The sequence below is a fragment of the Rothia sp. ND6WE1A genome (assembly GCF_001683935.1).
Classification (GTDB): domain Bacteria; phylum Actinomycetota; class Actinomycetes; order Actinomycetales; family Micrococcaceae; genus Rothia; species Rothia amarae.
In genome coordinates, this window is the sequence record NZ_LXTU01000051.1 from 1 (window position 1) to 57,671 (window position 57,671).

At 49.7% G+C, this 57,671-nt stretch carries 52 protein-coding genes and 1 tRNA gene (1 of these 53 running past the window's edge); 32 read left to right on the forward strand and 21 right to left on the reverse strand.

All coding sequences use genetic code 11. From position 1 onward, the window contains the following. Both fabG and A7E48_RS06260 read left to right on the forward strand, forming a co-directional pair. Nucleotides 1-616, forward strand: a 616-nt coding sequence (gene fabG / locus A7E48_RS06255; RefSeq protein ID WP_068170967.1) for a 3-oxoacyl-ACP reductase FabG, incomplete at its 5' end; no start/stop codon positions are given. 47 nt (nt 617-663) lie between these two features. Further along, nucleotides 664-1,407 carry an SDR family oxidoreductase gene (locus A7E48_RS06260; RefSeq protein WP_068170971.1) on the forward strand — a complete coding sequence of 248 codons (744 nt, stop codon included), beginning with the start codon at nt 664-666 and terminating at the stop codon, nt 1,405-1,407. Between the two features lie 98 nt (nt 1,408-1,505). On the opposite strand, the gene serB is transcribed toward A7E48_RS06260, so the two are convergent. Further along, nucleotides 1,506-2,438, reverse strand: a complete 933-nt coding sequence (gene serB / locus A7E48_RS06265; RefSeq protein ID WP_068171265.1) for a phosphoserine phosphatase SerB — start codon at nt 2,436-2,438, stop codon at nt 1,506-1,508. Between the two features lie 81 nt (nt 2,439-2,519). Here serB and A7E48_RS06270 point away from each other — a divergent pair, with 81 nt between their 5' ends. From A7E48_RS06270 to A7E48_RS06285, 4 genes are all read left to right on the forward strand, one after another. Continuing rightward, nucleotides 2,520-3,314: an ABC transporter ATP-binding protein gene (locus tag A7E48_RS06270; protein ID WP_068170974.1), complete on the forward strand. Its 795-nt coding sequence runs from the start codon at nt 2,520-2,522 to the stop codon at nt 3,312-3,314. 92 nt (nt 3,315-3,406) lie between these two features. Next, nucleotides 3,407-4,210, forward strand: coding sequence for an RNA methyltransferase (locus tag A7E48_RS06275; RefSeq protein ID WP_198924131.1), 804 nt, complete (start codon nt 3,407-3,409; stop codon nt 4,208-4,210). A 153-nt stretch (nt 4,211-4,363) separates the two neighbouring features. Continuing rightward, entirely contained in the window at nt 4,364-4,621 is a 258-nt protein-coding gene (locus A7E48_RS06280) for a type B 50S ribosomal protein L31 (protein WP_068170978.1), read from the forward strand. A 151-nt stretch (nt 4,622-4,772) separates the two neighbouring features. Beyond that, nucleotides 4,773-5,936 carry an LCP family protein gene (locus A7E48_RS06285; RefSeq protein ID WP_068170981.1) on the forward strand — a complete coding sequence of 388 codons (1,164 nt, stop codon included), beginning with the start codon at nt 4,773-4,775 and terminating at the stop codon, nt 5,934-5,936. Nucleotides 5,937-6,029: 93 nt separating this feature from the next. Here A7E48_RS06285 and A7E48_RS06290 read toward each other — a convergent pair whose 3' ends face one another. Continuing rightward, entirely contained in the window at nt 6,030-7,175 is a 1,146-nt protein-coding gene (locus A7E48_RS06290; RefSeq protein WP_068170983.1) for a hypothetical protein, read from the reverse strand. Between the two features lie 152 nt (nt 7,176-7,327). Then, nucleotides 7,328-9,973, reverse strand: a complete 2,646-nt coding sequence (gene pepN / locus A7E48_RS06295; RefSeq protein WP_068170986.1) for an aminopeptidase N — start codon at nt 9,971-9,973, stop codon at nt 7,328-7,330. Between the two features lie 191 nt (nt 9,974-10,164). Between pepN and A7E48_RS06300 the strand changes: the two genes are divergently transcribed. Continuing rightward, a tRNA-Leu gene (locus A7E48_RS06300) sits at nt 10,165-10,251 on the forward strand. Between the two features lie 126 nt (nt 10,252-10,377). On the opposite strand, the gene A7E48_RS06305 is transcribed toward A7E48_RS06300, so the two are convergent. Continuing rightward, on the reverse strand, nt 10,378-12,003 hold the full coding sequence (locus A7E48_RS06305) for an L-lactate permease (RefSeq protein WP_068170989.1): 1,626 nt from the start codon (nt 12,001-12,003) through the stop codon (nt 10,378-10,380). 453 nt (nt 12,004-12,456) lie between these two features. Between A7E48_RS06305 and A7E48_RS06310 the strand changes: the two genes are divergently transcribed. Continuing rightward, nucleotides 12,457-13,419 carry an L-lactate dehydrogenase gene (locus A7E48_RS06310; RefSeq protein WP_068170992.1) on the forward strand — a complete coding sequence of 321 codons (963 nt, stop codon included), beginning with the start codon at nt 12,457-12,459 and terminating at the stop codon, nt 13,417-13,419. Between the two features lie 120 nt (nt 13,420-13,539). Here A7E48_RS06310 and A7E48_RS06315 read toward each other — a convergent pair whose 3' ends face one another. Continuing rightward, entirely contained in the window at nt 13,540-13,782 is a 243-nt protein-coding gene (locus A7E48_RS06315; RefSeq protein WP_068170994.1) for a DUF5703 family protein, read from the reverse strand. Between the two features lie 53 nt (nt 13,783-13,835). Here A7E48_RS06315 and A7E48_RS06320 point away from each other — a divergent pair, with 53 nt between their 5' ends. The 3 genes from A7E48_RS06320 (at nt 13,836) to mshC (ending at nt 16,424) form a co-directional block, all read left to right on the forward strand. After that, complete coding sequence (locus tag A7E48_RS06320; protein WP_068170997.1) at nt 13,836-14,117, forward strand: hypothetical protein; 282 nt, start codon at nt 13,836-13,838, stop codon at nt 14,115-14,117. A gap of 99 nt (nt 14,118-14,216) precedes the next feature. Next, nucleotides 14,217-15,053, forward strand: a complete 837-nt coding sequence (locus A7E48_RS06325) for an undecaprenyl-diphosphate phosphatase (RefSeq protein ID WP_068171001.1) — start codon at nt 14,217-14,219, stop codon at nt 15,051-15,053. Nucleotides 15,054-15,131: 78 nt separating this feature from the next. Next, nucleotides 15,132-16,424: a cysteine--1-D-myo-inosityl 2-amino-2-deoxy-alpha-D-glucopyranoside ligase gene (mshC, locus tag A7E48_RS06330; RefSeq protein WP_068171004.1), complete on the forward strand. Its 1,293-nt coding sequence runs from the start codon at nt 15,132-15,134 to the stop codon at nt 16,422-16,424. A gap of 69 nt (nt 16,425-16,493) precedes the next feature. Here the strand turns inward: mshC and A7E48_RS06335 are convergent, their stop codons facing one another. Beyond that, a complete protein-coding gene (locus tag A7E48_RS06335; protein WP_083147244.1) occupies nt 16,494-17,369 on the reverse strand; it encodes a PAC2 family protein in 876 nt (291 codons plus the stop codon). Nucleotides 17,370-17,466: 97 nt separating this feature from the next. Between A7E48_RS06335 and A7E48_RS06340 the strand changes: the two genes are divergently transcribed. From A7E48_RS06340 to A7E48_RS06410, 15 genes are all read left to right on the forward strand, one after another. Continuing rightward, nucleotides 17,467-18,618: a site-2 protease family protein gene (locus A7E48_RS06340; RefSeq protein ID WP_068171007.1), complete on the forward strand. Its 1,152-nt coding sequence runs from the start codon at nt 17,467-17,469 to the stop codon at nt 18,616-18,618. A gap of 110 nt (nt 18,619-18,728) precedes the next feature. Then, on the forward strand, nt 18,729-19,748 hold the full coding sequence (locus tag A7E48_RS06345; RefSeq protein WP_068171010.1) for a tRNA (adenine-N1)-methyltransferase: 1,020 nt from the start codon (nt 18,729-18,731) through the stop codon (nt 19,746-19,748). A 39-nt stretch (nt 19,749-19,787) separates the two neighbouring features. Further along, nucleotides 19,788-21,485: a proteasome ATPase gene (gene arc / locus A7E48_RS06350; RefSeq protein WP_068171015.1), complete on the forward strand. Its 1,698-nt coding sequence runs from the start codon at nt 19,788-19,790 to the stop codon at nt 21,483-21,485. After that, entirely contained in the window at nt 21,485-23,074 is a 1,590-nt protein-coding gene (gene dop / locus A7E48_RS06355) for a depupylase/deamidase Dop (protein ID WP_068171018.1), read from the forward strand. The genes arc and dop overlap by 1 nt, the downstream gene beginning before the upstream one ends. Before the next feature lie 2 nt (nt 23,075-23,076). Further along, on the forward strand, nt 23,077-23,277 hold the full coding sequence (locus tag A7E48_RS06360; RefSeq protein WP_068171021.1) for a ubiquitin-like protein Pup: 201 nt from the start codon (nt 23,077-23,079) through the stop codon (nt 23,275-23,277). Between the two features lie 42 nt (nt 23,278-23,319). Further along, complete coding sequence (gene pafA, locus A7E48_RS06365; protein WP_068171023.1) at nt 23,320-24,759, forward strand: Pup--protein ligase; 1,440 nt, start codon at nt 23,320-23,322, stop codon at nt 24,757-24,759. Nucleotides 24,760-24,838: 79 nt separating this feature from the next. Continuing rightward, nucleotides 24,839-25,909 carry an FKBP-type peptidyl-prolyl cis-trans isomerase gene (locus A7E48_RS06370; RefSeq protein ID WP_233126009.1) on the forward strand — a complete coding sequence of 357 codons (1,071 nt, stop codon included), beginning with the start codon at nt 24,839-24,841 and terminating at the stop codon, nt 25,907-25,909. Between the two features lie 33 nt (nt 25,910-25,942). Next, nucleotides 25,943-26,341: an FKBP-type peptidyl-prolyl cis-trans isomerase gene (locus A7E48_RS06375; protein WP_068171027.1), complete on the forward strand. Its 399-nt coding sequence runs from the start codon at nt 25,943-25,945 to the stop codon at nt 26,339-26,341. Between the two features lie 57 nt (nt 26,342-26,398). Beyond that, nucleotides 26,399-28,315, forward strand: coding sequence for a YafY family protein (locus tag A7E48_RS06380; RefSeq protein WP_068171032.1), 1,917 nt, complete (start codon nt 26,399-26,401; stop codon nt 28,313-28,315). A gap of 47 nt (nt 28,316-28,362) precedes the next feature. Then, nucleotides 28,363-28,749, forward strand: coding sequence for a hypothetical protein (locus A7E48_RS06385; protein WP_141669394.1), 387 nt, complete (start codon nt 28,363-28,365; stop codon nt 28,747-28,749). Then, nucleotides 28,742-29,020 carry a Sec-independent protein translocase subunit TatA gene (gene tatA, locus A7E48_RS06390; protein ID WP_068171047.1) on the forward strand — a complete coding sequence of 93 codons (279 nt, stop codon included), beginning with the start codon at nt 28,742-28,744 and terminating at the stop codon, nt 29,018-29,020. The genes A7E48_RS06385 and tatA overlap by 8 nt, the downstream gene beginning before the upstream one ends. An 88-nt stretch (nt 29,021-29,108) precedes the next feature. After that, entirely contained in the window at nt 29,109-29,999 is an 891-nt protein-coding gene (gene tatC / locus A7E48_RS06395) for a twin-arginine translocase subunit TatC (protein ID WP_068171048.1), read from the forward strand. Between the two features lie 66 nt (nt 30,000-30,065). After that, the gene (locus tag A7E48_RS06400) at nt 30,066-32,903 is read left to right on the forward strand and encodes an RNA helicase (protein ID WP_068171051.1); all 2,838 of its coding nucleotides are present in this window, start codon (nt 30,066-30,068) and stop codon (nt 32,901-32,903) included. A gap of 8 nt (nt 32,904-32,911) precedes the next feature. After that, nucleotides 32,912-33,970, forward strand: a complete 1,059-nt coding sequence (locus A7E48_RS06405; RefSeq protein ID WP_068171054.1) for a hypothetical protein — start codon at nt 32,912-32,914, stop codon at nt 33,968-33,970. 108 nt (nt 33,971-34,078) lie between these two features. Continuing rightward, nucleotides 34,079-34,825: a polyprenol monophosphomannose synthase gene (locus tag A7E48_RS06410; protein ID WP_068171057.1), complete on the forward strand. Its 747-nt coding sequence runs from the start codon at nt 34,079-34,081 to the stop codon at nt 34,823-34,825. A 68-nt stretch (nt 34,826-34,893) separates the two neighbouring features. Here A7E48_RS06410 and A7E48_RS06415 read toward each other — a convergent pair whose 3' ends face one another. Beyond that, nucleotides 34,894-35,232 (reverse strand): RNA polymerase-binding protein RbpA, encoded by a 339-nt coding sequence (locus A7E48_RS06415; protein ID WP_068171059.1) that lies wholly within the window; start codon nt 35,230-35,232, stop codon nt 34,894-34,896. 282 nt (nt 35,233-35,514) lie between these two features. Here A7E48_RS06415 and A7E48_RS06420 point away from each other — a divergent pair, with 282 nt between their 5' ends. Then, nucleotides 35,515-35,880 carry a DUF3054 domain-containing protein gene (locus A7E48_RS06420; RefSeq protein WP_068171062.1) on the forward strand — a complete coding sequence of 122 codons (366 nt, stop codon included), beginning with the start codon at nt 35,515-35,517 and terminating at the stop codon, nt 35,878-35,880. 82 nt (nt 35,881-35,962) lie between these two features. Here the strand turns inward: A7E48_RS06420 and trpD are convergent, their stop codons facing one another. Beyond that, complete coding sequence (trpD, locus tag A7E48_RS06425; RefSeq protein ID WP_233126010.1) at nt 35,963-37,030, reverse strand: anthranilate phosphoribosyltransferase; 1,068 nt, start codon at nt 37,028-37,030, stop codon at nt 35,963-35,965. Between the two features lie 214 nt (nt 37,031-37,244). Here trpD and A7E48_RS06430 point away from each other — a divergent pair, with 214 nt between their 5' ends. The 4 genes from A7E48_RS06430 to A7E48_RS06445 are packed head-to-tail and all read left to right on the forward strand — an operon-like array spanning nt 37,245 to nt 41,544. Then, nucleotides 37,245-37,883: a heme-copper oxidase subunit III gene (locus A7E48_RS06430; protein ID WP_068171273.1), complete on the forward strand. Its 639-nt coding sequence runs from the start codon at nt 37,245-37,247 to the stop codon at nt 37,881-37,883. A 59-nt stretch (nt 37,884-37,942) separates the two neighbouring features. Then, nucleotides 37,943-38,737, forward strand: a complete 795-nt coding sequence (locus tag A7E48_RS06435; protein ID WP_068171063.1) for a c-type cytochrome — start codon at nt 37,943-37,945, stop codon at nt 38,735-38,737. Between the two features lie 48 nt (nt 38,738-38,785). Further along, complete coding sequence (locus A7E48_RS06440) at nt 38,786-39,880, forward strand: ubiquinol-cytochrome c reductase iron-sulfur subunit (RefSeq protein ID WP_068171066.1); 1,095 nt, start codon at nt 38,786-38,788, stop codon at nt 39,878-39,880. Further along, nucleotides 39,880-41,544, forward strand: coding sequence for a cytochrome bc complex cytochrome b subunit (locus A7E48_RS06445; protein ID WP_141669395.1), 1,665 nt, complete (start codon nt 39,880-39,882; stop codon nt 41,542-41,544). The genes A7E48_RS06440 and A7E48_RS06445 overlap by 1 nt, the downstream gene beginning before the upstream one ends. 1,240 nt (nt 41,545-42,784) lie before the next feature. On the opposite strand, the gene A7E48_RS06455 is transcribed toward A7E48_RS06445, so the two are convergent. The 5 genes from A7E48_RS06455 to A7E48_RS06475 form a co-directional block, all read right to left on the reverse strand. Continuing rightward, complete coding sequence (locus A7E48_RS06455; RefSeq protein WP_068171075.1) at nt 42,785-43,189, reverse strand: cytochrome c oxidase subunit 4; 405 nt, start codon at nt 43,187-43,189, stop codon at nt 42,785-42,787. A 12-nt stretch (nt 43,190-43,201) separates the two neighbouring features. Continuing rightward, nucleotides 43,202-44,932 (reverse strand): cytochrome c oxidase subunit I, encoded by a 1,731-nt coding sequence (gene ctaD, locus A7E48_RS06460; RefSeq protein WP_068171076.1) that lies wholly within the window; start codon nt 44,930-44,932, stop codon nt 43,202-43,204. A gap of 10 nt (nt 44,933-44,942) precedes the next feature. Beyond that, nucleotides 44,943-45,806: a cytochrome c oxidase subunit II gene (gene coxB / locus A7E48_RS06465; RefSeq protein ID WP_068171081.1), complete on the reverse strand. Its 864-nt coding sequence runs from the start codon at nt 45,804-45,806 to the stop codon at nt 44,943-44,945. Nucleotides 45,807-46,028: 222 nt separating this feature from the next. Then, nucleotides 46,029-46,382, reverse strand: a complete 354-nt coding sequence (locus A7E48_RS06470) for an iron-sulfur cluster assembly accessory protein (protein WP_068171084.1) — start codon at nt 46,380-46,382, stop codon at nt 46,029-46,031. A gap of 90 nt (nt 46,383-46,472) precedes the next feature. After that, entirely contained in the window at nt 46,473-47,876 is a 1,404-nt protein-coding gene (locus A7E48_RS06475) for a dipeptidase (RefSeq protein ID WP_068171088.1), read from the reverse strand. Between the two features lie 99 nt (nt 47,877-47,975). On the opposite strand from A7E48_RS06475, the gene A7E48_RS06480 reads away from it, so the two are divergent. Beyond that, complete coding sequence (locus tag A7E48_RS06480; RefSeq protein ID WP_068171090.1) at nt 47,976-48,560, forward strand: DUF3043 domain-containing protein; 585 nt, start codon at nt 47,976-47,978, stop codon at nt 48,558-48,560. Nucleotides 48,561-48,605: 45 nt separating this feature from the next. Here A7E48_RS06480 and A7E48_RS06485 read toward each other — a convergent pair whose 3' ends face one another. From A7E48_RS06485 to ybeY, 8 genes are all read right to left on the reverse strand, one after another. Next, nucleotides 48,606-49,691 (reverse strand): quinone-dependent dihydroorotate dehydrogenase, encoded by a 1,086-nt coding sequence (locus A7E48_RS06485; protein WP_068171093.1) that lies wholly within the window; start codon nt 49,689-49,691, stop codon nt 48,606-48,608. Nucleotides 49,692-49,701: 10 nt separating this feature from the next. Then, nucleotides 49,702-50,493 carry an isoprenyl transferase gene (locus tag A7E48_RS06490; RefSeq protein WP_068171096.1) on the reverse strand — a complete coding sequence of 264 codons (792 nt, stop codon included), beginning with the start codon at nt 50,491-50,493 and terminating at the stop codon, nt 49,702-49,704. Then, nucleotides 50,493-51,260: a DNA repair protein RecO gene (recO, locus tag A7E48_RS06495; protein WP_068171098.1), complete on the reverse strand. Its 768-nt coding sequence runs from the start codon at nt 51,258-51,260 to the stop codon at nt 50,493-50,495. Before recO ends, A7E48_RS06490 begins: the two co-directional genes overlap by 1 nt. Before the next feature lie 77 nt (nt 51,261-51,337). After that, nucleotides 51,338-53,077 carry a 2-isopropylmalate synthase gene (gene leuA / locus A7E48_RS06500; RefSeq protein ID WP_068171101.1) on the reverse strand — a complete coding sequence of 580 codons (1,740 nt, stop codon included), beginning with the start codon at nt 53,075-53,077 and terminating at the stop codon, nt 51,338-51,340. 186 nt (nt 53,078-53,263) lie between these two features. After that, nucleotides 53,264-54,739: an LCP family protein gene (locus tag A7E48_RS06505; RefSeq protein ID WP_233126011.1), complete on the reverse strand. Its 1,476-nt coding sequence runs from the start codon at nt 54,737-54,739 to the stop codon at nt 53,264-53,266. A gap of 69 nt (nt 54,740-54,808) precedes the next feature. Continuing rightward, on the reverse strand, nt 54,809-55,900 hold the full coding sequence (locus tag A7E48_RS06510; protein WP_068171106.1) for a GTPase Era: 1,092 nt from the start codon (nt 55,898-55,900) through the stop codon (nt 54,809-54,811). 103 nt (nt 55,901-56,003) lie between these two features. Next, nucleotides 56,004-57,290, reverse strand: coding sequence for a hemolysin family protein (locus A7E48_RS06515; protein WP_068171110.1), 1,287 nt, complete (start codon nt 57,288-57,290; stop codon nt 56,004-56,006). Between the two features lie 5 nt (nt 57,291-57,295). Beyond that, nucleotides 57,296-57,671, reverse strand: partial view of an rRNA maturation RNase YbeY gene (ybeY, locus tag A7E48_RS06520; RefSeq protein ID WP_068171113.1) — the 3' portion only. The gene runs 131 nt beyond the window's last position; only the last 376 of its 507 coding nucleotides appear in the window; the start codon falls outside the window, past its right edge — the gene reads right to left on this strand; its stop codon occupies nt 57,296-57,298.

Here is a 57,671-nt window from a genome sequence, read left to right on the forward strand (position 1 = left end):
CATCACCTACCGCTCAGGCGAAGCCCCCACCGACTTCTTCGCCGTCAAAGCAGACGTCCGCGATTCCGCATCCATCGACGCCGCCTACAAAGAAATCGAAGCAAAATTCGGCCCCGTCGAAATACTCGTAGCCAACGCAGGCATCACCAAAGACATGCTCCTCATGCGCATGAAAGAAACAGACTTCACCGACGTCATCGACACCAATCTCACAGGAGCCTTCCGCGTCATCCAACGCGCCACCAAAGGAATGCTCAAACTAAAACGAGGCCGCATCATCCTCATCTCCTCCGTCGTCGGACTCTACGGCAGCCCCGGCCAAGTCAACTACTCCTCCTCCAAAGCAGCACTCGTCGGCATGGCACGCTCCATCACCCGCGAACTCGGCGCTCGCAACATCACCGCCAACGTGGTAGCCCCCGGTTTCATCAACACCGAAATGACCGCAGTACTGCCCGAAGAAACCCAGGCAAAGTACAAAGAATCCATCCCCGCCGGTAGATTCGCAGAACCCGAAGAAATCGCCAACGTCGTCACATGGCTCGCCAGCGACCAAGCGGCGTATATCTCCGGCGCTGTCATCCCCGTCGACGGCGGCCTCGGCATGGGCCACTAACTCAGAGCCCTCCTACAATAATCCCCATCTCAACGCAAAGGAAAAACATGTCAGAACTACATGGCAAAACAATCATCATCACCGGCTCATCTCGTGGCGTTGGCGCAGACACAGCACAAATTCTCGCTGAACAGGGTGCAAACATCGTCATTAACTACCGTTCCAAAGCACCCCGCGCAGAAAAGATTGTTGCAGCAATCGAAGAAAAGGGCGGCAAAGCAATTGCCGTCGGTGCAGATATCACCAATGAAGACGACGCCCGCAACCTCGTAGACACCGCCGTCCAAGAATTCGGGGGAGTCGACTACCTCATCCTCAACGCCTCAGGCGGCATGGAAAAAGGAATGGTCGAAGATTACGCGATGATTCTCAACCGCGACTCCCAGCTACGCTTAGCACGCCTGACTGCAGAACACATGCCAGAGGGGTCCCGCATCGTTTTCGTCACGAGCCATCAAGCACACTTCATTCGCGAAGTGGAAACCATGGAGGAATACACCCCCGTCGCGCTTTCTAAGCGCGCTGGTGAAGATGCGCTCCTCGAAGAAATCCCGGCTCTGCAAGAAAAAGGCATCTCTCTGGTCGTTATCTCAGCAGACATGATTGAAGGCACCGTTACCGCCTCGCTCCTCAACCGCCTCCACCCCGGCGCTCTTGAAGCACGCCGCGAAGAAGCGGGCAAACTCTACACCGTCAACGAATTCGCTCACGAAGTCGCAAAGATGGTAACCGCCGATGTCGAAACCGGCCACACCGAACTCGTCGGCGGCGGAACCGGCTTCATCAAATAAACAAATCACCGCAGACAAAAGGGGCTGTCCACACCACCGTGTGTACAGCCCCTTTGCGTTTAATGCAGGAGTGAAAACCCAACGAGCCTCTGCTGACGCTACAGCCCCAAAAAATGACGAACCGCGTCCAGCCGATACACATTCACCTGCGCATCAGCGACCTCCCGCAGAGCCGGCTTAGCATTAAACGCAATACCAAATGCAGCCTCGCCCAGCATCAGTTCATCATTGGCACCGTCACCAACCGCCACCACATGCTGTTTCGAAACACCGGACTCCTTCGCCCACTCCTTCAACGCAGCACGTTTAGCATCAGCATCGATAACCTCACCAGCCAACTTTCCAGTCAACACACCATCAGAAATCTCCAACCGATTCGCCCGCGCAAAATCCAAATCAATCCGCTCAGCCAACGGACGCAAAATCTCAATAAACCCACCAGAAACAGCACCCACTACATGCCCCCGATTATGCAAAGCACGCACCAGCACAAAAGCACCAGCAGTAAACGTCAACGAATCGGCCACTTCAGAAAGTAACGACTCAGGCTGACCCTCCAAAACTGCCACACGATCTCGCAATGATCTCTCAAAATCAATCTCACCACGCATCGCAGCATCAGTAATAGCCGCCACCGCATCACCCCGACCGGCCCCAGCAGCTAACTGATCAATAACTTCCTGAGACACCAACGTTGAATCAACATCTAACAACACCAATAACTTCTCACCCGAAGTAATCGCTTCAGGAACAACAGCAAAATCGAGCCCAGCAGTCTCCGTCACCGGCAAAGAACGCAAATGATCCCGCAAGCTCTCCACCGAACCGCTGTAAGACGCAGAAGCCACATACGCCGAATACCCGGCGCTCTCAACTTCGCCCTCCACAGCAGATTCAGGAACAACCAACCCCATTCCCGCCTCAACCTCAAGACCATCAATACCACTCAATGCAGCATACAAAAGCTCCTCATCAACAACTGCATGAATCGAACCATTGGAAACGCCAACCAAGCTAAATTTCTTTGTCATAGCCACAGTCTACTGACAACCACCTCACAACACACCCACCGCATTTTCCACCCGCACCTTCACACCGCTAAAGTTAGATGCATGACCTCAGTACTAGAATTTAGCCAAGTCACCGTCACCCGCGGCACACAAAACCTCATCCATAACATCAATTGGACCGTCAACGACGGCGAACGGTGGGTCATCCTCGGCCCCAACGGCGCCGGAAAATCAACCCTCCTCTCCATTGCGGGCGCGCGTTTGCACCCCACGCGCGGCACCGTAGATATTCTGGACGAAATTCTGGGGGCAGTAGACGTCTTTGAACTCCGCCCCCGTATCGGTCTAACTTCCGCTGCTATTGCCCACACCATCCCTGAGCACGAGAAGGTCCAGGATGTCATTGTTACTGCAGCTTACGGAATTTCCGGCCGTTGGAATGAAGAATATGACGGCTTTGATACTGAGCGCGCTAACGAACTGCTAGCTGCCTGGGGCATCCAAGATCTTGCCCAGCGTACTTTCGGTAGCCTCTCCGACGGCGAGAAAAAGCGCACTCTCATCGCTCGCGCTCTGATGACCGACCCTGAACTCCTCTTGTTAGACGAGCCCGCCGCAGGCATGGACATCGCTGGTCGCGAAGATCTGGTTACCCGTCTCACCGACCTTGCACAAGATACCACGGCACCTGCGATCGTCCTTATTTCCCACCACCTCGAAGAAATTCCTCCGGGATTCACCCACGCGCTGCTATTGCGCAACGGCGAAGCGGTGGCTTCCGGCCCTATCCCAGAAACCATCACTGCAGAGAACCTGGAAAAAACGTACGGTATGGCTTTCGACCTCTCCTCAACTCCTCATGGTCGCTTCACGGCCTTCGCCCGCAACGCTCAATAAGATTCTGAAAATCAGCACTCGTGTCTAAAAAACAACTCTCTGCAGAAGATCTTGTGGAGCGCTCACAGCGTATTCAGAACATTCCTTCTGTCATGCCCCTTGATGAGATGCCTGAAGAAACCACCCGGTATTTTCAGCAGCTTACCGACGTCAAACTCCGGTCCTTGCGCGAACCCCAATGGGGTATTTACATCGCCGAATCTTCCAAAGTTATTCGACGGGCGCTAGATACTGGTCACACACCCCATGCCTTTCTCATGAGCGAGAAATGGGCAGATGACCTTTCGGATGTTTTGTACGCTCACCCGAACACTCCCGCTTATGTGGGTTCCGAAGATGAATTGGAGCGGGTTACCGGTTTTCACCTTCATCGAGGGGCGCTGGCAGCGATGATTCGCCCGGAACCGGTCTCGGTCAAGGGTTTGGTGCAGAACGCGCGGCGTGTAGCTATCTTGGAAGATATTGTGGATCACACCAATGTGGGGGCTATTTTTCGCTCGGCAGCAGCATTGAACGTTGATGCAGTTTTGGTGACCCCGCGCTGCGCTGATCCTTTGTATCGTCGTTCTATTCGAGTTTCGATGGGTACTGTCTTTCAAGTGCCTTGGGCACGAATGGGGCAGTGGCCGGACGCATTGGATATTCTCCACGAGCAAGGGTTTACGACCGCCGCATTAGCTCTGGAAGAAGATTCGCTAACTCTGACGGACTTAGCCCGACGGCACCCCGAGCGTCTTGCGTTGGTCTTGGGTACTGAGGGGCACGGTCTGCACCCACGTACTTTGCAGAAAACTTCCCACACCGTCATGATTCCTATGTCCAACGGTGTTGATTCGCTGAATGTTGCCGCTGCTTCGGCGGTAGCTTTCTGGGAGACTCGTCCTGAGTCAGCATGATTTTGGTGATATTCACGGTCAAATCGTGCTGGGGGAGTACGAGCGGTGTTATTGTAGAGAGCTGGTTAGTTTAACCGGCACATTCAATGAGATAACATCTCAACCCGTTTCAAAAGTTCCTGGCAAAATCCAGGGATAGAAGAAGGTATTACTATGAAGTCAGAAATCCATCCTGATTACCACGCGGTACTATTCCGCGACCTTGCATCAGGCAAGACCATCCTCACCAAGTCCACCATGACCTCAAATAAGACTGAGACTTGGGAAGACGGCAACGAGTACCCCCTCGTCGAGGTTGAAATTTCCTCCGAGTCACACCCGTTCTACACCGGTAAGCAGCGCATCATGGACTCTGCTGGTCGCGTGGAGCGCTTCAACGCTCGTTTCAAGAACTTCGGTAAGTCCGCTTAAGTTTCTTTCTAACCTTGAGTTAGAGCTACACCCCACACCCGTGAAACATCACAGGTTGTGGGGTGTTTTATATCTAAGCCACTACAATAGGGGACAAAGGGCGTCGTGCCCCAGTCCGCTTCATTGGTTTAACGTACAAGGGAATTTCACTATGTCTCATACCGGTTCAGAGGCAACCGCACCCCGCAAAAAACGGGGGAAACTTATAGCTGGCATCATCCTGGCGATTGTGTTGCTTCTAGGTATTGGTGGATGCGCCTATATCGCATCCATCGGAGCTGCTTGGAACAATGGCACAGAGAAATTCTCTGGTAGCGAGTTCCCGTCTGATGACGGGAATGCCGCGAAAGTGGATGAATTCACCAAAAAGGTTCAGGCTGATAAAGATGCTCTTTCTAAAGACGCCACCGTTACAAACGACGCCGGAAAAAACAACGCTACCGAGAACGACAAAAACGGTAATGGCATTGCGGACAGCGTTGAAAACGGCAAAGTGACCGCGCGTCCTGCAGAAACGGGTGCTACCGATATTCTGTTGCTAGGCAGCGACTCGCGTGCCGGTTCTGCCGAGGCAGCTACTGTGAGCGGACAGCGCGCCGATACCATCATGCTATTGCACGTACCCAAAGACGGCTCAGGTGCATATCTCATTTCGATTATGCGCGATACCTGGGTGAATATTCCTGGGTACGGTTCTGCAAAGATTAATGCCGGACTCAACTACGGCGGTCTTGACCTTCAGGTAGCCACCATTGAACAGCTCTTGGGTACTCGAATCGATCATATCGCCGAAATTGATTTCGCCGGATTTAAGGGTCTCACAGATGAGCTGGGTGGCGTGACCGTGCAGGTTCCGTTGAACTTCCAAACCGATGACTACACCTTTACCCAGGGTCCTATGCACTTGAACGGCGATCAGGCTCTTCAATTCGTTCGTCAGCGCTATCAGTTTAGCGACGGCGATTACCAGCGCGTCCGTAACCAGCGAATCTATATGAATGGGTTGCTTGATACCATCAAGAGCAAGGGCGCCTTCGAAAATGCAACTCAGTTCAAGTCAATGGTTGAAACTATTTCTCCCTATGTCACGGTCGATTCCGGTTTATCGGCCGGTGAAATCGCCAAGATTGCGGCTCCCTATATTGGCAGCGGAGGAGTAAATCTTCATATGATGACTCTTCCCAACGCTGGCACAGGCTGGTCAGCAGATGGTCAGTCCATCGTGGTGCTAGACCAAGCAGCTACCTCTGATCTCAGCCAATCCCTTACCAACGGTACGATGAGCGATTACATTTCTCGTTACGGCGAAGACTAACGATGAAGTAACTCAGAATTTCTGAGTGCTCATAGAGGAAAGGGGCTGTTCACATCAGTGAACAGCCCCTTTCGTGTATGGGATATCTGACAGTTACTGGTCAGAGGTAGCCTCCATAGGGGGTCGCCCCATGAAAAGACCGAGGAAAACAATGGAAGCTCCTAGCACTATTGCCAAGATGCCCAACATCGGTTCTGCGAAGACCACGAACACACCGCCGATCAGGATGAGCGCCCCTACAATGCCCAGGAGTAAGGCAATACGACGATTGGGGTTTTCTACACCAGCGCCGCTCTTCACCTCCACTGAACCGGAGCTATCAGAGGCTGTGCCTCCTCCTACTGAGAACGATCCCACCAAACCGCGTTTTTTCTTTGATAGATTCTGGCGATTTAGTTCACCCTCTGTTGGTTCGTATGACTCCGGAACCTCAAAATTTTCGGTTTCAGGCAGAAGCTCAGGGACATTGTTGGGCAATTCTTCGAACCATTCGGCAGGAAGTTCTGAGGCTCTAACCGCTTGAACGGTCAGCGAAAGTTCAAAGGCATTGCCTCGGATAGTTCCCCAAGCACTGGTGAGCTTGTTGCGCTCAAACGCATAGCGAATCACGGGGGCAAGTTGCTCAGACATCTGGGTGCTTAGCCTGCCCACTTTCTTGCGATCGTGGAAGACTTCGACAGAATTAATAAAACTGCCATCAGGCTGACGAAGTGCGTTGACTTCTAGAGAGAGGATAACCCGGCCTTCGCCGCTGGGCGGCAAAATGCTGTGAAGGTACTCCGCGTAATCCTTCTCATCCAGGACCTTCATAGATGGACCTTGCGGGAGCAAAGTAGCCTGCGTGGGTGCCTGATTCAAGGGAAAGAGTGAATGGGCAGGGCTGAGAGATAGTAGCCCCTCGCTCTCTATGAAGCTTTCTCCGTCGCGTCGTCGCAGGACGGCAGAAAGTTGCAGGTGCGCGATAGCGTCGTAACCTGATGCCACGACTCGAGTAATGGGTTTCCAGTACTCGGCAGAATCGGCAGGGGAGAGACGTCCTATTTTGATGTCGTCTATATAGACGGCAATGCTATTGGGTTCATAAGGATTGTTAGGTTCAGGAACAAGTCGTGCTTCACCGTTCCACACCTTTTCTCGATCAATTTGGAGCTCCTCAAAGACCTGAAGAATCTCGGCATCGTAGTAATCATCGGTAATAACCCTGAGGGTTCCGCGATCTCCGAGTGAGTAATCGGTCAAGGCGTGCTCCTTCTTTTCATCGCATTTTCTCAAGTTATAGCTTCTCACGAAAAAGCCGGTTTGACAGTGCTTATTATGTCAAACCGGCTCTTATCTTTACTTTTTCTCAGAGAGCTCTCAGAGTAAGTAAGGAATATGAATCAAATAATGCTCTACCCCTGATTGAAATGCTGACCACGCAGGGCTCGCTGTGCGTCATCGAGGAGTTCGAGCAGCAGACGGCGGAGGGCAGAAGGTGCTTGAGGATGTTTATCGAGCCATTCTTTGGTCTGCCTTACGACAGGATTATTGTCCCCCTTTCCGTCGGCAATGTTGACCTGGGGGTAAAGGCCTAGGATCACACGCGATGCCATTCCAATGGATTTTTCCTGCCAGGTATTCAGTAGGGCATCGAAATATTGCAGGTCTAGTCCTTCCCTCAAAGTGGAAGAGCCGTGTTGGAAACCACGTGCTGTAGCGGTGAGAATATCGTTAGACAGCTCTGAGTCAGTAAGGACGCGATGAAACGCATTCACTTTGTTCTCCCGCTGGGGAAGGGAAGCACTAGCCTCCGCGTATCCTCGGTCTCCGAGGGCGCTGGCTGTGTGGGCTTGAGCTTGCTGCAGGATATCTTCGGTGGTTTCGTTAAGGCATGCAAGTGCCTTGAGTGCAGACCATCCAAGGGTGGGATTCAGATGCATGCCTGGGAATCTATCGGTTTCTGCTGTGGAGCCAACAACTGCACCCGGGGCGAATAGTTCGGCAACCTCTTTCCCCTCAAGAGTATGGGCTGCTACCGAAAGAATGGCGCGGATTAGAATGAGCTGCTGGTCGCTTCCTGGTTCCGCAGAGGCACTTGCCTTCTTGAGAGCTGCTAGGAGCGAATCCCACAGGGGTAAACGTTGTTCAGCGGGAACGTAGTGTGCAATTGCTGTTTGCGCCTGGGAGGTAATGCTGGTCAGCAGGGTGGCTGATTTTTCTTGAGCCAAGCTATTCTCGACGGCGACGAGGAACTCGTGAACTTCTAGTTCGGCATCGCGCACCTGGTTCCAGAGGCTACCCCAGATGAGCCCACGGGACAGAGAATCTGAGACAGTCGAGACATATTGGAGGGCGGTTGCCCGCCCATTCTCTGGGCTGACAACTACTTTTGCGTAGGTGAGATCTTCTGTGTTCAGCAAAATGGCATCGGCTTCAGTAACAGAAAGTTTCTGGCTCTCCGAGAGCGGTACAGTCACGAGCGAATGGTCGCCAGCAGGGATTTCCAGCGGTATGGTGTCAGTGAGTTCTAGCTTGGAGTCCTGGAGCTTGAAGGTGCCAATATTGAGCTGGTGGGGGCGTCCTATGCTAGGGGACACGGCTGCAGGTAGTTGCTGCTCCACCTCAAGTTTGAGGAGGTTTCCTGCTTTGTCGTATCGTCGATGCGCGTAGAGCTTCGATAGACCTTTGGTCTGCAACCAGGCTGATGCCCAGGTAATGACGTCTCGTTCAGAAACTTCATCGAGCACGGTGAGGAAATCATTCAGAGTGGTGTTGCCACCGGCAAAGCGTTTGAAATAAAGACGGGCGGCTTGGATGAAAGTTTCAAAACCTACGTAGGCAACAAGCTGTTTGAGAGCTGATGAACCCTTGGCGTAGGTAATACCGTCAAAATTCTGTTTTGCAGCTTCAAGATGGGGAATTTCAGCCACGATGGGGTGGGTTGTCGGCATCTGGTCTTGAGTATAAGCCCATGCCTTACGACTGTTGGCGAAGGTTACCCATGCCTCGTCGAACTGCCCTGCTTGTTTTGATCCCAGAGTTCCCATGAACTCGGCAAACGACTCTTTCAGCCAAAGATCATTCCACCATTTCATCGTGACGAGGTCACCAAACCACATATGGCTCATTTCGTGGCAAATGACGTTCGCACGCGCCTCTAACTGGGCTTCAGTCGCCCCGGATTCAAACAGATAGCTCTCGGTAAATGTAACCATGCCGGGGTTTTCCATTGCGCCCAAGTTATATTCCGGCACAAATGCCTGCTCGTATTTGGGGTAAGGGTAGGGATAATCAAAGAGGTCCTGGAAGAAGTCGAGACCTGCTTTGGTAACGCTGAAAATGTCGTCAGAGTCAAAGTGCTCTTTAAGGGAGTGGCGGCAGTACGCCACTAGTGGCATCGCCCCCGAATTGATTGCGGATTGAGGCTCGTATCGGTCCGTTGCTACAAAGTATTCACCCGCCAAAATAGTGGTGATATACGTCGAGATTCGCTCTGTTGACTTGAAGACTCGTTTTGTAATCGAGCTATCAGAAGGATCCTCAACGGTGCGTTCTAACTCGGCGTTGGAGCTGACCACCCAATTTTTAGGGGCGGTAATGCGGAAATTGAAAACTGCTTTGAGGTCTGGCTGTTCAAAGTTCGGAAAGACGCGGCGAGCATCGGCTGGTTCGTACTGGGTATAGAGATAGGTGCGCTGGTCGCTGGGGTCGATGAACCGGTGCATTCCCTCGCCAGAACGGGAAAAATAAGATCTGCCGTGAATGGTTAATATATTTTCTTTAGCCAAATTCTTGAGGATGATGCGTGAGCCTTCAACAACGTCGTTGACGTTGAGATGCCGACCATTGAGTTTTACTGAATCGACAGAGTGGTGGATGTAGTCGATGAACGTTGACCCACCTTTCTTGGCCGCGAATTTCACGGTGGTAACCGTGGGGTAGGAGTCGAACGTCGTATCGGACGCGTAGGTAAGGTCGACGTGCACATCGTAGGTATCGACGGTGAGGAGGTTTGCTCGCTCACTGGCTTCTTGCTGAGTAAGATTTTCATTGTTCACAGAAATAATGTAGCAACAGATACATCTGGACTATAAATAGGTGGGGCTTCTTTGTGAAGGCGACCTTACATGAAGTTGTGGTGCGAAACACTCCAAAAGAGGTCGCCTCGATTTGCGTCCCTTCAGATACCCGTGTAAATTATTACCTGTTGCCAAGAGAGGTTTGAAAAAACTTATCTAAAACATCACCTGCGCGGGTGGCGGAATAGGCAGACGCGCTAGCTTGAGGTGCTAGTCCTCATATATCGAGGGTGGGGGTTCAAGTCCCCCTCCGCGCACAAAGTACATATAAAAAAGAGCTCCACAGAATGTGGGGCTCTTTTCTTGTTGATATCTTCTGGTGATAAGAGGAGCCCCGTACTTTCAAGTACGGGGCTCACACTTTATTTTGAATTTAATATCTCTTAGAAGATGAAGGAGAGAGCAAAAACCCAGATGCACATGATGGCCAACAGTGCCAAGCTGTATTTGATGGCCGCATTTGTAATCTTTGCCTCCTCTCCCGCCATGTTAACCGATGCCGCAGCGATTGCAATCGACTGGGGCGAAACCATCTTCGCCACGACACCACCAGCGGTATTGGCAGCAACAAGGAGGTTCGGGCTTGCACCAATCTGCTGTGCCGTCGTTGCCTGTAGAGCAGCGAAGAGGGTGTTGTTATTGACTACCGAACCGGTTACAAACACGCCAATCCAGCCGATGACGGGGGAGAGGAAGGGGAATATGAATCCAGTCTTTGCCACCGCCAACGCAATGGATGAGCTCATGCCGCCAAAGTTCATAACGTTAGCAACTGCCATCACCAAGCAAATCATGACTACAGGCTTCCACAGCTGCAAGATAGCGCCCTTGAATTCTTCACCAGCTTCTTTCCATGAAATGTTAGAAACAACGATAGTGAGTAAAACAGCAAGCAAAATAGCTGTACCTGAAGCGCTGATAATGGACCAGGTGTAAACGGCTGTCATTGGTTTAGGAGTCTGAACAATGGGGGCAACCTGCTCAATTTTCTGGTGCAATGCTGGCATCTGAATCTTGATATTGCTCCATGCCAATAGACCTTTTTCGCCCCATAGAGCTTTCACTGCAGGAACGGACCACAAAAGAATGAATCCAGAGAGAATTAAGAAGGGGCTCCATGCCTTGAGGATTTCACTAGCCTTGAACGAAGTGTTTGATTCGTGTTCCAAAGCAGGTGCATTTTCCTCGCGGTAGATATAGGAAGGTTGCCATTTCATGCAGATAAGAGCAAGAATTACTAACCCAACCAGCGGAGGAACAATATCGACGAGTTCAGGACCGACTGTAGTGAGAATAAGAGCTTGCAGACCAGAAACGACGATACCTATGACGAGCGCTACCCAGCCAACCTGGCGAACTCCTCGTAAGCCGTCTTGTACAAGAACAATGAGCAGCGGAATAAAGACGCTGATAATTTGCAAGACCGGCACCATTTCCGCGTTAAGAGCTGAAGGGTCTACGCCACCTTGTTTAGCGCCAACTATTACAGGGATACCGATTGCACCGTAAGCACCGGACGCTACGTTGGCAATCAAAGAGTAGAGGGACGCTTTAATCGGGTTGAAACCCAAGGTGACGAGTAGTGCGGCACAGATAGCAATCGGAATACCGAATCCAGCAGCGCCTTCAAGGAAGCCGCCGAAGCAAAAAGCAATGAGCAAAACCTGAAGTCGTTGATCTGCGGAGATAGCGGAGATCGATCCCTTAATTACGGTAAAATTCCCGGCTCGAACAGTGATTCTGTAAAGCCACACAGCCATCAAAACAATCCAGCCGATGGGCCACAGGCCGTTTAGAACGCCGTACCCCGAGGCGGAAAGAGACGCCGCAAGAGGCATGTGGAACACAAAGACGGCTAGAACAACAGTTGTTATGAGAGAAACTATTGCTGCGTTGAGGCCGGACCATTTGAGGACGGTCAGCCCCAAGAGGAAAATAATAATCGGAATAGCCGCGACCAGTGCGGAAAGATAGGGAGAGCCCAGAGGATCATAGACCTGCTGCCACATGTGTGAGATTCCTTTTCAAGAGGTTTTGGTCTGAGAGGAAAAATATCGTCAAACCTGAGTGTACAGATAGAAATTTCCCCCTTGCTCTCTAGAAAAATAATGAACTCAGCTACGGAAGTAATTAGAGTCAATCTACACTAAAGCTACATTTCAACGGATTTATGTAGCTAACCTATTTCATGCTAAAGACATGAAGCTGCCGTCCGTTTAAAAAGTGTGATGAGCTTTATATGGCGGAATAATTAACATTTAGAAACATTTATAATGTGATGTAAAACAAAGTGTCAATTTGGCTTTATGTGGTTTTCCGGGATTTTCCAACGGAATGACCTGCGTGAATAGTTGTTCAACCGCACCGAAGCGCACAGATAACAACATGAAATCCCAAATCCCTTCTCTAGAAGGTGTTTAATGGGTTTAACCCGTTAGTTACCCCTCGAGGAAGGCGTTGAAATGACAACCGCTCCGAAAAACGGCAGGAAGCTCGGCATTCTAGGTGCAGGCGGCGTTGGTTCTGCAACTGCGTATGCAGCAATGCTTCGTGGAACTGCAGATGAAATCGTCATCTACGATATCGCTACTGAGCGAGCTATCGCTGAAGCTCTGGATATTTCACACGGTTCGATGTTCGCCCATGAAGCCACCGTCATTGGTGGATCGGACGTAGAGCTTTTGCGCGATTGCGATTTGATTATCGTTACCGCAGGTGCTCGCCAGCAACCTGGTCAGCCCCGTCTTGAGCTGGCCGCAGCGAACGTCCGAATCTTTGAATCAATGCTCCCTCCCATCATGGAAGTGGCTCCCAATGCCACTTTGATGATTGTTACTAACCCCTGTGATGTTCTGGCGGTAGTAGCCCAAAAAATTACAGGACTTCCCACTGAGCGTTGCTTTGCATCAGGTACTGTTCTTGACTCTTCCCGCCTACGCTGGCTCATCGCCGATCGCGCAGATGTTTCCATGCGTTCAGTTCACGCAAACATTATCGGTGAACATGGCGATTCTGAGTTCCCCGTATGGACAGCCGCCAACATTGGTATGGTCCCCATCGATGAGTGGACCAAGGGCGGTGAAATCATTTTCACCCCTGAGGTCAAGGAAGAACTTGCACTCGAAGCTATGCAGGCAGCCTACCGCATCATTGAGGGCAAGGGATCTACAAATTACGCAATTGGTATTTCTGCAGCTCGAATTGCAGAAGCAATTCTTAAAGGTCAGCGCGCAGTGCTACCTGTCTCAACTCAAATCAATGGTCGCTATGGCATTGAGGGCGATGCAGCTCTTTCCTTGCCCTCCATCGTTTCTTATGGGGGAGTCGAACAGGTTCTTGAGATCCCACTGGGCGACGAGGAAATCGAAAAACTGCAGAAATCAGCTGCAGCTATCAATAACTCGTTGAAGCAAATTGGTTTCTAACCAATACTCACGATTGAGTAACTACACTCAAGCTCAATAAGCAAGAGGCAAAGAAAATATAAACGGTGGTGAAGATATTTCTTCGCCACCGTTTTGCATATGAGATTAGATATCTATCACCTAAATAAATGAGACTGTCTTGTGCACGCGGATGACCCGACGGCGCAACCAGAAGCGACGTCGTCCACCATAAAGAATGACTGAACGCGCAAGTTCCCAGCGCCCATACTCTGAATGTTCCATCACACGAGCACGTGCTTCTTTCACGCTCTCATGCGGTTCTACAGTGATAGTAAGGTATTCAAACCTCTGATCTTTACCTGCAATACGAACATTTGCGAAGCCCACCTCTTGTTCTCGCAAATTTTCCTCCCAAATACTTTTGCTGATGCGAAATCCGCGATAACGTCTAAGGTATGAGTAACGAATCTCGAGCTGCGCTAGCAGCATTAACCAATGCTCTTGAAGAGCATCTTACCGCTATCGTCAACCGTCGGGGTGAACACGATCCCGCTATTGATAATGCTTATGTAGCAGTCGCTAACGCCTTCGAGAGATATGAAGAGACCCTCTTCGACGATTATGAAGAAGTAACCCCGCTTGAAGTTTTCTTGGATGAAGAAGACGAGGACTTTGAGGATGACTTCGATGAAGAGGACGACATCGAGTTTGAGGAAGACGACAACTTAGAACAGTAAGCTGCTGAGAGGTATTCTATCCTCTAAAATTCCTAGAGATGCAACACAGTGGTGTAAATCAATCACTGTGTTGTTGCTTTAACCGGTAAAGTTTCGTGGGTGGAATGGATACAAGCAATTATTTTGGGCCTGGTGCAAGGCCTCACCGAGTTCTTACCGATTTCGTCCTCAGGACATATTCGAATCGTAAGTCAGTTCTTACCCGATACCGCCGACCCTGGCGCAGCATTTACTGCGATTACTCAGCTGGGTACGGAAACTGCAGTTTTGGTATTTTTCTGGCGCGATATCGTTCGGATTCTTAAGAACTGGTTTGGTTCGCTCACCGGGCGGGTTGATAAAAAAGACCCCGACGCACGGATGGGCTGGTTCATTATTATCGGTTCCTTGCCCATCGGTATTTTGGGTCTACTATTGGAAAATGCAATCGATACTACTTTCCGCTCTATGTGGATTGTGGCAACTATGCTGATTGTTTTCGGTATTTTCCTGGCTATTGCAGACCGCATTGGTAAGGAACAGCGTGAACTTCAGGATTTGACCGTAAAACACGGTATTATCTACGGATTTGCACAGGCTCTCGCGCTGATCCCCGGCGTATCTCGCTCCGGCGGTACCATTACCGCGGGCTTGCTGATGGGCTATACCCGTGAAGCAGCTGCTCGTTATTCTTTCTTGCTGGCATTGCCCGCTGTGTTCGCTTCTGGTCTTTACAAGTTTGCAGATAGCCTGTCTGAAGGATTCACTGGATATTATGGTCTTGGTTCAACTCTGGTTGCTACCTTGGTCGCGTTCGTGGTCGGTTACTTCATTATTGGATGGTTCCTGAAGTTCGTATCAAACAATAGCTACTCAATCTTTGTTTGGTACCGCATTGCATTGGGCATCTTGCTCTATGTGCTGTTGGGCTTCGGCATCCTTGCACCTAACAGCTAAAACTTCCCATACTCGCTCTTCTCATTAGAGGGGAGCGAGTATTGTTTTACCTGTAAATAGTTTTTCGAAAGGATTTTGATGCGCGCGTGGAAGTCTGCTGAAGTACCTCAGCTCCCTGGCAAAGCTCCCCAGCCTAAGTTATATGATTCGGCAGCTCAGAAGATTGTTGAGCTTGAAGCGGAGGACACCGCAAGCCTCTATGTTTGCGGAATTACCCCTTATGACGCTACTCATATGGGGCATGCTTCCACTTACGTAGCATTCGATATGCTCAACCGCGCCTGGAAAGACGCAGGCAGCGACGTCGTCTATGTGCAGAATGTGACTGACGTTGACGACCCTTTGCTGGAGCGCGCAGAGGCTACCGGTGTTGATTGGCGAGACTTGGCCGAGGAACAGACTGACCTTTTCCGTGCTGATATGGAGGCTCTCAACGTTATTGCCCCCGATCATTACATGGGCGCGGTGGAGACTATTCCCTTGGTCGTAGAAGCTGTCGAGACTCTGCTTGAACGAGGAATTGCCTACCGTGTTGAAGGGTTTGAAAAGGACGGCGTTCAGCAACCTGCCGGTGATGTCTACTTCGACGTCAACCGCGCGGCTGAAATCAATGCAGAGGATCCTGAGCACTGGGTCTTGGGTCAGATTTGTAATCTAGACCGGGACGCCATGTACCCCATCTTTGCAGAACGCGGTGGAGACCCCCAACGTCCAGGTAAGCGCGACCCCTTTGATCCGCTTCTATGGCGGGTTGAGCGCGATGGTGAGCCCTCGTGGGGCGGGCGTTCGCTCGGCAAGGGGCGCCCCGGCTGGCATATTGAGTGCACCACGATTGCGCAAAAGTATTTGCCGGCGCCCTTTTCAGTTCAAGCGGGTGGTTCGGATCTTCAGTTCCCTCACCACGACATGGGAGCGGGCCACGCCTATGCTCTCACAGGTAAACCCATGGCGCGCCATTATGCACATACCGGCATGGTAGGGCTCGACGGCGAAAAGATGAGTAAGTCTTTGGGCAACCTTGTGTTGGTGTCCAAGCTACGTGCGCAGGGAGTTGACCCCAGTGCTATCCGCCTTGCAATTCTGGCGAATCACTACCGTGATGATTGGTTCTGGACAGACGATATTCTAGAAAAAGCCAAGACTCGCTTGGAAGTATATCGGCAGGCTATCGGTTTAGCGTCAGCCGAAACGGATGAAGCTGCGGAAGCTACGCTCAAAACCGTACGAAAGTTCCTGGCCGATGATTTGAATACCCTGGATGCTCTCTCAGCGCTTGATGATTGGGCTCTGTCCACCCTCAAGAATGGTCGCGGTGGCGGTGCGAAACTCATCACTGACCTGTTGAACGCGCGCTTGGGCGTTATCCTTTAACGCGAACTGCTTATCAAAGGAGGGGGACCGAAAAATCGGTTCCTCTCCTTTGCGATTACGGCTAAAGCATTAACCGTCTCGTCTTTTAAGAAAGCGCTCGAATTCGGCCGCTATATCTTCACCCGACATATTTTCCAGAGATGAATTTTCTTGATCGGATTCAAGCTGCTTGACGTAAGCGGCGAGTTCGGGTTCTTCTTCCATGAGTTCTGCTGCACCGCGTTCCCACGCATGTGTTTCTTCTTCAATGGTGCGCAGGGGAATTGCTAGTGAAAAGAGTGATTCTATGCCGCGAAGCAGTTCCAATGTGGCTTTGGGGTGCGGTGGGTGCCCAGCATAGTGAGGAATCGAAACCCAGAGCGAAAGATCTGAGATTCCATATTGACGAGCAGTATGAGCCAGTACACCAATGATGCCCGTGGGGCCGGTGTAGGACTGCTGATGAACCCTATCGTTCTCTCGCAGTGTCGGGGAATAGCTAGTGACGTTGACCGGAAATACTTGAGTGTGGGGCACTTCGGCTAGCAAAGCGCCCAGCAAGACGATGTGGTCGACGCCAAACTCGCGCGCTGCGCCCATTAAGGCAGCCACAAATGTATGCCATTTGAGCTGTGGTTCAGGACCTGTCACTGTGATGAAATGTATGCGGCGACTCTCGTCCGTCCAACGATGCATAGAAATTGACGGCCAGGTGATTTGACCGGTTCCGTCGTCCTGCGAAATGAGGAGGGGACGGTTAGTGGTGAAGTCATAGAAATCTTCGCTTTCAAAACCAGAAAGTTCCTGTGCAGAATATATTCTTTCCAGGTAGGTCAGGGTTTCTGTTGCTGCCGAGCCGGCGTCATTCCAACCTTCAAATGCGCACAGCATTACCGTGGTGTACCCCGAATCATCAGAGGAGGACTGGGAAAAAAGGTTTTCTGGAAAATGATTAGCAAAAGACACCAGACCATTCTAGTGGTGATTTTTGAATTCCACAGCCCCTCAGAGCATGTTGGGGAGAACAAAACCTGTAATCTGGGAGGAAATAGAAAAGGGAGATATGGAAAAAAGCCTGGGTCTAAAAATTATGAAGGTGCGTGGGGTACCTGTTTATCTAAAGCCTTCGTGGTTTGTGCTGATGCTGGTGGTGAGCCTTGGATACGGGCTCTTCTTGCAGAGTCTTTCTTCCTCCAGCGGTCTCCGCCCCTTTATCATCTCCTCCGTGCTGGCTATCCTGGTGGCGCTAGGAGTATTGATTCACGAGGTAGCGCACGCTGTGGTGGGGCTTGCTCGGGGTCAAAAAGTTCTCTATATTTCGCTGACCCTGTGGGGCGGTGTCACCAAATTGACACCTGGAACAGCAGTTTCTTCATTCTTAGTTTCTATGGCAGGCCCGCTGGTAAACCTGCTTTTTGCAGGTTTGTTGTGGCTGATCGCGGGCTTGTTAGGGCCTTCCGCCTGGGGACTGGGTTTCCTGCTGGCAGCACAAGCAAACTTCTTTATCTCTCTTTTCAATCTTGTTCCTGCCTATCCGCTCGACGGCGGACATGCATTGGAAGCGTTGATTACCCACTTCACGAGACTGCGTTCTCAGGGCGTGAAGTACACGGCATGGGTCACGCTGATGATTATTCCTATCTTCATCGCAGCATTCATTTACTTCGGATTGACATCAAGCATGGTAAATCTAGCCATCTTAGTGATGGTGTGTAGCTACCTCTGGTCAGCCGGTTTTCCTGCCCTTACCTCGGTTGGAAACCAGAGTTCGTCGTCAGACCGGTTGCGGGTAGAAAATATTTGCCAATCGGCAGTGTTTGTTCAAGAAAATGAGCAAATTGTGGATGTCGCATCTGGGTGGGACGGGCACTCCTCCTTGCTGGTAGGTTCTCCCGAAAATTCGTCATCGTGGGTTCCTGCCGAGGCACTACGGTCGGCTATTTCGTCGGGGCAGCTCAACGAACCTATTGCACAGCTAGCGGTACCTCTGGGGGTAGGAATTTCCCTCAGCGGGACAAGGCTAGATACTCTGGATTACTTCAATGGAGCTGTTTTCTCAGCTCAGCAAGACTATTACATCCGCGGGGAAGTTCCTCTGGCCTATCCCGTAGTAGATCGTCACAGAATTGTTGGTTTGCTGATTCACCGCACCATAGCGCAGGCTCTCTATGAAGAATCTTCATATTTGCGCCGTACATATCCCGCAGGAAACTAACAGTGTTAGGTCAAGCTCACTCCAGAAGATAGCCGGTGTGTCAGGCTTCTTTTCTGCAAGAATAGACAGTAACTCTTACTTATAGCTCTTTTCAGGAGAACTTTTCACCGATGCAGAATTACACACCCACCGGCAGCATCAATCGTCGGGGACCTTTCCGTATAGGGGAGCGAGTGCAGCTCACCGACGAACGTGGCAAAATTTCAACAATCACGCTGGCTGCTGGCGGGGAGTACCATTCCCATCGGGGATACTTCAAACATGATGAATTGATTGGTGCCCCTGAAGGCACGGTCATCGAGAATTCAGAAGGTCTGAAAATTCAGACAATGCGCCCTCTTTACCGGGACTTTGTTCTGTCGATGCCTCGTGGCGCAGCCGTTGTTTATCCCAAAGACGCCGGTCAGATTGTAACCATGGCGGATATTTTCCCAGGCGCGCGTGTCATCGAGGCCGGCGTCGGTTCGGGCGCGCTCTCAATTTCGCTATTGCGAGCTATCGGTGATTTCGGGCATCTGCGTTCCTTCGAACGACGTGAAGAGTTTGCAGAAATTGCGCGAGGAAATGTAGAAACCATGTTTGGCGGACCGCACCCCGCATGGGAAATCACTTTGGGCGATCTTGCAGAAACCTTGGGCGATGTCGAAGAACCTGCCTCTGTGGATCGCGCCGTCTTAGATATGCTCGCCCCCTGGGAGTGCATCGACGCCGTGGCAACAGCACTTGCCCCCGGCGGCGTGATCATTTGTTATGTAGCCACCGTGACCCAGCTTTCCCGTACCGCTGAAGCTTTACGCGCTGACGGACGTTTCACCGAGCCAGAATCCCACGAAACGATGGTTCGGGGATGGCATGTGGAAGGTCTTGCCGTACGCCCAGACCACCGCATGGTAGCCCACACTGGCTTCCTGATTACTGCTCGAAGACTGGCCGACGGTGCCGTCCGCCTGGCTCCCAAGCGCCGCGCGTCGAAAACCGAATTTTCTGAAGAAGACATGAATGCCTGGTCGCCCGCGGCTCTGGGCGAGCGCAATGTGTCTGATCGCAAACTACGCCGAGCAGCCAAAGATGCGCTAAACCTTGCGGAGAAATCAGCTATTTCAACAGAGGCAGCCCACGAGAGCGAATAGGCGCTACCCGCGAAGATCGTGAAGAACGAGGAGGAGAACATGTCAGAGCAAGCTGAGAAGAATGTTTCTGCGCAGGATTTTGAACGTATTTTGCGCCAGTTGAATGTAGCGAATGAGGGTCGGAGAAATCTCGACCGTCAATTGCGTGTAGCTAGCGAGCGCAATCAGAAACTGGTGACTGCGTTAGCCAAGACTAAAGCTGAAATTGAGAATCTCAGACTTGCTCTTTCCCAGGAAGTTACTCCTCCGCTCAACACGGCGACAGTACTTGAAGTACATACCGGGGGTATGACCTATGACGACTTGGCGGAGGGAAAAACTCCTGCTGAGTTGGAAGAATACCTCGATGTTATGCTCTCTGGTCGGCGCGTGCGCATTACTTGCTCACCGCTGTTGAAAATTGGGCAGGTGAAACCGGGTATGACCGTTCTGCTGAATGATCAGACTCAAGCCGTTTTGAGCTTAGGCTTTGAATCCTTGGGTGAGGTTGTGACTATCCGAGAAATTTTGGATGATTCCCGCGCTGTGGTTGATATGCCTAATCAGGCAAAAAGCGTGGTGCGTATTTCAGAGAATCTGAACGCTTCATCGCTTACCCTGGGTGACACCGTTACCTATGATTCAAGGATTGGGATGATTACCGGTCTTGTACCGGCGAACGATGCCCAAGAGCTGGTACTGGAAAAAGTTCCCGACATCAGTTATGCCAATATCGGTGGACTGAGTACTCAAATTGGCCAGATTCAAGACGCCGTTGAGCTGCCATTTTTGCACCCTGAGATTTTTCGCGTCTACAATCTCACCCCGCCCAAAGGTATTTTGTTGTACGGCCCTCCCGGCAACGGTAAGACTCTCATTGCTAAAGCTGTGGCGAACTCACTGGCGACTCGTATAGAGGCCTTGCATCCGGGGCAGAAGCGCACGGGATACTTTTTGAATATTAAGGGTCCCGAGCTATTGGACAAGTACGTGGGGGAGACGGAACGGCAGATTCGCGATATCTTTGCCGCTGCGCGTCAAAAGGCTGAAGAAGGAAACCCCGTGGTGGTTTTCTTCGATGAGATGGAATCTCTTTTCCGCACGCGCGGTAGCAGACGAAGCTCCGACGTGGAGACCACCATCGTGCCGCAGTTGCTATCAGAAATCGATGGTGTGGAAGCACTTGATAATGTCATCGTCATTGGTGCAACGAACCGGGAAGATATGATTGATCCTGCTGTCTTAAGACCGGGACGTTTGGACATCAAGATTCGGGTCAATCGACCAGATCGGCTGGGGACCGAAGAGATATTCGGCTTGTATCTCAACGAGTCTTTGCCTTTACATTCGTCCGTGATTGACTGCTTTGGCTCGTCTCAGGCAGCTGTTGCAGCAATGAATCATGAAATCACTGAGGCACTCTTTGCTACCACTGACGAAAACCGCTATGTGCAGGTGGAATTCTCCCACGGCACTTTCCAGTGGCTTTATCGGGGAGATTTTCTCTCTGGTGCGGTGATTCGTAATATCGTGGATGCCGCCAAAAAATTTGCCATCAAAGATCAGCTGGATAGCGGGGAACCAGGTATCCGTTTTGAGCACTTGCAGGAAGCAGTCCGAGCCGAGTTTGAAGACCAAGTTGAGGTACCTCAGATGGCTGAAGTGGAGGACGTCCTGGCAAGCAAAAATATCCGTCAGCCCATAGCCAATATTTTGCCGGTTTCCAACAAATTCTCCGGTGAAAGGGGACGTGCATAATGAGCGTTCGTCGCATTATGGGAGCAGAGACTGAGTTTGGCGTACTAGCGCCCGGCAACCTTTCGGCGAATCCTACTGTACTTTCAGCTCAGGTAGTGAGCACCTATGATTCGCTGTTTCACGCAGAATTGCAGGCACATTCAACCGCTGAATGGGGATATTCCTCGGAGTCTCCGCTGAGCGATTCACGAGGCACTGAGATCCCTGAAAAAGATGCTCATGTGACTCAGCTCACCCACCAGGCTAATGTTCTCACCAGTGAGCAAATCGCTGCTGAGGCACTGCAGGATTCAGGGTTGTATGCGGAACGGTTGAATTGGGATGCGGTCACTATGAACTCCATCCTGCCCAACGGAGCTCGACTCTACGTAGACCACGCTCACCCCGAGTATTCTTCACCTGAGGTCGCCTCACCGATGGACGCCGTTAAATGGGACGCCGCCGGTGATTGGATTGCTGCTCAGGTAGTCCAACGTTCGGCAGACTCGCCGGTGCTAGAGACTATCAACCTTTACAAAAACAACACGGACTCCAAGGGGCAGTCGTACGGTAGCCACGAGAACTACCAAATGAGCAGGGACACTGATTTCGACGACGTCATCCAGGGACTTCTTCCCTTTTTTGCCACTCGCATCATTATGACCGGAGCAGGCCGCGTAGGTATCGGCACGAAGGGCGAAACTGCTGGGTTCCAAATTTCTCAGCGCGCCGACTTCTTTGAGCGCGAAGTGGGGCTGGAGACTACCATCCGTCGTCCTCTTATCAATACCCGAGATGAGCCCCATGCAGATTCTGAGCGATTCCGCCGTCTACACGTGATTACCGGGGATGCCAACCTTTCCCATGTTTCGAATCTTCTCAAATTCGGTACTACGTCTTTGGTTCTTGCCCTCATCGAGAAGGGGGTGGCACCTCATATTGTGTTGGCTGATCCTGTTCATGCCATGCATACGGTGAGCCACGATTTAACTCTGTCCGAAAAAATAGCTCTCAGCAGCGGGGGAGAGGTAACCGCTCTTCAGATTCAGAGAGAGTACTTGGAGGCGGCAGAAGAATATTTCTCGGGTGTCGATGAAGAAACCGATCAGGTTATCTCGCTGTGGAATGAAGTCCTCGATGCCTTGGAAACCAACCTCTTCTCCCTCGCCAATCGTCTGGACTGGGTGGCTAAATATTCTTTGATGCGTCAGTACGTGGCCCAGGGTATCGGATGGGACAACCCTAAGCTTGCGGCTTTGGACATCCAATATTCAGACATCAGACCTCAAAAAGGCCTGTACTTTAAACTGGTTGAACTAGGCAGGATGCAGATTCTCTTCTCCCCTGAAGAAATAGCCGACGCCGCGCGTCATGCACCGGAGAATACTCGCGCCTATTTGCGCGGTGAGTTCATCAAGCGCTGGCCCGAGGAGCTAATCAGCGTGAATTGGGATACCGTTGTAGCGCGTAACCAATTGCAGACGGAAGTTCACCGTCTCACCATGGATAATCCGTCGGCGTTTACTGCGGAGCAGACGCAGCAAGTACTCAACAGTCCCACGGCGGTTGAGGTCATTGAGTCCCTTAACAACGTACAGAAGGAGAAATAATTATGAAGCGCGAACAAATTCAGCAACAGCACCTGCAGCAAAACGCTACGGACCAGGACGAGATTTCGATTGCTCAACAAAATTCTGAGGTCAATCAAGAACTATTGGGTGAAACAGATGATTTACTCGCAGAAATCGATGGCTTGCTTGAAGAGAATGCAGAAGATTTCGTGAAGGGTTTTGTGCAAAAAGGCGGTCAATAAACTGCTCCCTAGTTCCCAGGCAACCGAAAGAGATTATGAGCTGTGAAAAAGAGAATTTTTGGTATTGAAACTGAATTTGGTATTACCTACGTGCCCTCTTCATTAGGTCCGATTGGTCCTGAAGAAGCAGCTCGTATCTTATTCAAGCCCGTGGTGGAGTCATGGCGTTCAACAAACGTTTTTCTCCCCAACGGTTCCCGCCTGTACCTGGATGTCGGGTCTCACCCCGAATACGCCACCGCTGAATCGGCAACATTACGTGATCTCATTGCCCAAGATAAGGCGGGGGAGCTACTTTTTGCGGATTTACTGAACCAAGCCCAAGACAGCATCGAAGCGGAGGGCAAAGAGGGAACTTTCTACCTGTTTAAAAATAATGTTGATTCAGCGGGGAACTCATTCGGATCCCACGAGAATTACATGCTTGAACGGCGAGTGGAATTTTCAAAGCTCGTCCGTTCCCTCATCCCTTTTTTGATTACTCGCCAGATCATGGTGGGAGCAGGTAAAACGCATCCGCACGGCCCCGAAGCATGGAGACCTCTCACCGGGCAGGATAAAAAACACGGTACGCCAAGTTTCTCATTTTCCCAAAGGGCGGATTACATCTGGGAGGACGCCTCTACTGCAACTACTCGCTCTCGTCCACTTATCAATACCCGCGATGAGCCACACGCCGACCCCAACCAATATCGCCGGATGCACGTCATCAACGGTGATTCCAATATGTCTGAGACAACCACCCTCCTAAAAATTGGCGCAACAGACATTATCCTTCGCATGCTGGAAGATCATTTTCCACTGGAAAACTTCGAAATAAAGGACACAGCGAATGCCCTGCGCACGGTGTCGCACGATCTCACAGGCACTACACGATTTGAGTTGGCAGATGGCTCCTACAAGAATGCTCTGGAGTTGCAACGCAACTATTTGCGAGCAGCTCAGAAGTATATAGCTGATGCAGGTGCACACCATGCAGATGTTCCTTATATTTTGGATTTATGGAACAGAGCTTTGATTGCGGTGGAAACACAGGACATTTCGGGTATCGATACCGAAATTGACTGGGCTATCAAGAAAAAACTTTTAGATTCTTATATAGCGCGTGGTGCTAAAGATTATGCGGATTCTCGAATCCAGCAACTAGATTTGGCTTATCACAGCATCGACCCTGACCGCGGCGTCTTTAACGTGCTACAAAAAGCAGGGCGTGCCCGTCGTGTGATTGACCCCGGTGCTGTTGAAAAAGCTACGTTGCAACCACCTGAAACTAGAGCGAAAATTCGAGGTAGTTTTATTCAGGCCGCACATAGGGCAGGAGAACCCACCACCGTTGACTGGGTACATTTAAGGCTCAACAACAAACCTCAATTGAACGCAGTATGTAAGGATCCGTTCGCTACCGAGGACTCGACGGTCAAGCAGTTAAATGATCTGCTGGGAGCTCAAAAAACGCAGGAATGGATGCCGCCTTTCATCTAAAGTTGAGGGTTTTCCTCCGCATCTTGCGTTACCATTGCACATTAGATTCAGAACCGTAATCATGAGAAAGAAGTTCGATTTGCAGAAGAAAATTTTTGTAGTAGCAACCGGAGCTGTACTTACGCTAGTGCTAGCTGCATGCTCCGGATCCAGCTCGTCATTGGACGATGTCCAATATTCTCTCAATGATGCGACCGCTGAGCCCTCGGTTTCATTCCAGACCCCCTTCACTACAGATGAAACGTCAACCCACGTGATTGAAGAGGGCGATGGCGAAGAGATTAAGGATGGCGACAACCTTCTCATCGAGGCAACTGTATTCAAGGGTGACGACGGCTCAAAGGTAGGTAGTACCTACGCTCAGTCACCCATCTTGATTCCTGTGGGTGAGGATCTGAAAAAAACTGCTCCCGAGCTGTACGATGTTTTGACTTCATCGAAGGTGGGTACCAGCTTCTCTTATACCTCCAACATGGTTCCCAGTGCGGATGCCAGCGGTAGCCCCAGCGCTTCTGAGGCAGCTGAAGACACCCCTGCAAACGTTGAGGTCTATACCATCAAGAGCAAGCTGCTAGAAAATGCAACCGGTGATGAAACTCCTCAAAAGGATCTCAATTCGGCTCTAGAATCTTTCAAGGTAGGCGACGACGGCAAGGCAGAGTTGAAGCTGAAGGCTGATCGCGGAGATGCTCCAAAGGAACTTGTTTCCCAGGACATGATTAAGGGCAAGGGTGAGAAAGTTAAAGCTTCCGATACCTTGTACGTCAAGTACCAGGGCGTGCGCTGGGAAGACGGCAAAGCGTTCGACGGTAACTTTGATGGAACCCCCGCCGAGCTCAATCTGCAGGGCGTCATCAAGGGTTGGACTCAGGGTCTAGAGGGCAAGACGGTTGGTTCACGCGTTCTACTCATCATTCCTGAAGATTTGGCCTACGGTAAGGACGCCGGCGAGAACGCTCCCAGCGGTCCACTTGTCTTCGTTGTTGATATTTTGGGGGCTAGCGATAATCCTCAGGCTGCCGCAAGCATGCAGTCTCCCTCTGCCAGTGCTTCCGGTTCGGCGTCTGCCAGCCCTAGCGCCTCACCAGCTGCTGAATCGGCAGAGCCCACCACTTCGGCTCAGCCTACTTCAACCGAGTCCGGTAAATAATACTTCCCACCTCTAAACAGAAAGAAGAAAACTATGTCCTTTGGTCAGCGTAAGTTAGATCGTACAAAGCCTGAAATTGATTTCCCTGAGGGTGGAGTACCTGAAGACCTTAAGATTATTGATGAAATCGAAGGATCTGGCGAAGCCGTAGCTGCTGGCGATCAGATTTCTTGCCACTACGTGGGCGTGGCATTTTCCACCGGTGAAGAATTTGATTCCTCCTGGAACCGCGGAGAGCCCTTGGCATTCCGCGTAGGTATCGGTCAGGTTATCCAGGGCTGGGATCAGGGTCTGTTGGGAATGAAAGTAGGCGGCCGCCGTCGTCTGGAAATCCCTTCTGAGATGGCCTATGGCGAGCGCGGCGCCGGTGCAGCAATTGCGCCTAATGAAGCTCTTATCTTCGTTGTCGACCTTCTAGATGTAAAAAAGTAATTCGCCTAGCGCGATGAATAGTAGCTCCCGAGGATCCTCGGGGGCTACTTTGTATTTATGAGTAAACAGGCAGTGGAGCGGGTACTTCAACTCTTTGATGTGTTGGCAAAGAGTTCGAAGGGGCTGAGCCGCGATGATATCCGTTGGAGTTTGAAGGAATATCGGGAGACTCCCAGTGTTTTAGCCTTTGAACGGATGTTTGAACGAGACAAAGCTACTTTGCGCGGGCTTGGGTTGCTTGATTCTTCTGTCAATGACGACGGCGTGAGCTTTCGTTACGTGCTGAAACAGCGGGATGCCAGCGAAGTGAGAGATCGGCTCACTCGTACGCGGGCAAATGATTCAGCGGTGTTGATGATTGCTTGGGCGATGCTGGTGGCGCGGAACGGGTCTTTTCACAAGCTGGGAGATTCTGTCCTGTCAAAATTGGGGTGGTCACGTAAGAGTGCGGAGGCCTATTTTGGTTCCCAGCCTTCGTTGCTTTCAGCACCGGATTCTTTGTTAATAGTGTTGAGTGCTTTGGCGCGAAAGCAGAGTTTACAGTTTCTCTATCAGGGGCCGCACGGTGACGAGTCACTGCGTGAAATGTATGTGCAAGGGATAGGCAATCGTTTTGGTCGTTGGTATGTTGCTGGTGCTCAGAGCATCGATGGAAAGTCGCGGATATTCCGTTTAGATCGGATGTCAGATCTTGAGCGGGTTGATGGATTAGATATTTCTCAGGATTCTTTTTCAATGGATGAAGCCTTAGAAAAGATTTCTGATGTTGCACCACTTGGTTTAGTGGCGAGGTCTTTATCTGAGACGTTCGAACTTCGGGTGGTTCCCGCCTATTCTTTGGACGATGCTCTTTATCTCTCTTTCAAACAGAAACTCATATTTTTGTCTGGTATCGACAAAGTTGAGTCTAATGAGTTTAGGCTTTCCCCACGCCAGCAAAAAGTAGCACACGATGAACAGAAATCTATTCTGAAACGACTGGTGAGTACTTATGACGTGGAACCCCCTGTAGGAAGTTTGACTTTTAGAGAACCTCCTAAGGCCCGTTTGCGCGCCAGTACCGATATTTTGGTTGCGGAATTAATATCTCTTATTCATTTAGCCATGGAGAATCCGGGGATTACGTGCGCTGAGCTCAGTCGCAGAACAGGAGTGAGTCCTGCTACGGTCAAGAAAAGACTCTCTACTCTCTGGGTCAATTTGGACGGATCACTTTTTGATATTGAGGTTGAGAAGAATCGTGTGTATGTGAGGGGCGTAGGGGAAGCATTACATCAGATAAATTTTTCCCCGGAAGAAGAAGCTCTGGTTCTACTGGTCCTCAAATTCTTAGAATCTACTTCGTCTGAAGCATCGGTGTTTCAATCAATCCGTGAGTTTTGGAGGGATATCACCGATAGCGCAGCCCAGATGGATAATTCATTGAGTTATTTCCCGCCAGAAGGCAATATCTCCGAGGTGAAGCGTGCCCTGTGCGAGAGGCAGTGTATCGAGGCTACCTATCGGGCGGGGAATCGGATAGAGAAGAGAACAATTCAGCCTTATGAACTCTTCCAACAACATGAATTTACGTATCTTTCGGGGTTTTGTTTTCAACGTCAGGCCCCGCGTGTTTTCAGAGTAGATCGCCTCAGCGATATTCACAGGGTGAGCTATCCATCGCCCCCAGCAGATTCAACGCCTCTCCAACCTAACCCCCAGCAGTGGATTGAGACTTTGAAACAGCAGGGCAACATTGCAACGTGCAAGATAGCGGAGGAATTGACTCCTGAGTTAAAGACGCTGATTGATCAATCGACTGTAGAGGTAGCTCATGAAGATTCTCAGACCATCAAAATTGCCTACGGTGAAGCTGCTTGGATTTGGGATTTGGTGCTGAAATCTCAAGGAAGTGTCGAAGTCCTGGAACCAACTGGGCTCCGTAATTACCTCAAAAATCAGGTCAAAGAACTCTCTCAGTCTATTGAGGGCTAAACATACAATAAATTTTCAGCTTCTTCAGAAAGGATGAGGGGTAGAGGATGTCTATAATTGTGCTCATGCCTTGGTGGTTTTGGACAATTCTATGGACTCTTTTAGTTTTAGTAGCTCTCACAGTTTTGGGATGGTTACTGGTAAGACTTGTCTCTACAGTACTTCGAGCAATGGAAGAATTCATGAAGTTTAGTGAAATTGCATCTGAAGTTGCTCATGAATCGTCTCATTATCAGGCGCATCATTTGAGGGAAGAAACAGAACCAGCTATTTTTCGTTCGGTGAAAGAAACATATACCGAGTACGAAGAGCGCAAAAATGAACGAGCCCAGCGACGAATCTCGCGTAGAATCAATAAACGAGAAACACTTGGTCAGCCACAGAATGTGAGTGACCTTCAAAAATACTCAAGAAAGGGTGCTACTCATGGGTAGACTTTTTGATAATCCAGTCATGCTGATCGTACTTTTGATCATCATCATTCTTCTTTTTGGTGCACCCAAGCTTCCCGGTATGGCGCGTAGCCTCGGTCAGTCCATGCGCATCTTCAAGTCTGAGGTAGATGGCATGAAGAAAGACAACAAAAATGATTCTGCGCCCCGCTCTTCAGCACAGGACGACGTCGTCACCGGCGAAGTTGTTGATAACAAGAACGTTGGATCTACACGTGCAGATGTAGCTGACGAAACTCCTCGAAATATCTAATTTTCTCTTCTGACGATTCAACCCGTGTTCACTTCTCAGAACACGGGTTGAATTCGAGCACATGAAGTTTTCGGTTCTAAGGTAAATGATGGCAAAGGCAACGAGCCGCAAGAATAATCCTCAGGCAAATATGGCCTTGATGGAGCATCTTCGCGAATTCAAAAATAGGATCATTAAAGCAGCTGTTGCTACAGTGCTCGGCGCTGTGGGTGGTTTCTTTCTCTACCAGCCATTCATCACAGCTATCAAAGCCCCGCTCGATGAAATCAATGCGAAACAAGGTCGAGAAGCCCTGCTGAATTACTCCACCGTACAGTCATCGTTTAGTTTGATGGTAACTGTATCTCTCTACATCGGACTGGTTCTGGCGGCTCCAGTATGGCTATACCAGCTCTGGGCGTTTATTACTCCAGCGCTGTATAAGAAAGAGAAACGCTACGCACTGGGGTTTATCTTTTCAGCGGTACCTATGTTCCTTATCGGTCTTTTGACCGCTTGGATTTGTCTACCCGCCGCGGTCTTTGCACTGACTGCATTCAACCCCGACGGCACGTCCAACATCATTTCTGCTGAAATCTACATTTCATTCGTCGTCAAATTTATGGTCTCGTTTGCTCTGGCTTTCGTGATTCCGGTAATTCTTGTGGGCTTGAACTTCATGGGTATACTTCCGGGGCGGACAATCCTGAAGCAGTGGCGCTGGGTCGTGGTTTTTGTTGCAACCATTGCTGCAATGACTGCGCCAGGTACTGATATTATGACGATGTTCTATCTTGCAGCACCCCTGCTATTTTTCTTCTTTATCGCAATTGTTATCTGCTTGTTGCATGATAAACGAGTGGAAAGAAAGCGCGCTAAGCTCGCAAAGGGACTTTCTGAAACAGAAATTGACCGTGCAACTTCCGCTGAAGAATTAGAAAAGCTGGGACGAATTGAGGAGAATAGTGGTTCTGTAGAATCCTCTCGATTGAGCTCTTAGCCTCAACCACTGTGCAAGACCCCCGATGGTTTCATCGGGGGTCTTCTTTCGTCATAGTATGGGTATATGTCTTCTCTTGCAGATAACTTCTTCGCAGCTAAAGAACGCGCCAAAAAGCAAAAAACCGTTTTCGGCTCCTTTCAAAATACGCTTGATTTCCCTCTGGATGATTTTCAGGTAAGAGCATGTGAATCGGTCGAGTCTGGACGCGCGGTACTGGTGGCAGCACCCACGGGTGCCGGTAAGACTATCGTGGGGGAGTTCGCCATCTATCTGGCCCTGTCTCAAGGCAAGAAGGCTTTCTACACCACCCCGATCAAGGCATTGAGTAACCAGAAGTATCACGACTTGGTGCAGATTTATGGGGAAGAGGCTGTGGGGTTGTTGACCGGTGATACATCTATCAACTCTGAAGCCGATGTCGTAGTAATGACCACCGAGGTTTTGCGCAACATGATTTACGCAGAGTCTTCCACCCTCGTTAATCTGGGTTATGTGGTGATGGACGAGGTTCACTATTTGGCTGATCGAGCTCGTGGAGCGGTATGGGAAGAAATTATTATTCACCTTCCTGAGCACATCTCACTTATCTCGCTCTCAGCTACTATCTCTAACGCTGAAGAATTCGGTGCGTGGCTGGATACCGTTCGCGGAACTACAGATATTATTGTGTCCGAGCATCGCCCCGTTCCGTTGTGGCAGCATGTCATGGTCGGGAATCGCCTGGTCGATCTGTTCTTGGATGATACAACTGTTGAAGAAACTGCTGAACTACTCGACAAGAACAAAGACGAAGTTCCTGACGTCAATCCTGAGTTATTGCGACTTCGAGGATATCGCGGGCGGGGACCGCGTCAGAACGCCGAAAAGTTCTCTCGAGCAGCCCATCGAAATTCCCGCTCCCGCAATCGCCACAGTTCCGGTTTTAACCGTAGTGGTTCTGAGCAACATCTTCGTCCTTTCCGCGCGTCTCGACCAGACATGATTGAGGCTCTTGACCAGGATGCCTTGCTCCCTGCAATCTGCTTTATCTTCTCTCGCGCTGGCTGCGATGCTGCCGTCTCCCAATGTATAGATGCTGATGTTCGTTTGACGACCGACCAAGAGGCTGCGCTTATCCGAGCTTACGTTGCAGAAGCTACAGCTGCTTTGGATATCAAGGACCTCAATGTACTTGGTTTCTACGAGTGGAGAGAGGGGCTCACCCGCGGTATAGCCGCTCATCACGCGGGGTTACTGCCGGTATTCAAAGAAATTGTAGAGGCTCTGTTTGCAGAAGGACTCATCAAGGTTGTATTCGCTACGGAGACATTAGCCCTCGGCATCAATATGCCCGCACGGTCAGTGGTGCTAGAAAAACTTACTAAATTCAATGGTGAGACGCATCTAGATATCACACCGGGGGAGTACACCCAGCTTACTGGTCGTGCCGGTCGTCGCGGCATCGACGTCGAAGGTCACGCAGTCGTGCTATGGAAGCCGGGTCTGGAACCCCAGCAGGTAGCAGGATTGGCATCTAAGCGTACCTATCCTCTCAATTCATCATTCCGGCCCACCTATAATATGAGCGCCAATCTTCTCGCTCAATTTGGGGAGGGGCCAGCGCAGAAAATTCTGGAGTCATCGTTTGCCCAGTTCCAGGCGGATAAATCTGTCGTGGGAATAGCCCAACGTGTTCGTAAGAATGAGCGAGCGCTTGAAGGTTACGAAAAGTCTATGCATTGCCATCTGGGCGACTTCAAGGAATACGCTCAGTTACGTAAGCAACTCAATGAGGCGGAGAAGAAATCTGAGAAAGGACGCAAACGTCTTGAGCATTCTCAGGCTATGGCTTCAATCCATGACTTGCTGCCTGGTGATGTGATTGAGATTCCGCGTGGACGTAACCGAGGCTTTGCAGTTATCCTGACTAGGGCTGAGGCAGGGCACGATCCGCGACCTGCCATTTTGACTGATGATGCGCATCTGCGCCGTCTCTCCGCAGATGATTTAGAAGGGCCAATAGTTCCCGTTTCTAAAATCAAGGTCCCGAAGAAATTCCAAGGTAAGACGCCTAAAGAACGTCGGGATATGGCATCTCGCTTACGCGAGGCACTCTATGAAAATCGTCCCCCGCGAAAGGTTTCAGAGAGATCGTGGTTTGATCGCAAGGATAGACACCAGGAGCAAGAAGTTACTAAGTTGCGCAAGCAATTGAAAGCGCACCCCTGCCATGGTTGTTCAGATCGGGAGAACCATGCTCGTTGGGCTGAACGGTGGTGGAAGCTGGAACGAGATACCCATGGGCTTCGTCTACAAATCAGTCGCCGAACCAACACTATTTCTCAAATTTTTAAGAGAATCATTAGACTCCTTGAATCATTTAATTATGTTGAGCGGGATAGCGGGGGAGAAGCTCATTTAACCCAGCGGGGTCAGAGCCTACGGCGTGTCTATGGTGAGAAAGACTTGTTACTTTCTCTTGCACTTGAAGAAAAGTTTTTGAAGAATTTGGATCCGGCTGCCACTGCCGCTGTGGTTTCAGCGCTGGTTTTTGAAGCCAAACGCGAGGAAATGGGTATGCTCCGCAAATATCCCCATTCCTCAATAGAACAGCCGATCGTTACTTTGGTAACCCTGTGGAGTAAATTGACCGAACGAGAAGAACGGTTCAACCTACCGGAAACATCTGCCCCCGATTTAGGTATGGTTTGGCCCACCTATAAATGGGCTCGAGGAGATTCCTTGACCCAAGCAATTCAGAATACTGACCTTGCTGCGGGTGACTTCGTGCGTTGGATTAAACAGGTGATTGACGTGCTGGATCAGATTTCACATGTTGCTCAGAACGATATTGAGCTAAAAGCCCAGTGTGAACGTGCCATTATGTTGCTCCGCCGTGGTGTAGTAGCAACACAAATTTAAGGAAATAAATGTCAACTAAAACTTTAGTGTTCTGCGATGGATCGGTGTACAGTCCGGTCGATCCTTATGCAACTGCGATGGTCTTGACTGAAACTGCCGTCGATTGGGTTGGTTCAGACGCCGGCGCTGACTCTATTTACGATAACTCTATGCATAAGGTAGAGCTTGTAGGAGATTTGCTGACACCTGCGTTCTTTCACGGCGGCGCAACGGTTCAGTCTCAAGATGAACTTGCGATTTTATCGGAGCGGTTAATGCATGCAGGCTACGCTTCGACGTCGCTCTTCCTTCCTCAATCTGCTTGTGAATCTATTAATATCTCCGCCTCGCCTTTACACACCTTCGTTTATGCGATTATCAGTGGCAAAGAAGATATAGAGCAGCTTGTTGCAGGTATTCACGGTGTCCAAATTCGGGAAGCATCGGTTGACCTCACTTCTTTTCTTCAGAAAGCACTAGACCACCGCCTAAGAGTTTCATTTGTTCCACGGGATGAAGTCGATATAGAGAAATTCTTATCTGCCCTCTCTGCTTTTAATGAACTAGACAGATTTCGACTCGCTCCGCGTTTAGACGGTATCTCTTCTATCACCAGTGAATATATAAGTTTTGCTCGAGATTTAGGGGTAGCACTGGGATTCTCATCCCAGATCGCGGAAAACGACTCATCTATTCGTCAAGCTGTGGCTGCTGGAGCGTTGGTCTTTTTAGGTTCCGAAGTCAACCAGGAATCAAGAGTTTTAGGATGGGAGCTCGCCCTCACCCATGTTGTTCGCACTCGTCCTGAAGATCAACTATCTGCGCGAGCTACGTTCAACGCCATGACGCGCGGTGTCTACAGAGCAGTAGGGGAGTCCAATCCTACTTTTGGTCAACTCAGCCCCCAGTCAATGGCAGATGTCGCTCGTTGGAAAGTCACGGAACTGATGGTTCAAACAGCAGACGACAGGGTCGCTGCCTGGAGCACGGATCCACGTGCAAGAATTCCGCTGTTGCCGGTACTTGAAAAAGATAATCTGCCAGAGTTAGTTGATTTGCTGATTGCTGGTCAATTTCAAGATATCTAACAGCTTCATGTTCTCGACAGGTTTGGTCAGCTGCACTATAGAAAAGCTATACTGAGATTCTAGTTTTTATTCATCGCCGCAGGTAACAGTGGCAACGAGGAGATATTTATGCGGGTCCTAACGGTGATTCCCACCTACAACGAAAAAGAGAACCTACCTGTTGTAGTGGAGCGCCTCCGCACAGCTATGCCTGAGGGGCACATTCTGGTTGTTGATGACAACAGCCCCGACGGCACCGGAGAAATCGCAGATCAGCTATCGAGTAAGGATTCAAACATCCATGTACTTCACCGTACCGTCAAAGACGGATTGGGCGGTGCTTACCTTGCTGGGTTCGATTGGGGTCTTGCTGAGGGATATGACGTCTTGGTAGAGATGGATGCCGATGGATCCCACCAGCCCGAGCAGCTTCCTTTGTTGGTAAAGGCAGTTGAAGACGGCGCCGATCTAGCTATCGGTTCACGCTACATCACAGGCGGAAAGACAAAAAATTGGCCCGTTCACCGTCAAATCCTTTCCCGCGGTGCAAACCTCTACACTAAGCTGATTTTGGGTACCAAAATTAATGATATAACGGCTGGTTTCCGCGCCTTCCGCCGTGACACTTTGGAGAGATTGAACCTAGAAGGCATAGATTCAAAGGGATACGTATTTCAGGTAGACCTTGCATGGAGATCAGAACAAGCTGGTTTCAAGATTGTCGAAGTACCCATTACGTTTATTGAACGCGAAATTGGGGATTCAAAAATGGACGGCAACATCATTTTTGACTCGATGGCTAAGGTTTCGAGCTGGGGAATCAAGTCCCGCGGTAAAAAGGTGGGCGAATTTATGAAGAAGCTAACACAGCGATAAGCCCGATTAATATACAGATGGGGGTGAGAACCTAAGTTCTCACCCCCATCTTCCGATTAACTGTCTGCTTACAAGGCGTGACGTTCGCGGTAAACATCAAGACGCTGTTGAAGGGTTTCTTCAAGTTCTTCCATGGAACGGCGTTCGAGGAGCATGTCCCAGTGAGTACGAATCGGCTTTTCATGCGAATCTACCGGTTCACCTTCACCATTGACTAAGGTAGCCACTTTGCCGGATTTTGCTGTCCACGTATGGGGAATCTCTGCTTCTTGGGCAAATGTTACAAATACCTTTTCGCCGTCTTCAGTGCGGTATTCAACTCGCTGACGGGGTGCTGGTTCGACACCTGCTTCGGTTTCCATTGATTGCGAACCTAGGCGCATACCTCTTAGGCTACGATCGCTCATAAACTTTCCTCCAAAATCCAGGGCATTGTTAGATGTAACGGACAAGAGCTAAATAATATTCCGCACCCAACTCTAGACCAAAGGATAATTATATGGGTTGGTTGGGGTTTTGCGGTGGCGACAGTGCGACGGTAGTAAAAATGGTGCAAAAATCATGTTCTACCTTATGGTTGCTCAACAATCTAAAACGCCGATAATCTACATTATGTAAAGTAATAGTAAATTCATCTCCCCTGTTTCCTTTGTATCCCTGTATCAGGCACACTTATAGCGGAGGTAAACATGAAAAATAAATGGTTGGCATTCGCAGTGGATGCACTTTTGGTCTTAATTTTTGTGGGCATTGGGCGTTCGTCGCATGCAGAAGGATTAGCAGGAACTTTCTTGACGGCAGTTCCATTCCTTCTTGGACTATGCATTGTGTGGATCTTGCCTATGGTTCGAAATATGCCATTTAATATTCTTCCTGCGGGATTGAGTGTTTGGCTCGGAACTGCTGCGTTAGGTCACCTCTTAAGACTGTTCTTCGGAGGCACCAGCGCTCTCAGTTTCTTTATCGTCACCTTGGGTGTCCTAGGAGTCTTTCTTGTGGGATGGCGAGCTCTATGGCTGCTTATTGACCGACGACGTCAAAGAGTTGATGGTTAACATCTTCGCTCAACAAATTGAAGAAAATAGGCGTTTCTTCTACTCAAGAAACACCTATTTCTTTCAAGCTAAACTTTAAGTTTTAGCTTGCGGTAGTTTGTGAAAACTCTCTCCAGTTCTCCAACACCTTCCGAGCTCTTCCATTGTCCAGCGATGCTATCGCTCTATCCAGGGCTGCAACAAAACGTTCGTTGAAACTCTGCCCCTCACCGACGGGTTCGAAAGCTACAATCCCTGCTGCAGCGTTGAGGAGAACAGCGTCCCGTATATGCCCACTCTCCCCCGCCATGATTCGTTCAAATACTTCTGCGTTTTCGGAAGCCGTACCACCGCGTAAATCTTCTAACGTGCCTAGATTGAATCCAAATTCACGGGGGTCGATAACGTGCGCAGTTACGGCGCCCTCGTATACTTCCCAAAGCTGGGAATTACAGGTGATAGTCAGTTCATCCAAGCCGTCTCCACCTCTAAAAATCAGGGCATGATCGTTACGCGAGGCAAAGACATCAGCAATTTTGCGAGCCATCGCTTCGTCAGCTACCCCAATTGCAGAAGAACGCACCTGCGCAGGATTCGTCATGGGACCCAAATAGTTGAAGGCAGTAGGAACCCCCAACTGTTTTCTGGTGGGAGCCACATGTTTCATGGAGGGGTGAAATACCTGGGCGAACAGAAAAGCAATTCCTACTGTTTCTAAACACTGAATGATGTCAGAAATCGGCATATTGAGATTGATGCCTAACTTCTCCAGCACGTCTGCGGAGCCGGAAGAGGACGACGATGCGCGGTTACCGTGTTTAATGACGGGAACCCCGGCGCCCACAATCACCATTGATGCCATAGTGGAAATATTGACCGTATTATGCTGGTCTCCCCCGGTGCCCACAATATCTACTGCGTTAGAGCTAATTTCGATCTTTTCCGCTTTATCTAGCATCCCCTGAGCTAGCGCACTCAGTTCTTCAGGAGACTCCCCCTTGACATGAAGTGCAATCAGAAAGGCGCCAATTATGGCCTCCGAGACTACTCCATTCATTATCTCATCCATTGCCCACCCGATTTCTTGCTCGGAAAGATCATGGCGAAGAGTCAATTTATTCAGAATGGCTTTCCAGGAAATAGCTGGGTTCGATATCTCAGATATGCTCATGGGTTCAGCATAGCGGGCAGAATCGCCAGGTGCTTTAAATATTTCAAGCTGTGAACTTCAGGAATTATGCCGCAGGTCAGTTTTGTAACATGTGCGAAATTTTCAAAAATTTTCTGCAGGCCTTCCCTTGTATTCCCTAGAGATTTTCAACACGCATGGGAAGAAAGGAGCTCATATATTGGTTTCTTCGAAGTTTTACAGACATAATGTCTATGTGACAACTGCAACCCATACCCCAAGTAAGTCGGCCCACACGACTTTGAACCGACCCAACGCTGTCGCCGTCGGCACCGTTGTTTGGTTGGCATCAGAGTTGATGTTCTTTGCCGGACTATTCGCCATGTATTTCACCCTTCGGGCATCACGACCCGATATTTGGGCAGAAAATACCGAACATCTAGCTATTCCGTTGGCCACCGCCAACACCATCGTTTTGGTGTTGAGTTCGGTGACCTGTCAGTTTGGTGTATTCAAAGCAGAGCAGCTAAAGCCACGTCGCACTGGCTCCCTCTTTAACGTTAAAGAGTGGGGCATGGTCGAGTGGTTCCTGCTGACCTTCCTCATGGGCGCATTCTTTGTGTCTATGCAGGTTTATGAGTACGCAAACCTCGTCGCAGAAGGCGTAACAATCGCTCACTCTGCTTACGGATCAGCTTTCTACATCACCACTGGTTTCCACGCTATTCACGTGACCGGTGGCTTGATTGCATTCCTATTCATCATTGGCCGCGCATACGCTGCAAAGCGATTCGGTCATTATGAAGCAACTTCAGCAATCGTTGTTTCATACTATTGGCACTTTGTTGACGTCGTCTGGATTGTTCTTTTCGCCGTCGTTTACTTCTTGAAGTAAATAGAAACAAATCGCCACATCAATAGTTCAACCAGCACACACACTAAGGATCAAACGACGTGAAGGCACTTTCTCAGAAGAGGCGTCATCCTCTTGCAGCCATCGTGTTGCTTGCTCTAGCTTTACTCCTCACCGGTGGCCTCTATGCAGTTGCCACAGCTACGAATGAGGCTAAAGCTGAAACTAGCACCACCTACACAGCTACGCAGGCCCAAGAAGGAGAGAAACTCTTTATCTCAAACTGCGCGACCTGTCACGGCACCAACGCTGAGGGCACCGCTGATGGTCCCTCGCTTGTTGGCGTAGGAGCTGCCGCAGTTGACTTCCAGGTCGGCACCGGTCGTATGCCTATGCAGATGCAGGGTACCCAGGCTCAGCTTAAGCCGGGTCAGTTTAATGAAGAGCAGACCGATCAGCTGGCTGCTTATGTTTCATCTCTCGGCGCGGGACCGTCCGTTCCTGAAGATGAGTACCTTGACGTTTCCAAAGGCGATGCAGCTAACGGTGCCAAGATCTTTTTGGCTAACTGCGCTATGTGCCATAACGCAGCGGGTGTTGGCGGTGCACTGACTCGCGGTAAGTTCGCACCAACTTTGATGGGCGTATCTGAGAAGCACATCTACGAGGCAATGGAAACTGGCCCTCAGAATATGCCAGTGTTCAACGATGCGAACATTACCCCTGAAGAGAAACGAGATGTTATCACTTACCTGAAGTCTCAGGAAGTAAACAACTCCCCCGGTGGTTTTGCCCTCGGGTCACTTGGTCCTGTTGCCGAAGGTCTGTTGATTTGGACTTTAGGCTTGGGAATTATCTTGATTTTCACTGTCTGGCTGACTTCACGCTCAGCTTAAGCACACCACACACATTAGTTTTCGTATTAGGAAGATTTGAGGCAACACATGGGCAACCATAGTGACGACGCTAGGAAGACATCCTCAGTCGTAGTTACCTCTCATGAGGAAGGCAAGGAGACATTCCCCAACCCGGGGCTACCTCCTCATGCACCACGCCTTACTGACGTGGATCCCCATAAGGCAAAGTCCGCAGAGCGACAGGTTTCACTCCTGTTTGTGATTTCCATTCTTGGCGCGATTTTGTTCTGGGTAGCTTATTTCGGTATTAAAATTGGGGGCGAATATTACGATGTAATGAATCCCGAGCCCACGAACGCGCTTCGTTTGCAAAACCTTCTACTTGGTTTGGGAATTGCATTCTCGATGTTCGGCATCGGCATCGGCGTTGTGCATTGGGCTCGTACCCTCATGCCTGATCACGAGATGGTTGAATACCGTCACGCGGTTTCTGCTGAAGCAGATCGTGCAGAAGCACAGGAGATTGTTGAAACTATTATTGCAGAGTCCGGCATTAAGCGCCGTCCGCTCTTGCGCAATACCTTGATTGGTTCAGTTATCCTCGCTCCTCTGACTTTTGTCACCTTCTTGCGCGACTTGGGTCCTGCTGATCCTTCAGTATTGAAGCACACGATGTGGGACAAGGGAGTACGCCTGGTGCGTGACCCTTCTGGTACTCCTATCAAGGCTTCAGACGTTACTTTAGGTTCCGCTTACCACGTACTTCCTGAGAACCTTTCATCGCTCAGCCACGATCAGGGTTACCTGAACGAAAAGGCTAAAGCTGTTGTTCTCTTGATGCGTTTAGATCCCAGTGACCTCAAGGTATCAGCCGGTCGTGAAGACTGGAACGTTGACGGCATTATTGCTTACTCCAAAGTTTGCACCCACGTTGGTTGCCCCATTGCTCTGTATGAGCAGCGAACCCACCATTTGCTCTGCCCTTGCCACCAGTCAACCTTTGACGCGGCTGATGAATGCAAGGTAGTTTTCGGACCTGCTGGTCACGCTCTGCCTCAGCTTCCCATCGCTGTTGACTCAGAAGGCTACCTGGTAGCTCAGAGCGACTTCCACGAACCTGTTGGCCCTGCTTACTGGGAACGTGGCAAACACGTAAAAGAGATGGCAGGTGAGACAAAATAATGTCACACACAACTGTTGAAACTGATTACCAGGCAAAGACATCAACCGGGCGTATCGCAAACTTTGTTGATAGCCGTGTAGGTTTGTCTGGAATCATCAAGGAATTCGGTCGAAAGATTTTCCCCGACCACTGGACTTTCATGTTCGGTGAAGTAGCTCTTTACAGCTTGGTTATCCTGATTCTTTCGGGTACCTTCCTTACGCTGTGGTTCAACCCTTCGATGGCACCCGTTGCATATGATGGTTCTTATGTGCCTATGAAGGGCACCGAGATGTCTGTGGCTTATGCATCAACGCTACACATTTCGTTTGATGTCCGCGGTGGTCTACTTCTTCGTCAGATTCATCACTGGGCAGCTCTTATGTTCATGTTGGCATTGACCATCCACATGCTCCGTGTGTTCTTCACTGGCGCATTCCGTCGCCCCCGTGAACTTAACTGGGTAGTAGGTTGCGTATTATTTATCTTGGGTATTGCTGCTGGCTTCACCGGTTACTCCCTCCCCGACGACGTCCTGTCCGGTAACGGTCTGCGCATTGTTGACGGAATCATGAAGGCTCTACCGTTGGTAGGAACTTACCTTTCTCTCTTCTTCTTCGGTGGAGAATTCCCCGGTGAGCAGCTCATCGGTCGTTTGTACTCCATGCATATCATGATTGTTCCTGCACTGATTCTTCTTTGTGTTGCAATCCACTTGTTCATGGTCGTTGTTCACAAGCACACTCAGTACCCCGGACCTGGTCGCACTGAGGGTAATGTGGTTGGTTTCCCTGTTGGTCCTGTGTATGCAGCTAAAGCTGGCGGTTTCTTCTTTATCGTTTTCGGTATCATCGCCTTCTTGGCTTCGACCTTCACCATTAACGCAATCTGGAATTATGGCCCTTATGATCCCTCCCCCGTTCAGGCTGGTACCCAGCCTGACTGGTACGTCGGATTTGGCGATGGTGCATTGCGTTTGATGCCTGGCGCATGGCCTTGGCACTGGGAATTCAACGTTCTAGGCGGTACCTGGGTGTTCAGTGTTCTAGGACCGTTGATTCCTGCGGGACTCATCATCATGGCAATGTTCATCTGGCCTTGGCTTGAGCGTTGGGTTACCAAAGACAACCGCGAACATCACATCCTTGATCGTCCTCGCAATGCTCCCTACCGCACTGGTGTAGGTGTAGCGGGAATCATTGCTTACGGCACATTGATGGTAGCGGCTAGCTCTGACCTCATTGCAACACACTTCCATCTATCACTGAACGACGTCGCTTACTGGCTTCGTGCTTCGCTGATTCTTGGTCCTTTGGTCGGTTTCTTTGTCACTCAGCGCGTATGCCTTGCTTTGCAGCGTAAGGACCGCGAGCTTGTGCTCCACGGTATTGAATCCGGTCAGGTTGTTCAGCTTCCTCACGGTGAATTCATCGAGGTTCACAAGCCTCTAGATGAGTACCGTCGATACAAGCTAGTGAACTTTGAGTCACCTGCTCCCCTGCCGGCTCAGCCAAATAAGAAGGGTAAGATTTCCTTCGCCGAAAAGACTCGTGCGGGTCTTTCGAAGATTTGGTTCCAGGATCGAGTTGTTTCTGTAACTCCTGCGGAACTTGAAGCAGCGCATCATGCCCGTGATGAAAACCATGGATCTGTAGCAGCTTCTGATACCAAGGAAATTCACTAAATCGATATTCTAAAAGCCCCTCTCCTCTTGGAGAGGGGCTTTTAGTATGTCTAGCTTCTTGAAACGGTGTGCCCTTAAATATCGAGTTAGGTTATTAGCCATCTGGTTATGTGCAAAGACTGTTCATATGAAAATAGCTTTCAAGCCGTATAAACGCAGCTCTGCGGGGCGATGAGATGCTAACTATTCTTCTCATCATTTCTATAATTATATTTTCTTAAAACGCCATATGCGCTTACGGAGATGTCTTCCCGGCGAATCTAGTTTCCTTAAAAAAGATTTTTATTCTTCGCTGATGCAGAGGGGACTTAGTTGACGGTCAAGCATGGTTATCTTCTATACTTTTTACCTTTTCACCGAAATTTAAAGTTTAGATAGGTTTGCTCCTGTCCACGTTTGATGTCGTAGTTGGCAGAGAATGATACATCTGATTCATACTTATAGTCTGCCTAGGGGCAAAAGGTCGCTGATATTAGGTGGGTCCCATCTCCTCTACTCAGTAAAGGGGCCTGAGATGGGCCTATCTTCTTCTTAGCGCCGTAACAGGCAGTATCTATCCAGAAGCTTCTATCGACAAGCAGTGGACTGTTCTCGCATCAGGGCTAATGAAAGACGGGTTGCGAGTTTCGAAACTCTATCGGTTACTTCAGAAGCGCAACCTGCGAAATTCAAAGGCTTGAAGAAGCAGGCGTAACCGTAAATCTGACTCTAGGTAGCAGAGTCGATGATTTTCGGTAAGGCGGAGCGTAAGCAGATGTCCGGTACGTTTAGATGATTGCCTCCCGTAAATTCCCACGCACCTTGAACTGGTCTATAGCGCTTCAAGAAGTATTTCAGCATGGGCAGCTCAGCATGAGGCTATTCTTGTGCAACATAGCGTTTCCGTAGCTAAGGGGCTTTCCTTGGCTAAAGGGAATTTTTTATCGAGGGTGATTCGTTTTATGACGGGTATGGGAGTGCAAACCAGTTCAAGGATTATAAATAGTATAGTAGTGAAGAATTTCAAAGATGCTTCGCATCTAGCGTTTGATGTTCGTATCGCGCAGTTGGTTAGTTTTGCCTCGTCGTTGAATGAATGTTTTGCTCACGTGGTTCAGGAGATGGGTATTTATATGAGTTTCCTATGTCAGTTGAGGCTAGAGAAAACCGCACACGAAGTTGTCAGGGAGTTATTGAAATACGCGTAGAAAAAGGGCAGTAGATTCAAATGAATCTACTGCCCTTTCTTGGCGGTTATATGTTAGTGAGCGTGATCGCCACGGTTGTATTCATATACCCAGCCAACGCAAGCAAGAATTGCAAGAGGAATAGCAAGGGTAATTACCCATACCTGCCACATTGCCAAACCCGTTACCAGGATTGCGCAAACGAGACCAATCATCAGCGGCCACCAAGACCACGGTGAATAGAAACCGTAGTCACCGGTGGTATCGGCAATTTCGCCTTCAAGGTTTTCGTTCGGCTGGTGAGGGTGCTTCTTATCGGTAAACATCAAAAAGAATGCCAAAAAGAAACACATCACGGCGGTAGCTAAGATTGCGGGGAATCCAGCCCAGTCTGTAAATTGCGTCATCAAACCGTACACAATTCCAACCGGTACGAGGAAGATACCCAAGCCAAGGAAAAGCTGTCCAAGAATTTTCATAGTAGCTACTCCCTATCGCTTTACTGAGCCAACTGTGGTCTGCGCTTGCTCAGATACCTGGCGAGCTGCTGCCGCAACACTGTAGTTGGTGGACAGTTCGGGGTGATGTAGATCCAGTGCAGGACGCTCGGAACGGATACGCGGTAGAACGGTGAAGTTGTGACGCGGAGGAGGGCAAGAAGTCGCCCATTCAAGTGAACCGCCGAAGCCCCAAGGATCGTCAACTTCAACCTTCTTGCCGTAGCGCGCAGTCACGTAGACGTTCCACAAGAAGGGAATCATCGAGATTGCGAGCAACATTGAGCCTACGGTTGAGAGCTGGTTCATCCAGGTGAAACCGTCTTCTGGCATGTAGTCAGCGTAACGACGGGGCATACCTTCAACACCCAACCAGTGCTGAATCAGGAAGGTCATGTGGAAGCCGAAGAACAGCAACCAGAAGTGAATCTTACCTAGACGTTCGTTGAGCATCTTGCCAGTCCACTTGGGCCACCAGAAGTAGAAGCCAGCGAACATGGAGAAGACTACGGTACCGAAAATGACGTAGTGGAAGTGAGCTACCACGAAGTATGAGTCAGATACGTGGAAGTCAAGCGGAGGGGTTGCCAAGATAACACCAGTCAAGCCACCGAAGAGGAAGGTGACGAGGAATCCCATAACCCAAATCAAAGGTGTTTCGAAGGTAAGCGAACCCTGCCACATGGTACCAATCCAGTTGAAGAACTTCATACCCGTAGGAATGCCAATCAACATGGTCATGAACGAGAAGAAGGGCAACATAACTGCGCCGGTTACATACATGTGGTGTGCCCACACTGTTACGGAAAGTGCCGCAATAGCGATGGTAGCGAAAACCAAACCCTTGTAACCGAAAATCGGCTTACGTGAGAACACAGGAATGATTTCCGAAACAACACCGAAGAAAGGCAGTGCTAGAACATAAACCTCAGGGTGACCGAAGAACCAGAAAAGGTGCTGCCAGAGAATAGCGCCGCCATTTTCAGGATCAAAGATGTGTCCGCCCAAACGACGATCCATACCCAAAGCAAACAGTGCTGAAGCCAAGGGAGGGAAGATCATGATGATGAGGATGGCGGTAATCAAGGTCGTCCAGGTAAAGATGGGCATACGCCACATAGTCATACCGGGAGCACGCATGCACAAGATGGTGGTAATGAAGTTTACGCCACCCATGATGGTACCGAATCCCTGCAAAGCTAGACCGAAGACCCAGAGATCTCCACCTACGCTAGGTGAATAGGTAGTGCTATTCAATGGGGCATAAGCAAACCAACCGAAGGATGCAGCACCCTGAGGGGTCAAGAAGCCTGCAAGGGCAACCAGAGAACCAAAGAGGAAGAACCAGAAAGCCAAAGCGTTCAAACGAGGGAACGCAACGTCAGGAGCGCCAATCTGAAGGGGAATCAAAACGTTAGCAAAACCAGTAAATGCAGGGGTACCAAACATCAGCAACATCAAAGTGCCGTGCATGGTGAAAAGCTGGTTGAACTGTTCCTTAGTCTGTAGCACCTGCATACCGGGCTCAAAGAGCTCCATGCGCATGAGCAAAGCCATAATGCCCGCGATGCAGAAGAAAATAAAGCAAGAAATCAGGTACATATACCCGATTGTTTTGTGATCGGTAGTGGTTAGCCAATTGACGACGATGCGTCCTTTTGACTTAGGCACAACCCGAGGAGCAACCTGAGTTGCTGAGTCTGCTGAATACTCGAGAGTAGTCACGGGTCACCTCCTACTGTGATTCGTTTTGGTTAGGGTTACGGTTGTATTCGTCGCCGAGACGGCCGTCGTTACCTTCATCCGCAAGCTTCTGAGTGTAAGCGTCGTACTCTTCCTGAGTTACAACCTTAACGTTGAAAAGCATTTCTGAGTGGTACTCACCGCAAAGCTCTGCACATTTACCTGCATAGGTACCGGTTTCAGAACCGGTCTTGAAGTACATGTGGTTAGTCTGACCGGGAATAGTATCGCGCTTCTCAAGGAAAGCAGGAACCCAGAAAGAGTGAATAACATCGCGTGATTTCAGCTGTAAATCAACGGTGGAGTCTACGGGTAGGTAAAGAGTAGGAAGGGTTTCTTCATGACCTTCTTGACCGTCAAGCTGTGCTTGAACACCGGAAGAATAAACATTCTTGTCGAGGTAGTTGAAGTCCCATGCCCACTGCTTGCCATAAACTTCAATGCTTACGTCAGCAGTCTCAGACTTAGGAGCGGTGATTTCGCGCTCAGCACGGTCAGAGAAGCTGAAAAGGCTAACAATAGCGATGATGGGGATGATGGTGTAGAAGATTTCCAGAGGAGCGTGATAGCTCAGCTGACGAGGATAACCAACATCGTTCTTACGACGGCGGTAGGCAATGATACACCAGAGCATAAGACCCCAGGTAATCAAGCCAACAACCAGCGCTGCTACCCATGAACCAATCCAAAGATCCATGATGGTGTCAGCGTTGTCAGTAATTCCACGCTTTGTAGGCAACCAGCCCAGCTTGGCTTCTTCCGAACAACCGGTCATCAACAGTGCTGAAACTGAAGCCACTCCGGCCAATGCCAGACCCTTCAGCTTGCGGCTGCCGGTTCGATGCTGCGAACTCACAGACGGCCCTTCCTTTAGCGGTGTGCGTGTTAGGTCGATTCAGTGTGTGGACAGAATGCGACATAAATCTTTCTATATGAGCTTACCTCTTGATAGTGCATTCTGCTGACACTATGTCAGCGAAGTTACGGCTATTTCTTAACTATTTCGCAAAATATTGAGAAAAAATGGGACGTTCCATCGAGAAGGATGGAACGCCCTAAATATAGTCATAGATTTTGTTTAGTGGAATGAATCGCCACAAGCACATGATCCCTGTGCATTGGGGTTATCAATGGAGAAGCCCTGCTTTTCAATGGTGTCTTCGAAATCGATAGTAGAACCATCTAGGTAGGGAACGCTCATGCGATCAACAATGACTTCAACTCCGTCGAAATCGCGGACTGCATCGCCATCGAGCTTGCGCTCATCAAAGTACAGCTGGTAAATCAAGCCAGAGCAACCACCGGGCTGTACTGCAACGCGCAGGCGCAAATCGGTGCGCCCCTCCTGCTCTAAAAGTGCACGAACCTTCTGAGCTGCAGTGTCGGTAAGCTGAACGCCGTGGGTTGTGGTTTCAGTCGCTGTTTCAGTCATCTTTTTGTCCTTAAAGTCTTGAGAAAATGGTTCCAGAGAATTTTTCTCTAGTTAAGTGAACCGTTCTATACCGAAGCTTTATTCCCCATACTATTTCTTTTCGCAGAATTTGGTAACCATGAGGGCTTCTGCAAGGATTGCTCGCTTGAAATCGGGGATGTAGAGGGATTCGTTAGCGCTGTGAGCCCTCGTATCTGGATCTTCAATGCCTGTAATGAGAATATGAGCATCGGGGAACTCTTCCTTGAGGTCTGCAATGAAGGGAATAGACCCACCTAAACCTGTTTGCACCGGAGCAATTCCCCACGCCTTTTCCATGGCAGAAAGAGCAATTTGGATACTGCTCTCTGAAGTATCTGCGGAGAATGGTTGGCCGGAGTCTTCGGCTGTGTAACTTACTTCAACTCCCCATGGGGAGTGCTTGTGAAGGTGTGCCTCGATAGCTTCATGGGCCTGCTGAGGATTTTGCCCAGGAGCCAAACGCACACTGAGCTTGGCGCTATTCTGGACTGAAATAGTGTTAGAAGATTCGGCTATGGGGGTGATGTCCATGCCGATAATGCTGATGGCCGGTTGTGCCCAAAGGCGAGAAGAGATGCTTCCCTCCCCCGCCAGTTGTACATTATCTAGCATTCCGGAATCAGCTCGGAAATCTGCTTCCTCATATTCAACCTCAGGTTCAGGTGCATGTATTAAACCCTCAACTGCTACTGCACCTTTATCGTTATGAAGCGAAGCAAGAAGTCGTACTAAGGCTGTGGGTGCATCAATCATAGGTCCGCCAAACATGCCGGAGTGCACCGCATGATCTCCCACGCGTACATTCACAACTCCGCTGGCTAATCCTCTCAGACCGGTTGTGAGCGCAGGTACTCCTGCTTTCCAGTTGGACGAATCGGCTACGACAATTGCATCTGCTTTAAGTTTCTCTTTGTAAGTTTTAAGGAATTGCCCAAAACTCGGCGATCCTGCTTCTTCCTCGCCTTCAATAAAAAGAGTAACGCCAGCCTTGAAATCCTCACCCAACACATCTTTTACTACCGAAAATGCCGTGAGATGAGCTAAAACACCAGCTTTGTCATCTGCTGCGCCGCGACCAAAGAGCCTGTCCCCCTGCACTGTGGCAGTAAAGGGTTCAGTATTCCACTCAGCTAAATCTCCCACTGGCTGCACATCGTGATGCGCATACAGCAAAATAGTGGGGTAACCCGCTTCAGCTTCTTTGCGAGCAACGACTGCTGGCATACCCTGTTTATCTTGATTTTCCCCGTAGGAAGCAGTCAAGATTTCAACCGAGTCAAAACCCACGTGCTGAGCTAATGAAGCTACTTTTTCTGCACTCTTGTGAACCTGCGATAAATCGAAAGCTTCCCATGCAATGGACGGAATAGCTACCAGCTCAGTTAGCTGTTCCACGGCGGAATCAAACTTTGCGTTTACAGCATGGTCAAGCGCTTCAAAATGCGAGAAATATTCTGGAGTATCAGTATTCATATACATAACCTTACGATGGATTGAGTAGAACCACCTTTTGTTCGATATTCTTAACAGGTGATTGGACGTAAAAAAGATTCTCGAAGTACATCAGGTTCTGTGCGAGCAGATTCTGTGGTGAATGAAGCTACTGTAACTCCTGAACCTCAGGAAGAACACCATGCTCCGAATTACACCGCTCCCAAGGGGAAACCCACGCCTTCTCGCAAGCAACAACAACAGGCGCGGCGTCAGCCCCTGGTACCTGCTGACCGAAAAGCAGCCAAAGAAGCCAACCGGGCTGCATTGCGCGAGCAGCGAATGAAAGAAAACATTGCCATGCAAACTGGCGATGAAAAGCATTTACCGCTTAAGGACAAGGGACCTCAGCGCAGATATATTCGCGATTACGTCGACGCCCGGTTTAACGTCGGCGATTTCATGATTATCGCTCTTCTTCTAATTTTTGTGGCGGGCATCTTCATCCAGTCCATTCAGTTGGTCACTGTAACCCTCATGTGGATTTTCATCGCTCTCCTCGCTTTGGACCTGTGGTTCATGTGGCGAGGTCTGAAAAAGAAGCTTCTGGCTAAGTTTGGACAAGTCGAACCAGGCTCTACAATCTACGCCATTAACCGTGCCATGATGATTCGTCGAATTCGACTTCCTAAGCCTCAGGTGAAGCGCGGTCAATACCCCAGCTAAGTCCAATAAAAATGGTGGAGTGTTCTAGAACACTCCACCATTTTTCTATTTAAGAAGCTTTTTCAGCTCCCGATTGATTCGTGCTGCCCATAGTGGTCCTTCATACAGGAAAGCTGTATACCCCTGAACAAGAGTTGCCCCAGCATCGAGACGCTCTTTTACATCGCCGGCAGTAGTCACCCCACCCACGGAAACCAGAGTGAGTTTCTCTCCCACGTGTTCTTTTAAGAGCCGCAATACTTCAAGCGAGCGATTCTTTAAGGGCGCACCCGAAAGTCCTCCAGCACCGATTTCGCTCACCTTTTGAGCATCAGACTGTAGACCCAAGCCGTCACGCGCAATAGTAGTGTTGGTAGCGATGATTCCATCAAGTCCTAATTCGACTGCCAAATCTGCAATTTCAAGGATTTCATCGTCCGCAAGGTCGGGAGCAATCTTCACCAAAAGCGGTACATACCGATTTGGCTCAGCCAAGACCGCTGCTTCCTGTACAGTCTGCAACAAAGGGCGAAGAGTCTCCACTGATTGAAGCGACCGAAGACCGGGAGTATTAGGAGAGCTCACATTGACAACCATGTAATCTGCTTGCGGAGCCAAGGTCATAGTAGAAATTCGGTAATCTTCAGCGGCATCCTCTAACTCGACCACCTTTGTTTTTCCAATATTGACGCCGATGATTGGGCGAGCTGAAGACGAGAAACTGAACTCAGTTTCAAAATCTGCGCGAGCGGCGGCAAGACGAGGCCCAACCTTTGCGGCTCCCTCGTTATTAAATCCCATGCGGTTAATGACTGCGAAGTCTTCAACCAAACGAAAGAGACGGGGCTTAGGGTTACCGGGTTGCCCTTGCGCAGTCACAGTACCGATTTCCACATGTCCAAAGCCCAAATCTCCCAGGGCATTGATGCACGATCCCTCTTTATCAAAACCTGCTGCGATTCCAAAAGGCGAGGGAAAAGTTAGCCCCATAGCTTCGGTGCGTAGCAGAGCATCGGGTAATAGAAATTTGCGTGCAACGGGAGTCAGTTTGCTAGCACGCAAGAGTTGAATACCCTTAAACCCAATCTTGTGCGCTAGCTCTGCATCCATCGGTTTAAAAACAAGCTTGAAAAGTATGGGATAGATTTTCATGGAAAGCTCTCTACTGTTGGTGTGATGAATGGGAAGAAATCTTATCGACGGCACCGCCATACCGTCTATCTCGACGGGCGTACACTTCAACGGCGTCCCATAGAGTTCGACGGTCGACGTCAGGCCACAAAACATCAAGGAAAACTAGCTCCGCATAAGCGCTTTCCCAGAGTAAGAAATTAGATGTTCGCAACTCCCCCGAGGAACGAAGGAAAAGATCGACGTCGGGAACCTCGGGGTTGTACAGGTATTTTTCGATAGTTTTTTCGGAGATAGAGGACGGTTTCAGTTTTCCAGCTGCAACTTCAGCCGCGATGCGGGCTGTGGCGTCTGCAATTTCCGCGCGCCCACCGTAGTTGACGCACATGACGAGGGTACACACCGTATTGTTCTTTGTCTGTTCTTCGCAGTACTGCAGCTGCTTAATCACAGAGTTCCAGAGCTTAGGCTTTCGCCCTGCCCAGAGCACACGCACCCCCCATGCCTGTAATGTTTCCAGCTGACGCGTGAGAACCTCGGTGGTAAAACGCATAATGAAACTGACTTCATCCATGCTACGCTTCCAATTTTCCGTGGAAAAAGCGTAGGCAGAAACATAGGGAATGCCCATCTCGATGGCACCAGCGACGACATCGACAAGGGACTTCTCCCCCGCTTTATGCCCCTCGTTACGAGGTAGCCCGCGTTCATTAGCCCATCGCCCATTCCCATCCATCACTACAGCGACATGCCGGGGTACAAACTGGGCAGGAATAGCAGGGGGCCTTGCTCCGCTAGGATGCGGATCAGGAGCAACAGGCATCAAAATTCCTTTTCTATCAAAGCCAATGATTTGAGGGGTTTCTCCAACTGCCAATGCACGAAAGTAGAGATTAATCCATATGCTATTTTTGCAGAATGCTGGGATGAGATAGCCGTAACGCTCTCCCACCGGCCCAAGAACACATCAGATAAATAATGCCACGTTTCTTCGCTGACCGGTTTGCTAACATTGAGCACTTCTAACCTTCCACAATTTTCGCATAGCAATCCGGCTTCTGCCGAAAACCAGCGAAGATTCTCTGAGGACCCACAGTGGGAACAGACAGTAGGGTTCATTCCCCAACCTGCTAAAGAGATGGCGCGTAGAAAATAAGCATTCACAATATCTAAGGGTCTCAGACGCTGACTAGAGAGCGAAGACAAAGCCCCAGCAAGCATCACGAACAGCTGGTTTGAACTTTCACCCTCTTCAAATTTTCCTAAGCTTTCTGTTAACTCAATAAGTGCTAATCCTGCAAGGTAAGCTGAGTAATCACTCATGATGGGCGAAGTATAAGCCCGCACCGTTTGAACCTGCGTCAGCGTATAAAGGTTTTTACCCGCCGTAAGAGAAACATCCACCAGCATAAAAGGTTCTAACCGTCCCCCAAATTTTGAGGTAGTTTTGCGAGCACCTTTAGCAACGGCATGAACAATCCCGTGGTTTCTCGTCAGCAAGATAACAATCTTGTCTGCATCCCCCAATTTTTGACCGCGTAAGACTATGGCTTGATCAAAAATTATTTTAGAACTAGCTGATGAACTCACTCTTATATCATCACATATTCAAAAAGTGGAGAAAACTACGGGGGCAAGGAAACCCTATCCTTGCCCCCACTAACAAGCTACTTGCTATCTCGAAGCGCTCTGTTGACCGCAGACGTCAAAGCCTTCAAAGATGCCCAGGTTGTGGAGGAATCAATACCAATCCCCCACAACACTCTGCTACCCACTGCTGCTTCAATATAGCTTGCAGCTCGGGCATTGGAATTAGAAGAAAGCGTATGCTCTGAATAATCGAGCAAACGAATATCGATACCTTCAGAGTGGAATACCGACTGCATGGCATCAATAGGGCCAGACCCCGTTGCCGTCTTCTCGAAACGACGGCCATCCACATTTAAGAGAACCTTAAGCTTGGTTGCCCCGCCCTCTTGCGAATCCACATTGATAGATTCCAAACGGAACCTACCCCAGCGATGCTCAGGATCCTCCGCAGGAAGATATTCATCAGCAAAGACTTTCCATAAATTCTCACTGGTTACTTCTCCGCCCTGGGCATCTGTGCGCGCCTGAATAGCTCCAGAGAACTCAATCTTCGCGCGTCGAGGCAAATCCAGACCATAATCTTTCTTCAAAAGATAGGAAACTCCGCCCTTGCCGGACTGCGAGTTAACCCTAATGACAGCTTCGTAATTGCGCCCCACGTCGCGAGGATCCAACGGCAAATAGGGTACGCCCCACTCTAAATCGTCAATACTCTTACCGGCTTCTCGCGCACGACGTTCCATAGAGTCGAAACCCTTTTTGATAGCGTCCTGATGGGAACCAGAAAAAGCTGTAAAAACTAAGTCGCCACCATAGGGTGAACGCTCGTGAACAGGTAGCTGATTACAATACTCAACCGTTCGACGAATCTCATCAATATCAGAGAAGTTAATTTCCGGGTCAACACCCTGAGTCAGCATATTTAGTCCCAGCGTCACCAAATCGACATTCCCCGTGCGCTCACCATTGCCAAAGAGACAACCTTCAATCCTGTCTGCGCCCGCAAGATAACCCAATTCAGCCGCTGCGACGCCGGTGCCGCGGTCATTATGAGGGTGCAGTGAAAGAATGATGTGCTCACGATTGGTCAGGTGCCGGTTCATCCATTCTATGGAATCGGCATAGACATTAGGAGTCGCCATCTCGACAGTGGCGGGGAGGTTAATAATAACTTCCCGACCTGGACCAATTTCCAGTTCGTCTGTGACGGCGTTACAGACCCGGACGGCGAACTCCAGCTCGGTTCCGGTGTATGACTCAGGGGAATACTCATAGGTGATGTTCGCATCCCCCGCCAGCTGTTCCTCATATTTCTTGCAAAGCCGTGCTCCGGTGAGCGCGATATCCAAAATCCCGTCTTCATCCTTATTGAAGACGACCTCTCGCTGTAATACAGAGGTTGAATTATAGAAATGCACAATCGCATTCTTTGCACCCTGGATAGATTCAAAGGTTTTTTCAATGAGGTGCTCACGGCACTGAACCAAAACTTGGATGGTGACATCGTCAGGAATATGGTTCTCTTCAACCAGTGTGCGTACAAAATTGAAATCAGTAGCGGACGCCGAAGGGAATCCCACTTCAATTTCCTTGTAACCCATTCCGACCAGAAGCTTGAACATAGCGAGTTTACGCTCAGAATCCATGGGATCAATGAGAGCCTGGTTTCCGTCGCGAAGATCTACCGCGCACCATCGTGGAGCTTTCGTGATGGTCTTGTTGGGCCATGTACGGTTCTCGAGCTGAATATCAATTTGCTCTGAATACGGACGGTATTTGTGAACCGGCATTGAAGATGGTTTCTGCAAATTTTTCACGATATTTACCCTTGCTCTAGAGAAAACATGATTGCTTCTTGAAAAGGAGAAAATGGAGTCAAACTAGGCGTTTGAATCAGTGCAGCCTTTAAACAAAATCATTTAGTGAAAATATCACGTGTCCCATATGACCCAGCTAATACTCAAGGGTTGATTCCACCATATGGAATCAACCCTTGATCTAGCTTAATATTGAAATGATTGCTGACATTTCACCTGGTCAGCTGTCTGCCCCTGTGCTTCACCGGCAATTTTGCTTTCCTTCTGAGCTACCGCATCGCCGTCCTTGAAGTCTTCACCTACGAGCACGGTAATGGCTGCATAACTGGTTGAAACGCGGGCCTCAGTGATGCCCAACTTGTCTGCTATTTTCTTCGCCTCTTGTTCGTATCCTTCGGGATAGATGACGGCGGAGCTGGCATAACTGCTCGTGTCATTCTGCGCAGTAACGTTGGTGAACTTTTCCTGTTCAAGCAAAGAAGCTACATGCTTACCCTGTTGAATAGATCCAGAACCATTAAGCACCTCTACGGGTGCAGAAAGAAGAAGTTCTTGAGCAGTTTCTGAAGCCGATGCCGCAGGCGAAGCACTGGTTGATGGCTCTGCCTCTACTCGCAATGACTGATCCTGCCGTAACTTCTCAAAGATCGCCTGCGCAGAATCGGAAATCTGCAATTTGTTCTCGTTGTATGTGTACGGTTCATGCGGAACTGTAGCGAAAACAATCTGGCTAAGATCGATATCGGAGACCATGGTTCCCAAATCAACCAGCGTGGCGGGATTAGTGAGACCCTGGTCGACGGTTACATTCTGAGTGACAGCTTCTGCGATGTTCATTAGTTGTGATGGGTTAGAAAGAGTTCCCTCCGCTTTGACCTTTCTGAACATAGAAGCTAAGAAACTTTGCTGGGCTGCGATGCGGCTGGTATCGCTACCATCGCCAAACCCATGCCGGGACCGGAGGAACGCCAGAGCCTGTTCGCCCTGCACCGAAGAATTGCCTGCGGGTATATTGAGACCGGAGTATGAATCGTCAATTGCTTGAGTAACACACACATCTACGCCACCGATAACATTCGATAGCGCTTTTACGGCGTTAAAATCAACCAGCATAAAGTGATCAATATTGACGCCGGTAATTGAACTAATCGTGGCAACAGTGCAACCAGGGCCGCCATGGGACAACGACTCATTAATCTGAGTATCTTTCGCCTCGGCGTATTCGGTTCCGTCCTGAGCCTTACAAGCGGGAATATCTACAATGAGGTCGCGGGGGAAGGACAATACCGAAACGTTCTGATGATCTTGACTGATTTGTACCAGCATGATGACATCAGCTCGTGCCCCAGAGGCGGCATCGTTCTCATCCCCATAATTCGAGTTGGAACCTGAACGTGTATCGGAACCGACCACCAAAATATCCAAGGGACCGTCTTCTAAATTAGCGTTTTGAGCGCTTCCAAGATTGAGTGTATCTGTTTGAATATTGGTCCGCAGACGAACGAAAGAAACCCCGGCAATACCAACCATCAAAAGGAGTAGTCCCACGCAAGAGAGCGCTATCCATTTGTACTTCTTGGAACGCACGGGGTGCTGGCGCATGTGGCGTCCAAAGCTTCTTAGACGAGACGTTGAGGAGTCAGGATTCACAGATTCTGCCACTGATTACTCTCTTTCATCTGCTGGCGGTACGGGGGATGATAAACGGAAGGGGTAACTCAAAGGTCGAATTTAAAATCCTAAACGACCAAGTGCACGCGGGTCACGTTGCCAGTCTTTAGCCACTTTCACATGGATATCTAGATAGACCTTTGTACCCAGTAGAGCCTCGATATTTTTGCGGGACTGAGAACCGATTTCGCGCAAGCGAGAACCATTTTTACCGATAATGATTGCCTTTTGTGAAGATCTTTCCACAAACAAATTAACGTGAATATCTAGCAAGGGGTTATCTTCAGAGCGGCCCTCGCGCAGATTCATTTCTTCAACGGTGACAGCAACCGAGTGAGGCAGTTCGTCTCTGACCCCTTCGAGAGCTGCTTCGCGCACAAGTTCGGCCACCAGAGTTACCTCGGGCTCATCGGTGAGTTCGCCCTCTGGGTAGAGAGGAGGGGAATCCGGGAGGAAGGTTGCCAACAGATTGCTTACTTCCTCCACCTGGAAGTCTTTGACGGCAGAAACTGGAATAATATCTGCCCAGCCACCGCGTCCGTCATTAGCTGCCGGAGCTTGAGTTGCAGACTGCTTTTTGCGCTGCGCTGCAGGGCCAGTACCCTTTTGAAATGCCTTATCCTGATTTTTCTTTTTTGAAGAAGTATTTTGGCGTTGCTTACGTTCGGTGCGTGCTGCGCGTTCAGCGCTCATTACTTCTTCACCTAGCTGATGTACAGCAATGAGCTGCTCGGCTAGTTCCTGCTGAGAAACAGTATCCGCTTTGGTCACAATAGCAACCACAGGACGGTTTCCTGAAGCAGCAATTTGCTGGGCGATGTATCGGTCACCTGGGCCAATCTTCTCATTTGCAGGGATACAAAAACCTACGACGTCGACCTCTGAAAGCGTTTCTGCCACCATATCGTTGAGTCGTTCACCCAACAGAGTACGCGGACGGTGCAACCCCGGAGTATCCACCAGCACCAACTGGAATTTTTCACGATGGACGATACCGCGAATCGTGTGACGCGTAGTCTGCGGACGATTTGAAGTGATCGCAATTTTCTGACCGACGAGAGCGTTGGTAAGGGTCGATTTGCCGGCATTGGGGCGACCTACCAGGACAGCGAAGCCCGCTGAATAGTCGTCGGGAAAATCAAATAAATCCACTTAAACTCCTCCTGAGAATGTTTACACCACTTTACAGGGTAAAAAAGACGGGCACGTCGCTTGTCGACGTGCCCGTATTCACTATTCAGTAGATTTTGAAGATTTACTCAGAATCAACCGCGACGCTACCTGTATGTGCTTTCTCATCGGTCCAGACTAAGAGCGTTGCAATCTGATTACGGCGTCCGCTAGTTCCGATAGCCCGAATATGGATACCTGATACCGAAATTTCGCTACCCACAATAGGCACTCGACCCAGGTGCTTAGACATAAGACCACCTACAGTATCTACATCCTCTTCTTCTAAATCTTCGCCAAAGAACTCGCCTAATTCCTCAACGCTCAAACGGGAACTGATTTTGAAGGTGCCGTCGTCCTGTACCTTGATTTCTGGCTTCTCATTGTCGTACTCATCGGCGATATCCCCGACCAATTCTTCAATGAGATCCTCCAGAGTCACCAGACCGGCGGTCCCTCCGTACTCATCAATCACCATGGCAACATGGGTTGATTCCCGCTGCATTTCTCGCAATAAATCCAGAACTTTCTTAGATTCAGGTTCAAAGCGACCGGGGCGGATTAACGTCTCTAGATTCAATTCGCTTTGAATCATTCCTGAATCTACAACATTTTGCATTAAGTCTTTGAAGTAAAGGACGCCTCGAATGTCATCGAAATCATCGCCCAAGACAGGAATGCGTGAATACCCCGAGCGCAGGAAAAGATTGACGGCGTTATCAACCGTCTCGTCAGCATCAATGGTCACCATATCTGTGCGGGGAACCATTACGGATTTAATCCGGGTGTCGCCCAGCTCGAAGATAGACTGCACCATCTGAGCTTCGTCGTCCTCAATGACATCTTGTGAACTCGCCCGATCAACGAACTCCAAAATTTCTTCTTCGGTGAAGTATCCAGCCGAAGAATTCGCCTCCTGCCCTGACTCATCCTTAGGCTTGACGACTGCCTGAGGCAAAGGACCCAGGATCTTAGTAAGGAAATAAGTCAGAGAAGCATAATTTTTAACAAAATGCAGGGGTCGTGCTCGACCCGAGCGCCGGGGGTAATAAGCGAAAAATACATAACTAATACACGTCATTACCACTGCAGTGATTAGAATTGCCACCACTGTCGAAGACGAGATGACTAGCATCAGCGAGTAGAAACCAAGAATCGCCAAGGTATCTACGAACGCGCTCCACAATCGAAGCGAGAACATGTACTGATCAATATTCGCGATAATAATGTTCAACCGAGAGCGTTTACCGCTCTCCACCAAATTATCCAACTCACTATGCGGAATATAGGTGAAAGCTGATTCGGTGGCAGCAAGAATGTAACCCACTACGAGTAAGAGCAGGGTTGCAAAAATAAGACTGACAATCACCATAGGCGTTAGAACCTCGTCTCAACAGGAGCAGCCCGCCCCAAGAACTGCTCTAAAATAGTGCGCTGAATCCCGAACATTTCAGCTTCTTCTTCTGCTGTAGCATGATCGAATCCCAGGCAATGCAAGATTCCGTGCACTGTTAAAAGGCAGTATTCATCGAGAGTGCTATGACCAGCATTTTCAGCTTGTTCTGCTGCAACTGCCGGACACAGAATAATATCCCCCAGCACGCCCTCTGTGGGTTCTTCGTCCGTTCCTGGTTCAAGCTCATCCATGGGGAATGACATGACGTCGGTAGGCCCTGGAAGATTCATCCATTCCAGGTGAATACGTTCCATCTCCTCAACACCGACCACCGCAATCGACAGCTCGGTCGAGCTA

Bases quoted from the DNA above. Each gene is read 5' to 3' on its own strand.
- A7E48_RS06260 (WP_068170971.1), top strand. From the start codon at position 664: ATGTCAGAACTACATGGCAAAACAATCATCATCACCGGCTCATCTCGT.
- serB (WP_068171265.1), bottom strand. From the start codon at position 2,438: ATGACAAAGAAATTTAGCTTGGTTGGCGTTTCCAATGGTTCGATTCAT.
- A7E48_RS06270 (WP_068170974.1), top strand. From the start codon at position 2,520: ATGACCTCAGTACTAGAATTTAGCCAAGTCACCGTCACCCGCGGCACA.
- A7E48_RS06275 (WP_198924131.1), top strand. From the start codon at position 3,407: ATGCCCCTTGATGAGATGCCTGAAGAAACCACCCGGTATTTTCAGCAG.
- A7E48_RS06280 (WP_068170978.1), top strand. From the start codon at position 4,364: ATGAAGTCAGAAATCCATCCTGATTACCACGCGGTACTATTCCGCGAC.
- A7E48_RS06285 (WP_068170981.1), top strand. From the start codon at position 4,773: ATGTCTCATACCGGTTCAGAGGCAACCGCACCCCGCAAAAAACGGGGG.
- A7E48_RS06305 (WP_068170989.1), bottom strand. From the start codon at position 12,003: ATGTGGCAGCAGGTCTATGATCCTCTGGGCTCTCCCTATCTTTCCGCA.
- A7E48_RS06310 (WP_068170992.1), top strand. From the start codon at position 12,457: ATGACAACCGCTCCGAAAAACGGCAGGAAGCTCGGCATTCTAGGTGCA.
- A7E48_RS06320 (WP_068170997.1), top strand. From the start codon at position 13,836: ATGAGTAACGAATCTCGAGCTGCGCTAGCAGCATTAACCAATGCTCTT.
- mshC (WP_068171004.1), top strand. From the start codon at position 15,132: ATGCGCGCGTGGAAGTCTGCTGAAGTACCTCAGCTCCCTGGCAAAGCT.
- A7E48_RS06340 (WP_068171007.1), top strand. From the start codon at position 17,467: ATGGAAAAAAGCCTGGGTCTAAAAATTATGAAGGTGCGTGGGGTACCT.
- A7E48_RS06345 (WP_068171010.1), top strand. From the start codon at position 18,729: ATGCAGAATTACACACCCACCGGCAGCATCAATCGTCGGGGACCTTTC.
- arc (WP_068171015.1), top strand. From the start codon at position 19,788: ATGTCAGAGCAAGCTGAGAAGAATGTTTCTGCGCAGGATTTTGAACGT.
- dop (WP_068171018.1), top strand. From the start codon at position 21,485: ATGAGCGTTCGTCGCATTATGGGAGCAGAGACTGAGTTTGGCGTACTA.
- A7E48_RS06360 (WP_068171021.1), top strand. From the start codon at position 23,077: ATGAAGCGCGAACAAATTCAGCAACAGCACCTGCAGCAAAACGCTACG.
- A7E48_RS06375 (WP_068171027.1), top strand. From the start codon at position 25,943: ATGTCCTTTGGTCAGCGTAAGTTAGATCGTACAAAGCCTGAAATTGAT.
- A7E48_RS06380 (WP_068171032.1), top strand. From the start codon at position 26,399: ATGAGTAAACAGGCAGTGGAGCGGGTACTTCAACTCTTTGATGTGTTG.
- A7E48_RS06385 (WP_141669394.1), top strand. From the start codon at position 28,363: ATGTCTATAATTGTGCTCATGCCTTGGTGGTTTTGGACAATTCTATGG.
- tatA (WP_068171047.1), top strand. From the start codon at position 28,742: ATGGGTAGACTTTTTGATAATCCAGTCATGCTGATCGTACTTTTGATC.
- tatC (WP_068171048.1), top strand. From the start codon at position 29,109: ATGGCAAAGGCAACGAGCCGCAAGAATAATCCTCAGGCAAATATGGCC.
- A7E48_RS06400 (WP_068171051.1), top strand. From the start codon at position 30,066: ATGTCTTCTCTTGCAGATAACTTCTTCGCAGCTAAAGAACGCGCCAAA.
- A7E48_RS06405 (WP_068171054.1), top strand. From the start codon at position 32,912: ATGTCAACTAAAACTTTAGTGTTCTGCGATGGATCGGTGTACAGTCCG.
- A7E48_RS06410 (WP_068171057.1), top strand. From the start codon at position 34,079: ATGCGGGTCCTAACGGTGATTCCCACCTACAACGAAAAAGAGAACCTA.
- A7E48_RS06415 (WP_068171059.1), bottom strand. From the start codon at position 35,232: ATGAGCGATCGTAGCCTAAGAGGTATGCGCCTAGGTTCGCAATCAATG.
- A7E48_RS06420 (WP_068171062.1), top strand. From the start codon at position 35,515: ATGAAAAATAAATGGTTGGCATTCGCAGTGGATGCACTTTTGGTCTTA.
- trpD (WP_233126010.1), bottom strand. From the start codon at position 37,030: ATGAGCATATCTGAGATATCGAACCCAGCTATTTCCTGGAAAGCCATT.
- A7E48_RS06440 (WP_068171066.1), top strand. From the start codon at position 38,786: ATGGGCAACCATAGTGACGACGCTAGGAAGACATCCTCAGTCGTAGTT.
- A7E48_RS06445 (WP_141669395.1), top strand. From the start codon at position 39,880: ATGTCACACACAACTGTTGAAACTGATTACCAGGCAAAGACATCAACC.
- A7E48_RS06455 (WP_068171075.1), bottom strand. From the start codon at position 43,189: ATGAAAATTCTTGGACAGCTTTTCCTTGGCTTGGGTATCTTCCTCGTA.
- A7E48_RS06470 (WP_068171084.1), bottom strand. From the start codon at position 46,382: ATGACTGAAACAGCGACTGAAACCACAACCCACGGCGTTCAGCTTACC.
- A7E48_RS06475 (WP_068171088.1), bottom strand. From the start codon at position 47,876: ATGAATACTGATACTCCAGAATATTTCTCGCATTTTGAAGCGCTTGAC.
- A7E48_RS06485 (WP_068171093.1), bottom strand. From the start codon at position 49,691: ATGAAAATCTATCCCATACTTTTCAAGCTTGTTTTTAAACCGATGGAT.
- A7E48_RS06490 (WP_068171096.1), bottom strand. From the start codon at position 50,493: ATGCCTGTTGCTCCTGATCCGCATCCTAGCGGAGCAAGGCCCCCTGCT.
- A7E48_RS06515 (WP_068171110.1), bottom strand. From the start codon at position 57,290: ATGGTGATTGTCAGTCTTATTTTTGCAACCCTGCTCTTACTCGTAGTG.